The sequence below is a fragment of the Sphingomonas chlorellae genome (assembly GCF_056485145.1).
In genome coordinates, this window is sequence record NZ_JBQXXM010000005.1 from 272,080 (window position 1) to 326,626 (window position 54,547).

59 protein-coding genes (2 of these 59 running past the window's edge) are annotated in these 54,547 nt (G+C 69.0%); 19 read left to right on the plus strand and 40 right to left on the minus strand.

Annotation, left to right across the window (positions count from 1 at the left end; genetic code table 11):
* Positions 1–145, plus strand: partial view of an alkaline phosphatase family protein gene (locus tag ACT3CF_RS14725; protein WP_478424003.1) — the 3' end only. Its footprint begins 1,151 nt before the window's first position; 145 of the gene's 1,296 nt are visible here — the last part of the coding sequence; its start codon lies off the left edge, out of view; the stop codon is at positions 143–145.
* Positions 146–212: 67 nt separating this feature from the next.
* The gene (locus ACT3CF_RS14730; protein WP_478424004.1) at positions 213–665 is read left to right on the plus strand and encodes a MaoC family dehydratase; all 453 of its coding nucleotides are present in this window, start codon (positions 213–215) and stop codon (positions 663–665) included.
* A 30-nt stretch (positions 666–695) separates the two neighbouring features.
* Here ACT3CF_RS14730 and ACT3CF_RS14735 read toward each other — a convergent pair whose 3' ends face one another.
* Positions 696–1,757 carry a Glu/Leu/Phe/Val dehydrogenase dimerization domain-containing protein gene (locus ACT3CF_RS14735; protein ID WP_478424006.1) on the minus strand — a complete coding sequence of 354 codons (1,062 nt, stop codon included), beginning with the start codon at positions 1,755–1,757 and terminating at the stop codon, positions 696–698.
* A 155-nt stretch (positions 1,758–1,912) separates the two neighbouring features.
* Between ACT3CF_RS14735 and ACT3CF_RS14740 the strand changes: the two genes are divergently transcribed.
* Positions 1,913–2,398 carry an Lrp/AsnC family transcriptional regulator gene (locus ACT3CF_RS14740; RefSeq protein ID WP_478424008.1) on the plus strand — a complete coding sequence of 162 codons (486 nt, stop codon included), beginning with the start codon at positions 1,913–1,915 and terminating at the stop codon, positions 2,396–2,398.
* On the opposite strand, the gene ACT3CF_RS14745 is transcribed toward ACT3CF_RS14740, so the two are convergent.
* The 5 genes from ACT3CF_RS14745 to petA all read right to left on the minus strand — a co-directional run bounded on the left by ACT3CF_RS14745 (position 2,395) and on the right by petA (position 6,406).
* Positions 2,395–2,919, minus strand: coding sequence for an N-acetyltransferase family protein (locus ACT3CF_RS14745; RefSeq protein ID WP_478424010.1), 525 nt, complete (start codon positions 2,917–2,919; stop codon positions 2,395–2,397). The genes ACT3CF_RS14740 and ACT3CF_RS14745 overlap by 4 nt on opposite strands.
* 7 nt (positions 2,920–2,926) lie before the next feature.
* A complete protein-coding gene (locus tag ACT3CF_RS14750) occupies positions 2,927–3,466 on the minus strand; it encodes an adenine phosphoribosyltransferase (protein ID WP_478424012.1) in 540 nt (179 codons plus the stop codon).
* Between the two features lie 211 nt (positions 3,467–3,677).
* A complete protein-coding gene (locus ACT3CF_RS14755; protein ID WP_478424014.1) occupies positions 3,678–4,508 on the minus strand; it encodes a cytochrome c1 in 831 nt (276 codons plus the stop codon).
* 14 nt (positions 4,509–4,522) lie between these two features.
* The gene (locus ACT3CF_RS14760) at positions 4,523–5,809 is read right to left on the minus strand and encodes a cytochrome b (RefSeq protein WP_478424016.1); all 1,287 of its coding nucleotides are present in this window, start codon (positions 5,807–5,809) and stop codon (positions 4,523–4,525) included.
* 12 nt (positions 5,810–5,821) lie between these two features.
* A complete protein-coding gene (gene petA, locus ACT3CF_RS14765) occupies positions 5,822–6,406 on the minus strand; it encodes a ubiquinol-cytochrome c reductase iron-sulfur subunit (RefSeq protein ID WP_478424019.1) in 585 nt (194 codons plus the stop codon).
* A gap of 374 nt (positions 6,407–6,780) precedes the next feature.
* On the opposite strand from petA, the gene ACT3CF_RS14770 reads away from it, so the two are divergent.
* Genes ACT3CF_RS14770 through ACT3CF_RS14780 form a run of 3 tightly spaced genes read left to right on the plus strand, consistent with a single transcriptional unit; the run spans position 6,781 to position 8,688 of the window.
* On the plus strand, positions 6,781–7,230 hold the full coding sequence (locus tag ACT3CF_RS14770) for a tRNA (cytidine(34)-2'-O)-methyltransferase (RefSeq protein ID WP_478424021.1): 450 nt from the start codon (positions 6,781–6,783) through the stop codon (positions 7,228–7,230).
* Positions 7,227–8,069, plus strand: a complete 843-nt coding sequence (gene hemF, locus ACT3CF_RS14775) for an oxygen-dependent coproporphyrinogen oxidase (RefSeq protein WP_478424023.1) — start codon at positions 7,227–7,229, stop codon at positions 8,067–8,069. The genes ACT3CF_RS14770 and hemF overlap by 4 nt, the downstream gene beginning before the upstream one ends.
* A gap of 7 nt (positions 8,070–8,076) precedes the next feature.
* Positions 8,077–8,688, plus strand: a complete 612-nt coding sequence (locus ACT3CF_RS14780) for a GNAT family N-acetyltransferase (protein WP_478424024.1) — start codon at positions 8,077–8,079, stop codon at positions 8,686–8,688.
* On the opposite strand, the gene ACT3CF_RS14785 is transcribed toward ACT3CF_RS14780, so the two are convergent.
* A complete protein-coding gene (locus ACT3CF_RS14785; protein ID WP_478424025.1) occupies positions 8,652–9,368 on the minus strand; it encodes a hypothetical protein in 717 nt (238 codons plus the stop codon). The two genes, ACT3CF_RS14780 and ACT3CF_RS14785, sit on opposite strands and share 37 nt — an antisense overlap.
* Complete coding sequence (locus ACT3CF_RS14790) at positions 9,365–10,204, minus strand: hypothetical protein (RefSeq protein ID WP_478424026.1); 840 nt, start codon at positions 10,202–10,204, stop codon at positions 9,365–9,367. The genes ACT3CF_RS14785 and ACT3CF_RS14790 overlap by 4 nt, the downstream gene beginning before the upstream one ends.
* 222 nt (positions 10,205–10,426) lie before the next feature.
* Between ACT3CF_RS14790 and lipB the strand changes: the two genes are divergently transcribed.
* Positions 10,427–11,074: a lipoyl(octanoyl) transferase LipB gene (gene lipB / locus ACT3CF_RS14795; RefSeq protein ID WP_478424028.1), complete on the plus strand. Its 648-nt coding sequence runs from the start codon at positions 10,427–10,429 to the stop codon at positions 11,072–11,074.
* Positions 11,075–11,174: 100 nt separating this feature from the next.
* On the opposite strand, the gene ACT3CF_RS14800 is transcribed toward lipB, so the two are convergent.
* Positions 11,175–11,483: a hypothetical protein gene (locus tag ACT3CF_RS14800; protein WP_478424030.1), complete on the minus strand. Its 309-nt coding sequence runs from the start codon at positions 11,481–11,483 to the stop codon at positions 11,175–11,177.
* Between the two features lie 170 nt (positions 11,484–11,653).
* Here ACT3CF_RS14800 and ACT3CF_RS14805 point away from each other — a divergent pair, with 170 nt between their 5' ends.
* Positions 11,654–12,331 (plus strand): hypothetical protein, encoded by a 678-nt coding sequence (locus tag ACT3CF_RS14805; protein ID WP_478424031.1) that lies wholly within the window; start codon positions 11,654–11,656, stop codon positions 12,329–12,331.
* A 51-nt stretch (positions 12,332–12,382) separates the two neighbouring features.
* Here ACT3CF_RS14805 and queE read toward each other — a convergent pair whose 3' ends face one another.
* The 5 genes from queE to ACT3CF_RS14830 form a co-directional block, all read right to left on the minus strand.
* A complete protein-coding gene (gene queE / locus ACT3CF_RS14810; protein WP_478424033.1) occupies positions 12,383–13,018 on the minus strand; it encodes a 7-carboxy-7-deazaguanine synthase in 636 nt (211 codons plus the stop codon).
* Positions 13,015–13,698 (minus strand): 7-cyano-7-deazaguanine synthase QueC, encoded by a 684-nt coding sequence (queC, locus tag ACT3CF_RS14815; RefSeq protein ID WP_478424035.1) that lies wholly within the window; start codon positions 13,696–13,698, stop codon positions 13,015–13,017. Before queC ends, queE begins: the two co-directional genes overlap by 4 nt.
* Positions 13,699–13,770: 72 nt before the next feature.
* A complete protein-coding gene (locus ACT3CF_RS14820) occupies positions 13,771–14,205 on the minus strand; it encodes a DUF3617 domain-containing protein (protein ID WP_478424037.1) in 435 nt (144 codons plus the stop codon).
* 91 nt (positions 14,206–14,296) lie between these two features.
* Positions 14,297–15,220 (minus strand): Hsp33 family molecular chaperone HslO, encoded by a 924-nt coding sequence (gene hslO, locus ACT3CF_RS14825; protein WP_478424039.1) that lies wholly within the window; start codon positions 15,218–15,220, stop codon positions 14,297–14,299.
* 435 nt (positions 15,221–15,655) lie between these two features.
* Complete coding sequence (locus ACT3CF_RS14830) at positions 15,656–15,832, minus strand: hypothetical protein (RefSeq protein ID WP_478424041.1); 177 nt, start codon at positions 15,830–15,832, stop codon at positions 15,656–15,658.
* Positions 15,833–16,023: 191 nt separating this feature from the next.
* Between ACT3CF_RS14830 and ACT3CF_RS14835 the strand changes: the two genes are divergently transcribed.
* Positions 16,024–16,848, plus strand: coding sequence for a hypothetical protein (locus ACT3CF_RS14835; RefSeq protein WP_478424043.1), 825 nt, complete (start codon positions 16,024–16,026; stop codon positions 16,846–16,848).
* Between the two features lie 53 nt (positions 16,849–16,901).
* On the opposite strand, the gene argF is transcribed toward ACT3CF_RS14835, so the two are convergent.
* The 3 genes from argF to ACT3CF_RS14850 form a co-directional block, all read right to left on the minus strand.
* Positions 16,902–17,819 (minus strand): ornithine carbamoyltransferase, encoded by a 918-nt coding sequence (gene argF, locus ACT3CF_RS14840; RefSeq protein WP_478424045.1) that lies wholly within the window; start codon positions 17,817–17,819, stop codon positions 16,902–16,904.
* A 148-nt stretch (positions 17,820–17,967) separates the two neighbouring features.
* Complete coding sequence (locus tag ACT3CF_RS14845; protein ID WP_478424046.1) at positions 17,968–19,155, minus strand: acetylornithine transaminase; 1,188 nt, start codon at positions 19,153–19,155, stop codon at positions 17,968–17,970.
* A gap of 143 nt (positions 19,156–19,298) precedes the next feature.
* Complete coding sequence (locus tag ACT3CF_RS14850) at positions 19,299–20,156, minus strand: ABC transporter permease (RefSeq protein WP_478424048.1); 858 nt, start codon at positions 20,154–20,156, stop codon at positions 19,299–19,301.
* 65 nt (positions 20,157–20,221) lie between these two features.
* Between ACT3CF_RS14850 and ACT3CF_RS14855 the strand changes: the two genes are divergently transcribed.
* From ACT3CF_RS14855 to ACT3CF_RS14865, 3 genes are all read left to right on the plus strand, one after another.
* Positions 20,222–20,956, plus strand: a complete 735-nt coding sequence (locus ACT3CF_RS14855) for a GcrA family cell cycle regulator (RefSeq protein WP_478424049.1) — start codon at positions 20,222–20,224, stop codon at positions 20,954–20,956.
* Between the two features lie 346 nt (positions 20,957–21,302).
* Entirely contained in the window at positions 21,303–23,285 is a 1,983-nt protein-coding gene (gene parE, locus ACT3CF_RS14860) for a DNA topoisomerase IV subunit B (protein WP_478424051.1), read from the plus strand.
* 86 nt (positions 23,286–23,371) lie between these two features.
* The gene (locus tag ACT3CF_RS14865) at positions 23,372–24,733 is read left to right on the plus strand and encodes a serine hydrolase (RefSeq protein WP_478424053.1); all 1,362 of its coding nucleotides are present in this window, start codon (positions 23,372–23,374) and stop codon (positions 24,731–24,733) included.
* Positions 24,734–24,742: 9 nt separating this feature from the next.
* Here ACT3CF_RS14865 and ACT3CF_RS14870 read toward each other — a convergent pair whose 3' ends face one another.
* From ACT3CF_RS14870 to ACT3CF_RS14895, 6 genes are all read right to left on the minus strand, one after another.
* Positions 24,743–25,042 (minus strand): hypothetical protein, encoded by a 300-nt coding sequence (locus tag ACT3CF_RS14870; protein WP_478424055.1) that lies wholly within the window; start codon positions 25,040–25,042, stop codon positions 24,743–24,745.
* Between the two features lie 72 nt (positions 25,043–25,114).
* Positions 25,115–25,663: a hypothetical protein gene (locus ACT3CF_RS14875; RefSeq protein WP_478424057.1), complete on the minus strand. Its 549-nt coding sequence runs from the start codon at positions 25,661–25,663 to the stop codon at positions 25,115–25,117.
* A 111-nt stretch (positions 25,664–25,774) separates the two neighbouring features.
* Entirely contained in the window at positions 25,775–26,035 is a 261-nt protein-coding gene (locus tag ACT3CF_RS14880; RefSeq protein ID WP_478424058.1) for a hypothetical protein, read from the minus strand.
* 37 nt (positions 26,036–26,072) lie between these two features.
* A complete protein-coding gene (locus ACT3CF_RS14885) occupies positions 26,073–26,870 on the minus strand; it encodes a LysR family transcriptional regulator (RefSeq protein ID WP_478424060.1) in 798 nt (265 codons plus the stop codon).
* A 3-nt stretch (positions 26,871–26,873) separates the two neighbouring features.
* Complete coding sequence (gene apaG / locus ACT3CF_RS14890; RefSeq protein WP_478424138.1) at positions 26,874–27,272, minus strand: Co2+/Mg2+ efflux protein ApaG; 399 nt, start codon at positions 27,270–27,272, stop codon at positions 26,874–26,876.
* 2 nt (positions 27,273–27,274) lie between these two features.
* Positions 27,275–28,483 carry a trans-sulfuration enzyme family protein gene (locus tag ACT3CF_RS14895; RefSeq protein WP_478424062.1) on the minus strand — a complete coding sequence of 403 codons (1,209 nt, stop codon included), beginning with the start codon at positions 28,481–28,483 and terminating at the stop codon, positions 27,275–27,277.
* Between the two features lie 84 nt (positions 28,484–28,567).
* On the opposite strand from ACT3CF_RS14895, the gene ACT3CF_RS14900 reads away from it, so the two are divergent.
* Positions 28,568–29,866, plus strand: coding sequence for a glycosyltransferase family 39 protein (locus ACT3CF_RS14900; RefSeq protein ID WP_478424064.1), 1,299 nt, complete (start codon positions 28,568–28,570; stop codon positions 29,864–29,866).
* A gap of 38 nt (positions 29,867–29,904) precedes the next feature.
* Here ACT3CF_RS14900 and ACT3CF_RS14905 read toward each other — a convergent pair whose 3' ends face one another.
* The 14 genes from ACT3CF_RS14905 to ACT3CF_RS14970 all read right to left on the minus strand — a co-directional run bounded on the left by ACT3CF_RS14905 (position 29,905) and on the right by ACT3CF_RS14970 (position 45,787).
* Positions 29,905–31,008: a glycosyltransferase family 2 protein gene (locus ACT3CF_RS14905; protein ID WP_478424066.1), complete on the minus strand. Its 1,104-nt coding sequence runs from the start codon at positions 31,006–31,008 to the stop codon at positions 29,905–29,907.
* Positions 31,005–32,057, minus strand: a complete 1,053-nt coding sequence (leuB, locus tag ACT3CF_RS14910; RefSeq protein WP_478424068.1) for a 3-isopropylmalate dehydrogenase — start codon at positions 32,055–32,057, stop codon at positions 31,005–31,007. The genes ACT3CF_RS14905 and leuB overlap by 4 nt, the downstream gene beginning before the upstream one ends.
* A gap of 70 nt (positions 32,058–32,127) precedes the next feature.
* Entirely contained in the window at positions 32,128–32,859 is a 732-nt protein-coding gene (gene recO / locus ACT3CF_RS14915) for a DNA repair protein RecO (RefSeq protein ID WP_478424070.1), read from the minus strand.
* Positions 32,860–32,906: 47 nt separating this feature from the next.
* On the minus strand, positions 32,907–33,866 hold the full coding sequence (locus tag ACT3CF_RS14920; RefSeq protein ID WP_478424071.1) for a GNAT family N-acetyltransferase: 960 nt from the start codon (positions 33,864–33,866) through the stop codon (positions 32,907–32,909).
* On the minus strand, positions 33,863–34,813 hold the full coding sequence (locus tag ACT3CF_RS14925; protein WP_478424073.1) for a polysaccharide deacetylase family protein: 951 nt from the start codon (positions 34,811–34,813) through the stop codon (positions 33,863–33,865). The genes ACT3CF_RS14920 and ACT3CF_RS14925 overlap by 4 nt, the downstream gene beginning before the upstream one ends.
* 122 nt (positions 34,814–34,935) lie before the next feature.
* Entirely contained in the window at positions 34,936–37,767 is a 2,832-nt protein-coding gene (locus ACT3CF_RS14930) for a DUF3857 domain-containing protein (protein WP_478424074.1), read from the minus strand.
* 138 nt (positions 37,768–37,905) lie between these two features.
* Positions 37,906–40,725, minus strand: coding sequence for a DUF3857 domain-containing protein (locus tag ACT3CF_RS14935; protein WP_478424076.1), 2,820 nt, complete (start codon positions 40,723–40,725; stop codon positions 37,906–37,908).
* Positions 40,726–40,839: 114 nt separating this feature from the next.
* Positions 40,840–42,762 carry an excinuclease ABC subunit UvrC gene (gene uvrC / locus ACT3CF_RS14940; RefSeq protein WP_478424078.1) on the minus strand — a complete coding sequence of 641 codons (1,923 nt, stop codon included), beginning with the start codon at positions 42,760–42,762 and terminating at the stop codon, positions 40,840–40,842.
* Between the two features lie 59 nt (positions 42,763–42,821).
* Complete coding sequence (locus ACT3CF_RS14945; protein ID WP_478424080.1) at positions 42,822–43,025, minus strand: hypothetical protein; 204 nt, start codon at positions 43,023–43,025, stop codon at positions 42,822–42,824.
* Positions 43,026–43,176: 151 nt separating this feature from the next.
* On the minus strand, positions 43,177–43,818 hold the full coding sequence (locus ACT3CF_RS14950) for a F0F1 ATP synthase subunit B family protein (protein WP_478424082.1): 642 nt from the start codon (positions 43,816–43,818) through the stop codon (positions 43,177–43,179).
* Positions 43,811–44,302, minus strand: coding sequence for a F0F1 ATP synthase subunit B family protein (locus ACT3CF_RS14955; protein ID WP_478424084.1), 492 nt, complete (start codon positions 44,300–44,302; stop codon positions 43,811–43,813). The genes ACT3CF_RS14950 and ACT3CF_RS14955 overlap by 8 nt, the downstream gene beginning before the upstream one ends.
* Before the next feature lie 66 nt (positions 44,303–44,368).
* Positions 44,369–44,596, minus strand: coding sequence for a F0F1 ATP synthase subunit C (locus tag ACT3CF_RS14960; RefSeq protein WP_478424086.1), 228 nt, complete (start codon positions 44,594–44,596; stop codon positions 44,369–44,371).
* Between the two features lie 42 nt (positions 44,597–44,638).
* Positions 44,639–45,430 (minus strand): F0F1 ATP synthase subunit A, encoded by a 792-nt coding sequence (locus ACT3CF_RS14965; RefSeq protein WP_478424088.1) that lies wholly within the window; start codon positions 45,428–45,430, stop codon positions 44,639–44,641.
* Between the two features lie 39 nt (positions 45,431–45,469).
* Complete coding sequence (locus tag ACT3CF_RS14970; RefSeq protein WP_478424089.1) at positions 45,470–45,787, minus strand: AtpZ/AtpI family protein; 318 nt, start codon at positions 45,785–45,787, stop codon at positions 45,470–45,472.
* A 189-nt stretch (positions 45,788–45,976) separates the two neighbouring features.
* Between ACT3CF_RS14970 and radC the strand changes: the two genes are divergently transcribed.
* The 4 genes from radC (at position 45,977) to ACT3CF_RS14990 (ending at position 49,678) form a co-directional block, all read left to right on the plus strand.
* Positions 45,977–46,672, plus strand: a complete 696-nt coding sequence (gene radC, locus ACT3CF_RS14975; protein WP_478424091.1) for a RadC family protein — start codon at positions 45,977–45,979, stop codon at positions 46,670–46,672.
* Positions 46,673–46,756: 84 nt separating this feature from the next.
* Positions 46,757–47,713 (plus strand): phosphatase PAP2 family protein, encoded by a 957-nt coding sequence (locus ACT3CF_RS14980; protein ID WP_478424092.1) that lies wholly within the window; start codon positions 46,757–46,759, stop codon positions 47,711–47,713.
* 64 nt (positions 47,714–47,777) lie between these two features.
* A complete protein-coding gene (gene purB, locus ACT3CF_RS14985; RefSeq protein WP_478424094.1) occupies positions 47,778–49,088 on the plus strand; it encodes an adenylosuccinate lyase in 1,311 nt (436 codons plus the stop codon).
* Entirely contained in the window at positions 49,085–49,678 is a 594-nt protein-coding gene (locus ACT3CF_RS14990; RefSeq protein ID WP_478424095.1) for a biliverdin-producing heme oxygenase, read from the plus strand. Before purB ends, ACT3CF_RS14990 begins: the two co-directional genes overlap by 4 nt.
* Positions 49,679–49,800: 122 nt before the next feature.
* Here the strand turns inward: ACT3CF_RS14990 and dnaJ are convergent, their stop codons facing one another.
* Together dnaJ and dnaK are read right to left on the minus strand one after the other, a co-directional pair.
* Positions 49,801–50,916: a molecular chaperone DnaJ gene (dnaJ, locus tag ACT3CF_RS14995; RefSeq protein WP_478424096.1), complete on the minus strand. Its 1,116-nt coding sequence runs from the start codon at positions 50,914–50,916 to the stop codon at positions 49,801–49,803.
* Between the two features lie 233 nt (positions 50,917–51,149).
* The gene (gene dnaK / locus ACT3CF_RS15000) at positions 51,150–53,057 is read right to left on the minus strand and encodes a molecular chaperone DnaK (protein WP_478424098.1); all 1,908 of its coding nucleotides are present in this window, start codon (positions 53,055–53,057) and stop codon (positions 51,150–51,152) included.
* A gap of 165 nt (positions 53,058–53,222) precedes the next feature.
* Between dnaK and ACT3CF_RS15005 the strand changes: the two genes are divergently transcribed.
* Together ACT3CF_RS15005 and ACT3CF_RS15010 are read left to right on the plus strand one after the other, a co-directional pair.
* Entirely contained in the window at positions 53,223–53,675 is a 453-nt protein-coding gene (locus ACT3CF_RS15005; protein ID WP_478424100.1) for a copper chaperone PCu(A)C, read from the plus strand.
* A gap of 73 nt (positions 53,676–53,748) precedes the next feature.
* Positions 53,749–54,207, plus strand: a complete 459-nt coding sequence (locus ACT3CF_RS15010) for a vgr related protein (protein WP_478424102.1) — start codon at positions 53,749–53,751, stop codon at positions 54,205–54,207.
* 19 nt (positions 54,208–54,226) lie between these two features.
* On the opposite strand, the gene ACT3CF_RS15015 is transcribed toward ACT3CF_RS15010, so the two are convergent.
* Positions 54,227–54,547, minus strand: the final stretch of a protein-coding gene (locus ACT3CF_RS15015) for a hypothetical protein (protein ID WP_478424104.1). Its footprint extends 1,170 nt past the window's final position; 321 of the gene's 1,491 nt are visible here — the last part of the coding sequence; its start codon lies beyond the right edge, outside the window; its stop codon occupies positions 54,227–54,229.

Below are 54,547 nucleotides of genomic sequence, written 5' to 3' on the forward strand. Positions count from 1 at the left end.
CGGGCCGGCATTCCGCGCGGGGCAGCAGATCAAGAGCTTCGACAATGTCGATGTCTATCCGCTGTTGCGCGACCTGATCGGCCTGGCGCCGCGCGCGGGCGTCGACGGGACCGATGCTCCGTTCGCGACGGTGCTCGCCCACTGATTTCGCGCCGATTTCCCCTTCTCTGGCGGGGCTTGCGCGGGGCCGGCTTTCGGTGAAAGCTGGCCCCATGCGCTATTGGGAAGATTTCGCCGTCGGCGACCGGGAAAGTTTCGGCCGCTGCGAAGTGTCACGGGAAGAGGTGCTCGCCTTTGCGCAGCGCTATGACCCCCAGCCCTTTCACCTTTCGGACGAGGCCGCCGCCACGACCCATTTCGGCCGCGTCGCCGCGAGCGGGTGGCACACCTGCGCGATGACGATGGCGATGCTCGTCGAGCATATGAAGGACGTCGAGCAGGCGAGCCTGGGCGCGGCGGGGATCGACGAGCTGCGCTGGCTGCGCCCCGTCTATCCGGGCGACGTGCTGCGATGCGAGACCGAGATCCTGGAGACGCGCGCGTCGCAGAGCCGGCCCGACATGGGAACGGTGCTCCAGCGGATGACGGTGTTCAACCAGGACGACACGCCCGTGCTGCGCTTCACCGCGATCGCGCTGCTGCGCCGGCGGCCGGCGGCGGGCTGACCCCGGCGCCGGCCGCGCGCGGCGCGCCGATCAGGCGGCGGCGCGCGTCTCCGGGCGCGTCCGCGCGAGCAGCATGCGGGCGCGCGCCTCGGCTGCACGCTCCATGTCGATCCGGCGGGCCCGCGCGAGCGCGGCGACCGCGTCGATCGTTGCCGGGATCGCGGCGATCCGGTCGCGAACTTCCCCCTCGCCCCAGCCGAGACGATGTGCCGCGGCGGCAACCGCGCCGCCGGCATTGGCGATCACCCCCGGCACATGGAACACGTCGCGCACGGCGAGCATGGCGCCTGCGGCGGCGTCGGCGAGCGGCGCGCAGGTCGAACCGCACAGGATCGGCGCGCGCATCCGCCGCGCGACCTCGGCATCGATCGTCGCATCGGGGCCGCACGGCGCCAGCACATCGACGGGCATGTCGGCCAGCCGGTCGGAACGGCTGATTTCGGCGTCGAAACGCACCGCCGCCTGCGCGGCGCGGGCCGAGCGCGGTTCGGCGAGCACGAGTTGCGCACCGGCGGCGTGCAGTTGCGCGCACAGCGCGAGGCCGACCTGGCCGACGCCCTGCACTGCGACGCGCGCACCGGCGAGATCGCGGCCCAGCCGCGTCCGCACCGCATGCTCGATCGCGACGAAGAGCCCCCGCGCGGTCCACTGCGCCGTCGACGGGCCAGGCCCGGTCGCGGCATCGGCGACGACATGGCCCGTCTGCGCCGCGGTCGCCGCCATGTCGGCGGGGCCGAAGCCCATGCCGGGCCAGGCGACGACGGCGCCGTCGAGCATCTCGATCGCGCGCCCCAGCGCCGCGAGCACCGCCTGACGATCGGCCTGCGGCGCCGGCGTGCGCAACACGACCTGGCCGCCGCCAAAGGGCAGCCCGGCAAGCGCGTGGCGATAGGTGGCCCGTTCGGCGAGGCGGATGGCCGCCCCCGTCATCGTCGCGGCATCGGGATAACGCTGAACCCGGCAGGCGGCGAGCGCGGCGCCGCTGCGCGTCGAATGAAGCACGATCACGCCTTCGATCCCGATGCTCGCGTCGCGCAGGTTCAGCAGGCGTTCGGGGGGAAGCGCCCCCAGGTCGGGCGTCGAAGGGTACATCAAGGGCCTCGCTTGTTTCAGATCGGCGGAAGTCGGGCGGTTGCTCCCGACGGAACGATTCTGTCAGGTCGGCGGCGAAAACGCTTTGCTTAATGCAGGCGATTCGGCGAGAAATGCGGTTATTATGACCGATTTTCCCGATAAGAGAGGTTGAATTGACCGCCCCGCTGGACCGATACGAACGACGTATCCTCGAACTGCTGCAGGAGGATGCGAGCCTTTCCACCGCCGCGCTCGCCGAGTCGGTGGGGCTTTCGGCGTCCCCCTGCTGGCGGCGCGTCGACCGGCTGGAGCGCGAGGGTTATATCAAGCGGCGCGTCGCGCTGCTCGACCGCAAGAAGATCGGGCTCAATGCCCAGATCTTTGCCCAGGTAAAGCTCAACGCGCATGGCCGCGCCAATCTGGACGCGTTTGCGCGGACGATCCGCGGCTTTCCCGAAGTGCTCGAATGTTTCGTGCTGATGGGCTCGATCGACTTCCTGCTGCGGATCGTGGCGCAGGACATCGAGGCATATGAGCGCTTTTTCTTCGAGAAGCTCTCGAAGCTGGAAGGGGTTCAGGAAATCATCTCGACCGTCGCGCTGTCGGAGATCAAGGCGACGACCGCGCTGCCGATCCCGCCCGACGCGCGCGACGATTAATCGAGCAGCCGCGCCATCGCGATGTCGTCCTCGACCGTCCCGTCGGCGAGCCGCACGCGCGCGCGCAGCCGGCCCTCGATCACGAAGCCGAGCCGGGCATAGAGCCGGATCGCATCGGCATTGCCCGACCGCGCGAGCAGCTCGATTCGGCGGACGCGCGGCGAGAGCGTCGCCGCGGCATCGAACAGCGCGGCAAACAGCGTCCGGCCGACGCCGCGCCCCTGCCATCCCGGCGCGACCGCGACCGTCAGTTCGGAAAGCACATGCGCGAACTGGCGCGGCGCGGGACGAAAGGCGTGGATTTCCCCAACCAGCGCCCCCTCGGCGAACGCCCCGAGGCTGAGCCCACCCGCCGCGGCGCGCGCGAGGATCGATTCGGCATAGGCGGGTGCCATCTCGTCGGGGGTACGCGCGAGCCCGGCATTCGGGACCGCCGCGACGGCACGATAGAGCGCGAGCAACGCATCGGCGTCGCCTGCACCCAGCATGCGAATCGTCATCGCGGCGGCAGCATCGGTCATCGGGCGATCAATGCCCCGCAAAGGGAACGAGCGCCTGGACCTCGATCCCCTCGGCCCGCAGCGCGGCGGCGCCGCCGAGTTCGGGGAGATCGATCACGAACGCCGCCTGGGTGACCTCTGCCCCCGCCTTGCGGAGCAGGCGCACCGCCGCGAGCGCCGTGCCGCCGGTGGCGATCAGATCGTCGACGAGCAGCACGCGCGCGCCGGGCGTGAAGGCATCGGCATGGATCGCGATCCGGTCGGTGCCGTATTCGAGCGCATAGTCCTCGGCGATGGTGGCGCCGGGGAGCTTGCCGTCCTTGCGGACGAGCAGCACGCCCGCCCCGAGCGCGATCGCCAGCGGCGAGGCGAACAGGAAACCGCGCGCCTCGATCCCCGCCACGAGGTCGACCGGCCCGCCGATCCGCGCCTTGAGCGTTTCGACCGTCAACCGCAGCCCCTCGGAATCGAGGAGGAGCGTGGTGATGTCGCGGAACTGGATGCCGGGTTTGGGAAAATCGGGGATCGTGCGGATGCGGGCGCGCAGGGCGCCTTCGATATCGTCCACGTGGGTGCCTCCAGCGGCAGGGATCGGAAAATGGGCGTGCGAGCCCTAGAAGATTCGCGGGACGAGGCAAAGCCGGCGCCGCAAGCCCGGCGATCGCCCGGTCCCCGAAACGGGACCGGCCCGCCCGCCGCCCCCTGGCCCCCGATCATCGGGGCGGAAGCGGCGGCGCGGGCCGGCCGGTCGTTGGCGTGTTGCCCGGACCCGAAGCAGCTCAGTGCTTCACGCCGCGCCACACGGTCTGATACGCACCATAGGTGAGCACCGTCGCGAACATCAGGAACAGGATCACCGCAAGGCCGGCCTGATGGCGCGTCTGCAGCGTCGGTTCCGCAGTCCAGACGAGGAACGCCGCAACGTCCTTGGCCATCTGGTCCTTGGTCGAAGGCGTGCCGTCGTCATAGGTCACCTGCCCATCGGCGGTGAGCGGCGGCGGCATCGCGATGTTGAGGTTCGCGAAATACGGGTTGTAGTACATGCCGTCGGGCGTCTTGGCCCCCGGGAACTTGGCCAGCAGCGCCGGCGGCTGGTTCTCGTACCCGGTCAGCAGCGAATAGACATAGGCGGCGCCGTCATGCCGAGCCTTGGTAATCAGGCTCAGGTCCGGCGGATTGCCCGTGCCCGGATAATAGACCTTGGGGAAACGGTCCGACGGAACGTTGTCGCGTTCGCCCCAGGTGCCCGCCTTCTCGTCGAAGGCGCGCTGCTTGATCGCCCAGTCCTTGGCGATCTTCTTCACCTGCGCCTCGTTGTAGCCGAGGTCGCCCAGGTTGCGGAACGCCACCAGGCTGAGCGAGTGGCAGGTCGAGCAGACTTCCTTGTAGACCTTGAAGCCACGCTGGAGCTGCTGCTTGTCGAACTTGCCGAAGGGGCCGTTCGACGCGAGATCGAGGTCCTGCGGATGCTTGTGGAACTCGGTCTCCGCCGTGGGTTTCGGCGGCTCCTTGATGAGGCCGGTGATGCTGCCGGCGAGCGCCAGCAGCAGCACCGCGATGAACGCGCCGCCGATCACGAACTTGATGGCGCGCAGGAAGAGCGGAGTCATGATTCAGGTCCCCCTTACGCGGCCGCGGTTTCGGTGAGGCGCGAACCGCCCTTGCCGGCGAGCACCGCTTCGGTGATCGAGTTGGGCAGCGGCTTCGGCGTCTCGAGACGCGAGATGATCGGCACGATGATCAGGAAGTGCGCGAAGTAATAGGCCGCCGCGATCTGGCTGGTGATCACGTACACCGGTTCCGCGGGCGAGCCGCCGCACCAGCCGAGGATCAGCACGTCGACCAGCAGCACCCAGAAGGCAATGCGGTACATCGGGCGATAGTGCGCCGAACGCACCGGCGACCGGTCGAGCCACGGCAGGAAGAACAGGATCAGGATCGAGCCGAACATCGCCAGCACGCCCCACAGCTTCGCCGGCAGGATGAAGTCCGCGGTGAAGGCACGCAGGATCGCGTAGAACGGCCAGAAATACCATTCGGGCACGATGTGCGCAGGCGTCGAGAGCGGGTTCGCCGGGATGTAGTTGTCCGGGTGCCCCAGATAGTCGGGCGCGAAGAAGACCAGCGCCGAGAAGATCATCAGGAACACGAAGACGCCGAAGCCGTCCTTGGCCGTGTAATAGGGGTGGAACGGAACGGTGTCCTGTTCGCCCTTCACCTCGACGCCGGTCGGGTTGCCCGAGCCGGGGATGTGCAGCGCCCAGATGTGCAGGATGATGACGCCCGCGATCACGAACGGCAGCAGATAGTGCAGCGAGAAGAAGCGGTTGAGCGCCGCATCGTCCGGCGCATAGCCGCCGAGCAGCCAGATGCGGATCCAGTCGCCGACCACCGGGATCGCCGAGAAGAAGCCGGTGATGACCTGCGCGCCCCAGAAGCTCATCTGCCCCCAGGGGAGCACATAGCCCATGAAGGCGGTCGCCATCATCAGCAGGAAGATCACGACGCCGAGCAGCCAGATCATCTCACGCGGGGCCTTGTACGAACCGTAGTGCAGGCCGCGGAAGATGTGGATGTAGACGACGACGAAGAACATGCTGGCGCCGTTGGCGTGCGCAAAGCGCAGGAACCAGCCCGCGTTCACGTCGCGCATGATCGTGCCGTTGATCGATTCGAAGGCGCCGCTGGCGCTCGAATGGAAATGCATCGCAAGCACGATGCCGGTGACGATCTGGATCACCAGCGCAAGGCCGGCGAGGACACCGAAGTTCCAGAAATAGTTGAGATTGCGCGGCACCGGATAACCGGCACCGACGGCGTTGTAGACGAAGCGCGGGAGCGGCAGGCGGCTGTCCAGCCACTGCATCACCGGGTTCTTCGGCTCGTAATGCTTAGCCCAGGGAAAGCTCATTGGCTGCTATCCTCACCCCACCACGACGGTTGTGTCGGACGTGAACTCGTACTTCGGCACCTCAAGATTCTTGGGTGCCGGACCCTGGCGGATGCGACCCGCAGTGTCATAAGCCGAGCCATGGCACGGGCAGAAATAGCCGCCGAAGGGGCCGCGATTCTCGCCCTCGCCCGCACCGAGCGGGACGCAACCGAGATGGGTGCAGACGCCGAGGGTGATCAGCCACTGCTTCTTGCCCGACTTGGTGCGATCCTCGAGCGACTGCGGATCGCGCAGGCTGGCAACGGGAACCGCATCGGCCTGCTGGATTTCCTGCGGCGTCAGGTGACGCACGAACAGCGGCTGCTTGCGGAAGCTGTACTTGACCGCCTGTCCGGGTTCGATCGCCGAGACGTCGACCTCGGTCGTGGACAGTGCGAGCACGTCCGCCGACGGGTTCATCGAGTTGACGAGCGGAAGCACGGTCACGCCGGCCCCGACGCCAGCGACCGCCACGGCCGCATAGGAGAGATAATCGCGCCGTCGCGGATTTTCGAGAAGTTCACCGCCGGGCCCACCGGTCCGGTCGGGTGGAACACCATCGTGGGTAATTGCCATGCTTCAGCCCTTGCACTTCAGAACAAGCCGCGGCGCCTAGGCGGGTAACGGCTTCAGGGCACGATACTGCCCTTCGTCGCCGGTGCCCCCAGTGACTTAGCGGGGTGATAGACGGCCCTGCGCGGCTTTGCCAACAGGGATTTTCTTGCGGTTATTACGGAACCGCGCACCCCTCTATTGATCCGGATCAAAGCCAGCAGCCTTTTGTGCGCCGCACCAAATGGCACGCTGGCGAAAGCCGTGCCAAAACGGGTTGGACGATTTGGCCAATTGCCGGCGAATCGCGGCGCGGCTTGCCGCGATGCAGCGCGCAACCGGCTGTTTCGACGCGCTTCGGTTCCCCATCGGGGCCAAATGCGCTAGGCGCGCACCCCATGCGCATCGCCCTGTTCCAGCCCGACATCGCGGGCAATGTCGGCACGATCCTGCGCCTCGGCGCCTGCCTGAACACCCCGGTCGACCTGATCGAGCCTATGGGATTTCCCTGGGGCGACCGCGCGCGGCGCCGCGCGGCGATGGATTATGGCGCGCAGGCCGAGATCTGCCGCCACGCCGACTGGGACGCTTTCGTCGCCACGCGGAAGGGGCGGATCGTGCTGTTCACGACGCGCGCCGCCATCCCCCTGCCCAAGGCGCAGTTCCATGCCGACGACACGCTGCTGATGGGATCGGAGGGCGCCGGCGTGCCCGATGCGGTGCACGACCGCGCCGAGCTGGCGGTACGCATTCCGCTGGCGCCGGGCGCGCGCTCCTTGAACGTAGCGGTCGCAACGGGCATCGGACTTGCCGAAGCCTTGCGTCAGACCGGAGGATGGCCCGAATGATCGAACTCGACGAGCAGCAGCAGCGCGCCCGCGCCTGGTTCGAGGGGCTGCGCGACTCGATCTGCGCGGCGTTCGAGGCGATCGAGCGCGAGGCAGGTTCGGACGCCGGCTTCGATTACACGCCGTGGACGCGCAACGACGCGTCGGGCGCACCGGGCGGCGGCGGCGTGCGCGGGGTGATGCGCGGCCGGGTGTTCGAGAAGGTCGGCGTCAACGTCTCGACCGTCGGCGGCGCCTTCGACGGCGAGTTCGGCCGCACGATCCACGGCGCGGCCGACGACCCCCGCTTCTTTGCGACGGGCATCAGCCTCGTCGCGCACATGGCGAACCCGCATGTGCCCGCGGTGCACATGAACACGCGCTTCCTCACCACCACGCGGCGCTGGTTCGGCGGCGGTGCCGACCTGAACCCGCCGATTCCCTATGCCGAGGACACCGCCGATTTCCACGCACGGCTGAAGGCGGCATGCGACGCGCACGACCCGGCGCACTATCCGCGCTTCAAGCAATGGGCGGACGACTATTTCTACATCCCCCATCGCCAGGTGCATCGCGGCGTCGGCGGCATCTTCTATGACCATCTGGAAAATGACTGGGAGGCGGATTTCGCCTTTACCCAGGATGTCGGGCGCGCGTTCCTCGACATTTTCCCGCAGCTGGTGCGGCGCCGGATGCACATGCCCTTCACCGCCGAGGACAAGGCGCGCCAGCTCGAATGGCGCGGCCGTTATGCCGAGTTCAACCTGATCTATGATCGCGGCACGCTGTTCGGGCTGAAGACGGGCGGCAATATCGACGCCATCCTGATGAGCCTGCCGCCGATGGCGAGCTGGAACTGAGGCAGGCATGGCGATCGGCACGGGGTTGAACCCGGTTCCGCGCGACCATCTGGCCGCGGTGGTGACCTGGCTGGAAATGCGCGAGCGACCGAAGCCGCGGCCGGTACCCGCCGCGCCGTTGCGGCTGGTGCGCTGGCCGGCGCCCGAGAGCGACCGCTATCGCGCGCTGTTCCGGCGGGTGGGTGCGCGCTGGCTGTGGTTCTCGCGGTTGGCGATGCCCGAGGCGCAGCTTCGCCGCATCCTCGACGACCCGCAGGTGCAGGTGCATGCGGTGCTCGACCGGCAGGGGATCGAGGTGGGCATGCTCGAGCTCGATTTCCGTCAGCCGGACGCATGCGAGATCGGCTTTCTGGGACTGGTGCCCGAACTGACCGGCAAGGGGCTGGGCGACTGGCTGATGGCGCAGGCGCTCGCGCTGGGATGGCGGGCCGGCGTGACGCGGCTGTGGCTGCACACCTGTACGCTCGATCATCCCGGAGCGCTCGGCTATTACCGGCGGCACGGCTTCGTGCCGTTCCAGCGGACGATCGAGCTGTTCGCCGATCCGCGGCTGGCGGGCATCCTCCCCGCCGACGCCGCGCCTCAGATTCCCTGTCTTGCCGCAGCCAGGATGCGATAGGCCGCCGCGTTGACGAGGAGGAGCCCGACCGCCCCCGCCGTCAGCACCGCCGTGGCGAGCCCGGTAAGCACCGGCGCGGCAAGCGCGCTCGCGCCGTCGGCCGCGCTGTCGAAAACACTGCCCAGCAGCAGGCTGGGAAGCATCAGCACCAGATAGAGCTGGAGCAGGCGCCAGCCATTGCCGCGACTGCGCGCCAGCGCGGCGCGGATCCCGCCGTCCTGCTCGGCGACGACCACAGGCAGGACAAGCTGCGTTCGCCCGAGCGCATAGAGCCCGCCGATCACCACGACGAGCAGCCCGCCCGCCATCACCATCGCGACGCTGGCGACATGCGCCAGCGCCAGCCGCGGCAGCAGCCGGACCGCACGCTGGAGCGCGTCGGCCACCGCGGGGCGATCGGGCGCGAGCAGCAGGACGAGGATCGCCCCGCTGCCGATCAGCTGGAGCCCGATCTGGATCAGCAGCCAATGGGCATTGGCGGACCAGAACGCCATCAGCGCGTTGAAAAAGGCGAGATCGTCCATCCCGCGCGAATCGGGGATCGGCAGGAACAGGCGCACGGCAAAGGCGGGGAGCCACAGGAACATGCCCGCGACCGGCAGCAACAGCGCGCGATCGGCACGCCACAACGCGCCCGCCTGGGCAAAGACACGCCCGAAATCGATCTTCACTGGGTTCACAAATCTTCCATAGCACGGGTCAGGCCGGCCTGGCCGTTGATCGCCAGATAGAGTTTGCCGGCAAAGGCGGGAAGGACGACGGCCGACGCCGTCTGCACGGCGCCGCAGGCGATCGAGGTGAGCACCCCGGCGACGCTGAGCCCGCCGTCCCCTGCCCCCGCCACCAGCGCGAAGATCGACCCGAACACCAGCCGCGCCGCGCCGTAGGCGACCGAGGAAACGAGATAATAGAGGATCAGCACGCCGACGATGCGCAGCGCATAGCCGCGCGTCAGCTGCCACGAGCGCGCGATCGCGCCGAGCGGACGCCCCTCGCGCGCCACCGCCGGCTGAACGAGCGCGAACCGCGCGCCGAGCCAGAGCAGGACCGGCGTCAGTACCAGCATGTAGAGCGCGATCGCCGTGAGGATCGAGGGGTTGGCCGCCTCGATCCGCCCCTGTTGCAGCGCCGCGACATCGACGCCGCCCAGATAGGCGAGGACGGGCACCGGCAGGAACAGCACGAGCAGCGCCGCGAACAGGACGAGCGAGGCGCCGAGCACCGGCAACAGCCGCGCCGATGCGATTCGCGCCGGCCCCGCCCCCCCGGCGATGTCGAGCGCCATCACGGTGATGACGAGCTGGCCCCACAGCATCACGACGGCGAAGGCCAACTGAACCACGCCGAGCGCGACCTGCGTCATCTGGGGCAACTGCCCCTCGTCGCCCAGCGCGGCGAAATTGGACTGGATCGAGAAGGGCAGGAAAAAGGCGAGCAGAGCGACCGGCGTGATGGCGCCGAGATTGTCGCCCAGGAACTCGACCGTGCGGTCCCAAACGTCACCCATCTTCACCATGCCGCAAGATCCCCCAATGACTGTGCTGTTCTGTGCGCGTCGTGCGGGTTTTCCCGCATCACCGCCGGTCGATGTCGCCGCAGAACCGCCTTGCGACAAGACCTTAACCGATGCCGGCACGACCCCTCCGATCCGCCGGCACCCGACCGGCCGCGACCCTAGCGGCGGCATCCTGGCTTGCCAATGCTTGCGCATCGCCCGCCGAAGACGCAATTCGGGACCATGGACCAGCAAATCGAATGGCGGGTGGCCCCGGCGCCCGTCGAATATGGCGCGGCACTTGCCGAAATGGAGGCACGCGTCGCCGCCGTGACCGCGGGCGAGGCGCGCGAACTCGTCTGGCTGCTCGAACACCCGCCCGTCTACACCGCTGGCACCAGCGCGAAGCCCGAGGACCTGCTCGACGCGCGCTTTCCGGTGTTCGAGATCGGCCGCGGCGGCCGCTATACCTATCACGGGCCGGGGCAGCGCATCGGCTATCTGGTGCTCGACCTGCGCCAGCGGCGGCGCGACGTGCGCAATTTCGTCCACGCCCTCGAAGGCTGGGTGATCGACGCGCTCGGGCGGCTGGGGATCGAGGCGTTTCGCGCGCCGGGACGGATCGGGATCTGGACGATCGACCGCGCCGGCGACGAAGCCAAGATCGGCGCGATCGGCGTGCGAATCCGGCATTGGGTGACGATGCACGGCTTTGCCATCAACCTGGCGCCCGACCTGGGCCACTTCACCGGAATCGTGCCCTGCGGCATTGCCGACCACCCGGTCACGAGTGCGCAGGCACTGGGATTCGACATCACCCCGGCGCAGTTCGACGCAGCGCTGGCGGACGCATTCCCGCCATTTTTGGCCGCGATCGCGCCCGAAAGCTGAAATCGTGGCTTGAGGCGGTCGGCCGAAGCGTCTAATGTCCACCCCGGTTTGGGTATTAGCGGCGTCCGAATGCCGTCCAAATCCATTATCTAGGGAGCTTTCAAATGCGTGCAGTCCTTTCGAAGATCGTTGCCGGCTCGATGATCGCCGGTGCGGCTCTCGCCGTCGCGGCTTGCTCGAGCAACGAATCGTCGACCAACGTCACGAACACCACCGAAGTCGTTCCGACCGAGAACGTTGGCGCGGCCGACGCGATGGTTTCGAACGTCGACACGGCGGCCCCGACGAACGCTGTCGAAACGAACGCCGTCGAGACCAACGCTGCCAACGCGCAGTAATCTCCACGCGCAAGCGTGTTGACGAGTTCAGGGCCGTCCGGGCGACCGGGCGGCCCTTTTCGTTGCAGCATCCCCCACCGCCCCGGCCCGGATTTCGCCACAGAAGCGACGCAGTTTCCCGCCCGGCTTCGCACGGCACATGCGACGAAACGACTCCGTCGCCGCACATCCGGGTAAAAAATGGCTTGGGCGCGGAGTCGAAATTCCGTAACCAATCCGGAAACCAGGAAAGATGAGGCAGATGCTCGTTCGGCGTATCCTATCCACCATGGCCTGTGCTGCCGGCCTGTTCGCGGCCGCACCGGCTTCGGCCCAGTTCTTCCTGAAGGCGCCCGACCTGCGCGGCGAGCCCATCACGGGCACCGAGCCCGGGGTGCTTGGCCCGGCGCTCCCCGGCGCGACCGCCGCCGAGCTGCGCGCGGCGATGGTCTGGAACCTGCGCGCCGCGCTCAACGTCGCCGCGTTGCAGTGCGACTTCGAGCCGACGCTGATGACGCGCGACAACTACAACGCGATCCTGAAGGACCATCACGGCGAGCTGGACGAGTCGTACAGCACGCTGGGCCGCTATTTCGCCCGGATCCACAAGACCAAGAAGGCGAGCAGCGACGAGCTCGACCGGTTCGGGACGCGGGTCTATTCGAGCTATTCGACCGTGTCGGGGCAGCTTTCGTTCTGCCGGACGGCGGGCGACATCAGCCATGACGCGCGCTTTGCCCGGCCGGGGAGCCTGGGCGAACTGGCCAAGGCACGGCTGCGCGAACTGCGGTCGAGCCTGGCCGGCTGGGGCGAGCAGTTCCGCGCCTCGCGCGTCGTCGCCCTGCCCGCGCACAGCCAGATCCCGGCGTTCGGCGACAGCAAGTGCTGGAAGCGCGACGTCTACCAGACGCGCAAGTGCGGCCCGGTGGACCGCGGCTGACACCCGCCCAGCCCCCTGCCCGGCGCCGCAGTGCGCGCCGGGCGGCGGGGATCAGCGCAGCCCCAGCAGCTTGTGCGTCTGAAGCGACAGACGCCAGCGCGGACGCGCCATCGCCAGGGCGATCGCCGCCTGGACATTGGCCTGCGCCGCGGTCGCATCGTCCATCGGCTGGACGAGGAACGCGCCGAAATCCCACCCTTCGAGCACTTCGGGATCGATCCCCGCCTGCGGCCAGACGAGCTTGAGCTCGTCGCCCGAGCGCTGGACGATGCTGCTCCCCGCCTTGGGGCTGATGCACACCCAGTCGAGGCCGGGATGCGCGGGAAGCGTGCCGTTGCTTTCGATCGCGATGCGGAAGCCGCGCGCATGGAGCGCGTCGACAAGCGCATCGTCGACCTGGAGCATCGGTTCGCCGCCGGTCAGCACGACGAAGCGCGCCTCGCGGTCCTTACCCCACGCCGCCTCGGCCGCCGCGGCAAGTTCCTCGGCATCGGCGAAACGCGCGCCGCCGGCGCCATCGGTGCCGACGAAATCGGTGTCGCAGAAGCGACAGATCGCGCTCGCCCGGTCGACCTCACGCCCCGACCAGAGGTTGCAGCCGGCAAAACGCACGAACACCGCACGCGCACCGGCATTGACCCCCTCGCCCTGGAGCGTGAGGAACAGTTCCTTGACGGCGTAGCTCATGGCCGCGTGGCGTAGACCGTCGGGTCGGGCAGCCCCGCCTCTTCGAAACCCTTGGCGCGCAGGCGACAACTGTCGCACAGCCCGCAATGCTTGCCGTCGGGCGTCGGGTCGTAGCACGACCAGCTGAGCCCCGCGTCGAGCCCCAGCCGCGCCGCCTCACGGACGATATCGGCCTTGCTCATGTCCTGAAGCGGCGCACGGATGCGGAAGGGCTTGCCCTCCACCCCGGCCTTGGTCGCCACCTCGGCGAGCTTTTCGAACTCGGCGATGAACTCGGGCCGGCAATCGGGATAGCCCGAATAATCGAGCGCGTTGACGCCGATATAGAGGTCGCGCGCGCCCGACGCCTCGGCCCAGCCCAGCGCAAGGCTGAGGAAGATCGTGTTGCGGGCGGGGACATAGGTGACGGGAATGTCGTCGCCCACCCCGTCCTTGGGCACGTCGATATCGGCGGTGAGCGCCGAACCGCCGAACGCGCGCAGATCGAGCGGCAGGACGACGTGGCGCTCAGCCCCGAGCATCGCCGCGATCCGGCGCGCGGCCGACAATTCGACCTGGTGCCGCTGGTTGTAGTCGATCGAAAGCGCGAGCAGGCGGTGGCCGTCCTCACGCGCGCGCGCGGCCGAGACCATCGAATCGAGGCCGCCCGAAATCAGCGCAACTGCGAAGCTATCACTCATCCGCACCCCGCTAGACCCGTTTGCCGCCGGAATCAAAGCCGCGCGCCGTAACGGCGGACGATGGCCCGCCGGTCAGTTGCAGGCGCCGATCCGGCGCGCGTCGAACTGTTCGGAAAAAGGCATGCCGTCGGCCACGCCCTGCGTGTCGAGCGAGAGCGAGCGCGGCGTATCGAGCTGGATCGTCGTGCGCCCCTGGCCGTGGCCGGCGCAGGTATAGCGCATCGTCACCGAACGGCTGTTGCTGTCCATCGGCTGATGGTCGCAGCGCTGGCGCGGATGATAGAGCTGGATGAGCGCCGCAGCGTCGGCGACGCACAGACGGCGCGTGCCGCCGTCGCGCGACTTGAGCTCCCACAGCCCCTTTTCGATCTGTCCGAGCAACTGGGCGGGCGCAGGACCGGCGACCGGGCGAACGCCCGCGCCGCCGCCGCGCTGTGCCGCCGCACCGCCCGCCGCAAGACCGATCATGCCCACGACCAGCGGGGCCACCAGAACGCTTCGCTTCATTCGTCCGAAAACTCCCCCCGCGGCCCGATCCGCCGCCAGAACGACGGATCGCGGGCGAACGCGGCAAATATATGGAAATCGCGCGGCGGGATTACAACGCGGGCGGAACGAACTCGTCGAGCGCGATCGGGAACTTTTTAGAACAGAAGGCGCAATCGACACTGATCGTGCCGTCGGCATCGGCCATGGCAGCACGCTCCTCGGCCGGGAACTTGGCGAGAACCTGGGTGATATAGTCGGCGCTGCACCGGCAACCGCGCGAGAGCGCAGCACCGGCGAGCACGCGCACCTCGGGCTCTTCGTTGAACAGCCGCCAGACGAGATTTTCGAGCGGGATCGCCGCGTCGCACAATTCGTCGGCCGCCATCGTGCCGCCGAGCGCGGCCACATGCTCCCATTCGGGGTGGTCGTGACGGACGTGCAGCCGCTCGCGCCCAACCTCGCCCTCCGGCAGATGCTGGAGGAACAGCCCGCCGGCGATCAGCCGCCCTTCCGAATCGCGGCGGACGCCGAGCCGCACGATGCTGGGGATCTGTTCGGACTGGAGGAAATATTTCTCCGCCGCCTCGGCGAGCGTCGCGCCGTCGAGCGGGACGATCCCCTGATAGCGTTCCTTGGTGAGCGCCTGGTCGAAGGTGACGGCAAGATAGCCCTGGTTGAACAGCTTGCCGATCGTCGGGTTCTTGCCGAGCTGCGCCAGCCGCGTCGCGTCGAACTGGACATAGCCGCGCAGGCTGCCGCCCTGATAGTCACAGACCATCAGGCTGATGATGCCGCGCTGCGTCTGGGCCTGAAGCGTCATCTGCCCCTCGGCATCCTTGAGCGTGGCGCCGAGCAGCGCGGTGAGCGTCAGCGCCTCGGCCAGCAGCCGTTCGATCACCGGCGGATAGGCATGGGCCGAGAGGATCTCATCGAGCACCGGCCCCAGCCGCGCGACACGGCCGCGCGCATTGCGTCCGGGAATGGTGAAACCGATCACGCGATCGAGATCGGCGGCGGGAACGGGATGGGTCACTGAATGCTCTCCGGCATTCGTCCGGCGCAGCGGGAAGTCGGGCGACTCCACACGTCCGGGCGAACGCAGCTTTTGGGTTCGGACGGGTAGATAGGGTTTCGACGGCAGGAAACAATGCGGGGCGTGCGGGGGCGAAGTTTAGGAAGTTTAGGGTGTCTATCGCGTGACGGCGGGGATCGGGGGCGCGGCGGGCGGAGCGCAGGCTGGGCCCCGGCTCAAGGCCGGGGCGACGATGAGGGGGCCGGGGCGACGATGGCGGACATGGGCGACGAGGGCGAACATGGGCGACGAGGGGGGCGGAGCGGCGATGGCGGACGTGGGCGACGATGGGAGGCCGGCGCTAAGAAGGAGGTCGGGGCGGCGATGGCGGACCTGCGCGGTGACGGGGAGCGGGGTGACGGCAAGGGGCCGGGCCGCGGTCGAGGCGCGCGGGGATCAGCGGGTGCGGGTGTGGGCGCGCCAGCCGCGATAGGCGGCATAGGCCGCGACGGGTAGCCAGATCGCGGCGAGGATGGCGTCGATCGGCTCGCCCGTTTCGACGAAGCGGGCAATGTCGAACAGCCCCAGGGTCGCGGCGACGAAGACGAAAATCTCGACGACACTGGCACGCATGGCGGCAAGCCTCCGGATCATCCAAAGAACAGATAGCGAACTTTGGCCAGGTAGGCAAGAAGAACGGCAGCGCCATGTCGTGCTGCGTCGGGCGGCGGAAGCGCGCGCCGGACGCGGCGCCCGCCGGGGACGCCCGAGATGCGCAGGCGGTTCGCGACGGAACCGAAACGGCGACGATAAGCCATTCTATAATGGAGATTATGAAGATCCCCGGCTTTTCACTGGCATCGCTTTCGTCGCTGACCCCGCGCCAGGGCGGCGCGGCGGCGTCACCGGCAACCGCGGCGGCGACCGGCACGACCGGCGGCGCCGACGCGCCCGCCAAGTCCGACCGCGAGGCGCGCAAGCTGCAGGCGGCGAAGGATGCGGTCGCCGCGCTGAAGGCGATGCCGCGCGACAATCGCGAGGCGGAGAAGGCGCGCGCGGCCGAGAAGGTCAAGGAACTGAAGGCGCGGCTGCAGGCGCTGAAGATGATCTATGCCAGCGACCCCAAGAAGCTGGCCCGGATCGCGGCGCAGATGGCGCGCGAGCTGGCGGCGGCGGTGAAAAGCTATGTCGATGCGGGCGGCGGCGCGGACGCGCTGGGGGCCGCCGGCGGCAGCGATATCGGCGCGAATACCGCCCCGCAGGCGAACGCCCAGCCGGGCGCCGCCCAGCCCGGAAACGAGGCGGCGCAGGCCGGGGGCGAGGCGGCGCAGGCCGAGGCGAGCGCGCCGGGTGCCGCCGCGCCCGAGGCAGGCAAGACCGGCGACGCCGACGCGGATCGGGCGGAGACCAAGGGCGCGCAGACGCCGACGCTGAAGCTTCGCGAAGATCCCGATGCCGAATTCAAGCGCGAGGCGAGCACGCTCGCCCGCGAGCTCAAGGCCGCGCTGCGCCGCCGCGACCCGCGCGGGCGCGACGAGCACGACATGCGTTCGGCCGAATCGGCGCTGGGCAGCGTCGATCAGGCGGTGGGCGCGCTGCCGCTTGCCGCGATGACGGTCGCGGCACCGGGCGGCGGCACGGGCGCCTGAGCGCCGGCCGCCGGGCCGTTCCACACGACGGTGCAGGACGCGTGACCGATCGGTCAGAGCTGGCCGAAGCACCAGCGCAGGACCGACTTCTGCGCGTGGAGGCGGTTTTCCGCCTCGGGCCAGATCAGCGACTGCGGGCCGTCGATCACCGCATCGGTCACTTCCTCGCCGCGATGCGCGGGCAGGCAGTGGAGGAAGCGGGCGTCGGGCTTGGCGGCGGCCATCAGCGCCTCGTCGACCTGGAAGGGCATCATCGCCTTGAGCTTGGTCTCGGCATGCGCCTGGCCCATCGAGATCCAGGTATCGGTGACGACGATGTCGGCGCCCTCGACCGCCTCGCGCGCGGTGCCGACGACGCGGGCACGGCCACGCCCACGGGCCAGATCGGCGTCGCTCGGCTGATAGCCCTGCGGGCAGGCGGCGACGACGTCGAAGCCCATCAACCCGCCGGCCTCCATGATCGAGGCGAGCACGTTGTTGCCGTCGCCGAGCCACGCGACCTTGAGCCCCGGCAGCGCCTTGCCGTTTTCGAGGATGGTGAGCAGGTCGGCCATGATCTGGCACGGGTGCGAGGCGTCGGTGAGGCCGTTGATGACCGGCACGGAGGCGTATTTCGCCATGTCGAGCACCTTCTGGTGATCGTCGGTGCGGATCATGATCGCGTCGACATAGCCCGAGAGCACGCGCGCGGTATCGGCGATGCTCTCGCCGCGGCCGAGCTGCATCGAGCCCGCGTCCATCACGATGCTGGTGCCGCCGAGCTGGCGGATCGCCATGTCGAACGAGACGCGGGTACGCGTGCTGTTCTTTTCGAAGATCATCGCCAGCACGTGCCCGGCGAGCGGGGCGTCGGCGTCGGGCTTGCCCTTGGGCCAGCCGGCGCGGGCGGCCTTGCGCGCCATCGCGTCGTTGAGCATCGCCGCGATCGCGTGCGAGCCGGCATCGGAAAGGTCGATAAAGTGGCGGGTCATAACATCCTCCCCGGCACGGGGAGGGGGACTGCGGCGCGGAGCGTCGGGGTGGGCGGAAATCTCCACCAGCGACGCCCTTTGCGGAGAGCCCCCCTCCACCATGCTGCGCATGGTCCCCCTCCCCGACCCGGGGAGGATCAGGTCAGTCTCAGGCGGCAGCCAGGCTGCGCGCGCCGGCGCCCAGCTTGTCGAGCGCCTCGGCGATGTGGCTTTCGTCGATCACCAGCGGCGGCAGCACGCGGATGACATTGTCGCCCGCCGCCACGGTGAGCAGGCCATGGTGATCGCGCAGGTGCGCGACGAAGCCGCGCGCCTCGACCGCGGGCTTGAGCTTGATGCCGAGCATCAGCCCGAGGCCGCGAATCTCCTCGAACACATGGTCGTAATTGGGGATGAGCTGTTCGAGCCCGGCGCGGAGCCGCTCGCCCATCGCCTTCACATGAGCGAAGAAGCCCGGTTCGAGCATCACGTCGAGCACCGCCTGGCCCGCCGCCATCGCGAGCGGGTTGCCGCCATAGGTGGAGCCGTGCGTGCCGAACACCATGCCCTTGGCCGCTTCCTCGGTGGCGAGGCACGCGCCGAGCGGGAAGCCGCCGCCGATGCCCTTGGCCGAGGTGAGGATGTCGGGCGTGACGCCATATTGCTCATAGGCGAAGAAGGTGCCCGTCCGGCCGTAGCCGCACTGGACCTCGTCGAGGATGAGCAGCAGACCGTGTTCGTCCGCGGCCTTGCGGAGCCCCTGGATGAACTCGGGACGCGCCGCCTGGAGGCCGCCTTCGCCCTGGACCGTTTCGACCATGAAGCCCGCGGTCTCGTCGTCGATCAGCGCGAGCGCGGCGTCGAGATCGTTGAACGGGGCATAGGCGAAACCGGGCACCAACGGCTCGAAACCTTCGCGCATCTTGGGCTGGTTGGTCGCCGAGATCGCGCCCATCGTGCGCCCGTGGAACGCGTTGTGGAAGGTGATGAGCTTGTGCCGCCGGGGGTTGCCGTTGGCATAGTGATAGCGGCGCGCGGTCTTGATCGCGCACTCGATCGCCTCGGTGCCCGAATTGGTGAAGAACAGCGTGTCGGCAAAGCAATTGTCGATGATGCGCTGCGCCAGCGCCTCACCCTGCGGCGAGCCGTAGAGGTTGGAGACGTGCATCAGCGTCGCGGCCTGGTCGGCGATCGCCTTGACCAGGTGCGGGTGGCCGTGGCCGAGCGCGTTGACGGCGATGCCCGCAGCGAAATCGAGATATTTTTCCCCTCGTTCGCCAAAGAGATAGCAGCCCTCGCCTCGCACCGGCCGCACGCCGCACCGCGGATAGACGGGCATGAGCGGGGTGATGGCCATCGAAACTACCTCCTGATTGTGAAGCGAAAGGGTGGATCAACTCCAGAAACGCAAAAGGGCGACCGATGCCGGCCGCCCGTGGCGATGTTTAGGGGCGCGGCGGCCCCTGCGTCAATATCGCTTTGCGGGAAGCGCGGGCGGCATCAGCTCCGCGTCTTCCAGCCGCGCGCGAGCAGCGTGTAGCAGGCGATGCCGAGGACGAGGTTGAGCGCCAGGATCACCCCCGTGCCGAGCGCGATCGACGAATCGGCAACGCCGATGAAGCCGTAGCGGAAGCCCGAGATGATGTAGAAGAACGGGTTGAGATGGCTGATCGCGCGGAACAGCGGCGACAGATGATCGACCGAATAGAAGGTGCCCGACAGCAGCGACAACGGCGCGACGACGAAGTTGGTGACCGCGGCGGCATGATCGAACTTTTCCGCCCAGATCGACGTCATCACGCCGAGCAGCGACAACAACAGCGCGCCGAGGAAGCCGAACCACAGCACCGCCCAGAAATGCTGGGGCGTGACATGCACGCCCGGCCAGAGCAGCATCGCCCCCCATACCGTCGCGCCGACGCAGAAGGCGCGGGTGACGGCGCCGCCGCACAGCCCCGCGAGCAGCTCACCCGTCGACAGCGGCGGCATCAGATAGTCGACGATCGTCCCCTGGATCTTGCCCACCAGCAGCGAGAAGCTGGAATTGGCGAATGCGTTCTGGAGCATCCCCATCACGATCAGGCCCGGCGCGATGAAGTCGGCGAAGGGCACGGCGCGCCCGTCGAGCTGGACGGTGCGCCCCGCACCGCCCATCGCGACGGTAAAAATGACCAGATAGAGCAGCGTCGTGACCGCCGGCGCCCAGATCGTCTGGAGCTGCACCTTGAAGAAACGGCGCACCTCCTTCACATAGAGGCTTCGCAGGCCTCCCCAGTTGACGCTTCGGATCACCGGAACGCCCGGTTCCGCAAAGGGCATCGGGGGCTGGCTGTGGCCGGTTTGGGGCTGGCTGGTCATGGCGCGTTCGCGTAATCGCTGCCGCCGCCGCCCGCAAGCGCCGACTCGATTGAACAAGGAAGACCATGAGCTGGACCGAAGAGCGCATCGAGACGCTGAAGAAGATGTGGGATAGCGGGATGACCGCGACCCAGATCGCCGAGGAGCTGGGCGGGGTCTCGCGCAATGCCGTGATCGGCAAGGCGCATCGCCTGGGCCTCGCGTCGCGTCCGTCGCCGGTGAAGGCCAGCGAGGCCAAGGCCGCAGCCGCCGCCCCGGCGGCACCCGCGCCGGCCAAGCCCGCCGCCCCCGCCCCGCGCGCCGCCGAACCGGCACCGCCCGCCCCGGCCGCCCCCGCGCCGCGTGCGGCCGAGCCGGCGCCGCGCCCGTCGGCGCCGCCCCCCGCCCCGCCGGTCCATGCCGCGGACGAGCCCGAGGACGATGATTCGGACGACACGGCGGCGCCCGCCCCGGTGCGCGACGCGCCGGTGCTGCGTTCGATCGGTCCCGGCGGCTTCCTGCGTCAGAACCCGGGCGAGCAGAGCGCGCCGATTCCCCCCGCCCCGCCGCGCCGGCTGGTGCCGGCCAAGCCGAGCGAGGCGATCGCGGGCAAGACGACGCTGCTCGACCTCAACGACAAGATCTGCAAGTGGCCGCTGGGCCATCCGGGCGAGCCGGATTTCCACTTCTGCGGCGAAAAGGTGAACCCCGGCTTCCCCTATTGCGTCGAGCATTGCGGCCACGCCTATCAGGCGCAGTTGCCGCGGCGCGACCGGCGCCCGGCACCGCCGATCCCGTTCGGCGGCAACCGCGGCCGCTGAGCCGCGGCCGCCGACCAGGCGACCCGGGCCACCCAGGCCACCGGATCGAAAAGGGGGATGCCCCGCCCATTGCCGGGCCGGGCGTTCCCCTTTTTTCATGCCCGGCGACAGGCCGCGATACGACCGCTGGAGTTCCTTATCTGTTCTTTCCCTGACGCCGCCGATCTGCTAGGCCGATCGGCACGGGCAATGGGGGAACGGACGATGGGGGCCAACGACGCCGCAGGCAGGCGCCATGCTGCACGGCACCGCGCGCGCCCCGCATGCCCGCAACCGCCGACCCGTCGCACCGCAGGGACATCCCCCGCCTTGCGCGGCCGAAACCCCCGCTCCTATAGCTGATCCCATGTCCGACGACCTGTTCGACGCCCAAGGCGCCACCCCCGGCAACACCTATGACGCCTCCTCGATCGAAGTGCTCGAGGGGCTGGAGCCGGTGCGCCGCCGCCCCGGCATGTATATCGGCGGCACCGACGAGCGCGCGCTCCACCACCTTGCGGCCGAGGTGCTCGACAATGCGATGGACGAGGCGGTGGCGGGCCATGCCACGCGGATCGAGGTGTCGCTGGAGGCCGGCAACCGGCTGACGATCGTCGACAACGGCCGCGGCATCCCGGTCGACCCGCACCCGCGCTTTCCCGACAAGTCGGCGCTGGAAGTGATCCTGTCGACGCTCCATTCGGGCGGCAAGTTCAGCGGCAAGGCCTATGCGACCAGCGGCGGCCTGCACGGCGTCGGTGTGAGCGTCGTCAACGCGCTGTCGATCGATACCGTCGTCGAGGTCGCGCGCAACCGCGAGCTTTATCGCCAGCGGTTCAGCCAGGGGCGGACGCTGGGGCCGCTGGAGCATGTCGGCGGCGCGCCCAACCGGCGCGGCACGTCGGTGTGCTTTACCCCCGATCCCGAGATTTTCGGGCCGGACATGCTGTTCAAGCCCAAGCGGCTCTACACGCTCGCCCGGTCGAAGGCGTTCCTGTTCGCGGGCGTCGAGATCCGCTGGCGCTGCGACCCGGCGCTGATCGCCGACGACACGCCTGCCGAGGCGGTGTTCACCTTTCCCGGCGGGCTGGCCGATTATCTGAAGGACCAGATCGGCAAGCGCGAATGCGCGACCGCCGAGTTCTTTTCGGGCGCGCAGGATTTCCCCGACGGTCAGGGCCGCGCCGAATGGGCGGTGGCGTGGCCGCTGTGGAGCGACGGGTCGTACAGCTGGTTCTGCAACACGATCCCGACCCCCGACGGCGGCACGCACGAGCAGGGGCTGCGCACCGCGCTGACGCGCGCGCTGCGTGCCTTTGGCGAGCTGGTGGGCCAGAAAAAGGCCAAGGACCTGACCGCGGACGACGTCATCACCGGATGCGAGCTGATGCTTTCGGTGTTCATTCGCGACCCGCAGTTCCAGAGCCAGACCAAGGACCGGCTGACCTCGCCCGAGGCGTCGGGGCTGGTCGAAAAGGCCGTGCGCGACCATTTTGACCATTTCCTGACCGACAATATGGAGCGCGGCAAGGCGCTGCTCGGCTATGTCCTCGAGCGGATGGACGAGCGGCTGCGGCGCAAGCAGGAACGCGAGGTCAAGCGCAAGTCGGCGACGAGCGGCCGCAAGCTGCGCCTGCCGGGCAAGCTGACCGATTGCGCGGCCGACAGCCCCGAGGGAACCGAGCTGTTCATCGTCGAGGGCGATTCCGCAGGCGGGTCGGCCAAGCAGGCGCGCGACCGCAAGACTCAGGCGATCCTGCCGATCCGCGGCAAGATCCTGAACGTCGCCAGCGCGACCTCGGCCAAGATCCTGGCGAACCAGGAAATCGCCGACCTGGTCCAGGCGCTGGGTTGCGGGACGCGCAAGGACTGTCTTCCCGACAATCTGCGATACGAACGCATCATCATCATGACCGACGCCGACGTCGACGGCGCGCATATCGCGACGCTGTTGATGACCTTCTTCTTCCAGGAGATGCCCGAACTGGTGCGGCGCGGGCACCTGCACCTTGCCCAGCCGCCGCTCTATCGGCTGACGGTGGGTTCGAAGAGCCTCTATGCGCGCGACGACGCGCACCGCGCCGAGATCGAGGCGACGGCGTTCAAGGGCAAGAAGGTCGAGGTCAGCCGGTTCAAGGGCCTGGGCGAGATGAACCCCCAGCAGCTCAAGGAAACGACGATGGACCCGCGCACGCGCAGCCTGCTGCGCGTCACGCTGCCGCAGGAATATGAGGAGCGCGCGGGCGTGAAGGACCTGGTCGACCGGCTGATGGGCAACAACCCGGCGCATCGGTTCGCCTTCATCCAGGAAAATGCCGCGCGGCTGGACGATGAGGTGATCGACGCCTGACCGCGCGCCGGCGCCGCGGGAGCGCGCCGTTGGCGGGGGTGCCTTAATGCATTAAAACGGCGCATCCGACTGAAAGGATGCCGGAAATGCGCATCGTGCTGCCGTTGCTTGCCCTGGTTGCCGCCCTTCCCGCCGCCGCGCAGACCGAACCCGGCACCGCACCGCCGCACGCCGCGGCCAAGCCCGCCGCCACCCCGGGGCCGGTCGTCGCTTCGCCTGCCCTGACGGCGAAGGCGGCGGCACTGCCCGGGCTGATCAACGGCAGCGTCGCCTTTGAGGACTTCTTTACCCCGGCGGTCCGCGCACAACTGACCAAGGCGCAGTTCGACGCGGTGACCCGGCAGATCCTGGCCGATGCCGGTCCCGCAGCCACGGTGCGCGCGCTGACGGCGGTGACGGCGAACAGCGGGACGGTGACGCTGGCGTTTCGCGACGCCGTGGGCACGTTCGACATCGCCGTCGATCCGGCCCCGCCGCACGCCGCGACGGGACTGTTGTTCCGCGGCCTCAACGCGAGCGAGGCCTCGCTCGACGCCGTCGCCCACGCGTTCAGGGCGCTGCCCGGCACGACGAGCCTGGGACTGGCGCGGCTGGGGGCGAACGGCCCCGAATGGACGATCCGCCACAATGTCGACCAGCCAATGGCGATCGGATCGGCGTTCAAGCTGGTGATCCTCGCCGAACTGGTACGCGCGACCAAGGCGGGCGAGCGCAAATGGGACGATGCGGTGACGCTCGACGGCACGCCGCTTCCGGGCGGCGCCTATGCGCAGAAACCGGCGGGAACGCAGGTGACGCTGCGCGAGCTTGCCGGGCAGATGATCGCGGTGAGCGACAACAGCGCAACCGATATCCTGCTGAGAACGCTGGGCCGCGAGAAGGTGGAGGCGATGATGCCCGTGCTGGGGATCGCCGACCCGGCACGCAACCGGCCGTTCCTGTCGACGCTGGAGGCGTTCAAGCTGAAGGGTGTCGAGGGCGGCGCGCTCGGCCGGCGCTATCTGGCCGCCGACACGGCAGGGCGGCGCGCGCTGCTGGCGGGGGCGGTCGCCGCGACGCCGATCGGCGCGATCGACCCGATGCTGTTCCGCGACGGCAAGCCGGTGATGATCGACCGGATCGAATGGTATCTGAGCGCGAGCGATCTCGCGCGCACGCTCGACTGGCTGCGCCGCGCGACCGAAGGCGCCGACGGCGCCGACGCGCGAACGATCCTGTCGCGAAATCCGGGAATCGTCCGGCCGGTGGCCACGCAATGGGCCTATGTCGGGTACAAGGGCGGTTCGGAACCGGGGGTGATGAACATGTCGCTGCTGCTCAAGGCGGCGAACGGCGATTGGTATGTGCTCGTCGGCAGCTGGAACGACCCCGCGCGCGACGTGCAGCAGGGGCGGATGGCGGCGCTGATGTCGCGCGCGGCCGAGCTTGCGGTGCCCGCGCCGCGCTGACGCCGCAGGTCAGGCGGCGGCGAGCAGCCAGAGGTTGAAGGCGAGCGCCGGGGCGCCGAGCAGCGCGGCGACGATCACCAGCCGCCAGCGCGGGCGGAAGCACAGCGCGAGCAGGAGCAGGCCCCAGCAGGGGAGCAGCAGCAGCGCCAGCAGCAGCCCCGCCGAGAAGACGGCGACCGCGCCGGGCGAGACGCCGGTGTCGAACGCCATCACGCTCATCATGCTGCCCACCAGCGCCATCGGCGCGGCGGCGACGGTGAGCACGAGCAGCAGCCCGGCGACGATACGGACCCTGGTCGGTGGCGCCATGCGCGACTGCTATTCGATCGCGGCGTCGGCAGGCAACCCGTCACGGCACGGCGGGCACCGCGCGCCCCGCGATCAGTGCCAGAACGCCGAGGCCGGATAGAGCAGGATCAGCCAGATCAGGCAGCCGATCACGACCGGCCGCCCGCGCACGACGATGGCGAGCAGCGTCACCGGGAAGAAGGACCAGGTGAGCAGCGCGGTGCGCAGGTCGAGCGGCGGGAGGCGGATCAGCGCGGCGGTCATCGCCATCAGCGCGACGTTGCACAGCAGCGCACCCGCCAGCACCTTGCGACCGTTGCGATCGAAATGGCGGTCGAGGTCGCCCCAGGCTTCGGGATCGTCGGGAAAGACCAGCGAGGCCGAGACATAGTAGATGCCGGTGACGACGAAGCCGCCGAACAGCAGCGGCCAGCTGAGCACGACGCGATCCTTCACCGCCCAGCCGTACATCCAGAAGGTGACGACGTCGCATGACACGAAGATGCCGAGCAGCGCGGTCGCCCAGCCGATACGGACCTTGTGGCTTGCCTTGAGCGCCTTTGACAGCCCGCCGAGCCCCTCGGCCAGCGCGAGCCCGAGCAACAGCCCGAACAGCGAGAAGCTGAATTCGAAACCGCCCATTTCCCCATCCCCCCTTGGCGCGCCCCGTTCTCGGCAGGGGTCGTCGCCGCACGATCGTGCCAGACAATCGGCTGAAATGGCAGCAAGAATGTCGCGGGGGCGCCGCGGCGCTCAGTCGATCTCGGCCATGCGGAGCAGGTGATAGCGGCGGCGGGCCGCGAAGGCGGTGATGAGCAGCATCAGCCCGGCGCCGAGCACGATCACCGCCGCCCAGAGCGGCACGCCGAGCAGCCCGCGCTTCGCCGCGAGCACGAGCAGCGCGCCGGCCAGCGCGACGGCGAGCCCGACGCGCCGGATCGTCGCGGCGACGCCCCACAGCTCGGCCTGATAGGCGGCGGCGGCGACCGGATCGTTCAGATCGGGCGCGGCCATGCGCGTCCCCCCGTTACCCGTCGATGCATCGGGCCGATCAGGCGGCGAGCGCGTCGACGAGCGCGCGCACCTTTTTCTGACGCCACTGCGGCAGCGGCGCGACGAGCCAATAACCGAGCCGCGAGGCCTGGGGATCGCCGACGACGACCACGCGCCCCGCCGCGATGTCGGCACGCGCGATCAGTTCGGGAACGGTCGCACGGCCCAGCCCCTGCGCCACCGCGTCGAGCGCAAGGCCGGCATCGCCGACGCGCAGCCGCGCCGCGCCGGCCGCGTCGCCGTCGGGCGCGCCGGGCCAGTCGATGCGCGTGTCGGCGCCGCCGCCCGGCCGCTCGACCGTGACCATGCCGTCGCTTTCGATCGCCTCGCCCTCATGCTCGCCGGGCCCCTCGCCCCAGCGGATCGCGAGATCGAGATTGGCCTCGGTGAAGTCGATGACGTCGTCGGCGGCGACGAGCACGAAGCGCAGGTCGCCGTCGGCCGCCGCGATTTCGGACAGGCGCGGCATCAGCCACTTGGTCGTGAGGTCGCGCGGGGCGGCGATCGTCAGCGACTTGGACGATTGCCCCGCCTGGATCGCGCGGACCGATTCCTCGAACTGAAGAAAGCCGGCACGCAGCGCGGCGAGGCCCGATTCGGCCTCGGGCGTGAGTTCGAGCCCCTTGGTCGTGCGGCGGAACAGCACGACGCCGAGCGTATCCTCGAGCGCGCGGATCTGTTGCCCGACCGCGGCAGGGGTGACCGCCAGTTCGTCGGCGGCGCGCGTGAACGACAGGTGGCGCGCGGCGGCGTCGAGCACGCGCAGCCCGTTGAGGGGAAGGTGCGTGCGCTTCACCGGCTATTCCGCGACGGCCGGAGCGACGAGCGCGAAGCGGGGGATGGTGACGTCGAACGCGACGCCGTCGTCGGCGATCATGTGGTAGCTGCCCTCCATCGCCCCGGTCGGCGTCGAGAGCGGGCAGCCCGAGACATAGTCGAAGCTGGTGCCGGGCGCGATCATCGGCTGTTCGCCGACGACGCCCTCCCCCTCGACCGTGTGGCGCACGCCGCGCCCGTCGGTGATCTGCCAATGACGGGTGAGGAGCTGGACGGCGCGATCGCCCGCATTCTCGATGCGGATGTGATAGGCCCAGAACCAGCGGCCGCGCTGCGGCTCGGACTGTTCGGGCAGGTACGAGGCAGAGACGCGCACGACGACGCCCTGCGTCACGGCCTCGTCGGAAAACAGCGCCTTGATCGTCATAGGCTCACCCTGCGCAATGCCTGGTCGAGATCGGCGATGACGTCGTCGGGATCCTCGAGCCCGACATTGAGCCGCAGCATCCCCTCGGTCACGCCCATCTCGATCCGCTTATCCTCGGCCACCCCGGCATGGGTGGTCGAGGCCGGATGCGTCATCAGCGACCGCGAATCGCCGATGTTGTTCGAAATGTCGACCAGTTCGAGGCCGTTGAGCAAGCCATGCGCCTGCGCCCGGCCGCCATCGAGGACGAACGAGAAGATCGGCCCCGCCATCACCATCTGGCGCGCGGCGATCGCGTGCTGCGGATGGCTCTCGAGTCCCGGATAGAGCACCTGCGGCACGCGGCCTTCGAGGAAGCGGGCGACGCGCAGCGCATTCTCGCTCTGGCGACGCGCGCGCAGGTCGAGCGTTTCGAGCCCCTTGAGCACCAGCCAGGCGTTGAACGGGCTGAGCGTCGGGCCGGTGTTGCGCGTAAAGGGAAGGAGTTCGTTGTTGATGAAGTCGGCGCTGCCGGCGACGGCGCCGGCGAGCACGCGCCCCTGCCCGTCCATCAGCTTGGTGGCCGAATAGGCGACGATGTCGGCACCGAAATCGAGCGGGCGCTGGAGCGCCGGAGTCGCAAAGGCATTGTCGACGACGGTGCGGATGCCGTGTTCGCGCGCGATGTCGCACACCGCGGCCAGATCGACGACGTCCATCGTCGGATTGGCGGGCGTTTCGAAGAAGAACAGCCGCGTGTTCGGCCGGATCGCATCGCGGAACTGCTGCGGATCGCGCGCATCGACGATCGTCGCCTGGATGCCGAAGCGGGGCAGCAGCGTGTCGGTCAGCCAGCGGCACGAACCGAACGCCGCGCGGCCGGCGACGAGATGATCGCCCTGCGAGAGCTGGCACATGAGCGCCGCAGTCATCGCCGCCATGCCCGAGGCCATGGTGCGCGTCTCTTCCGCGCCCTCGAGCAGCGAGATGCGCTTTTCGAGCATTTCGACGGTGGGGTTCTGGAGGCGCGAATAGGTCATCCCCTCCGCCTCGCCCGCGAAACGCGCCGCGACTTCCTCGGCGCTGTCGTAGCAATAGCCCGAGGTGAGGAAGAGCGCTTCGCTGGTCTCACCGAATTCGGTCCGTGCGGTGCCGCCCCGCACGGCCTGGGTCGCGGGTTTCCACTGGCGCGTGATGCGCTCGTCCTGTCCAGTACGCCGTTTCATGCGGGCTGCTTTGCAGGCCGCGCGGCCCCCGCGTCAACCAAGTCCGGCATGACGGCCGAGAAATGATCGTCTAGGGCTGGGACCATGATCGCGCGCCTGAAAGCCCTGAACGACCGCCCGCGACTGGTGGCGTTGCTGATGGCGTTCGCCGCGCTGGTGCTGTTCGCGGTGCATCTCGACCGGCCGGGCAAGCTGATGTTCGACGAGGTGCATTACGTCCCGGCGGCGCGCGCGCTGCTGACGCTGGAGGGGCCGCGCAACATCGAGCACCCGCTGGTCGGCAAGGCGATGATCGCGGCGGGAATGGCGCTTTTCGGCGACAATCCCGTGGGTTGGCGGGCCGCGGCGGTGCTGGCCGGCGCGGCGAGCGTCGCCGGCGTGTTCGCGCTCGCCTGGCTGCTGACCGGACGGATGCGCGAGAGCGTGATCGCCGGGTTGCTCGCGATGCTCAACCAGACGCTGTTCGTCCAGGCACGGACGGGGATGCTCGACGTGTTCCTGGGCGCGTTGCTCGTCTGGGCGATCGTGCTGCTGCTCGCGGCGATGCGAGCCCCGCCGGGCAAGGTCGCCGCGCGCTGGATCGGCGGCGCGGCGCTGATGGGACTGGCGGTCGGCGTCAAATGGGCGGCGCTGCCCTATCTGGCGGCCGCCGGGCTGGTCTTCGTGCTCGTCCGCATGGTCGACGCGCGGGCGGCGCGGCGCGGCATCGCCGGGGTGCTGGCGGGAACGGGCCAGCCGCACTGGCCCGGACTGGCGACGATCCCGGCGCTGGTCCTGCTCGGCGGGGTAGCGGCCGCCGCCTATTTCGCCAGCTTTGCCCCCGCCTTTTTCTATGCGCGCGACCCGCTGACGCTCGGCGGGCTGATCCCGCTCCAGGGCGAGATGTACGCGTTGCAGACGCAGCGGCTGCCGCCGCACAATTACCAGTCGAGCTGGTGGAGCTGGCCGCTGATGCTGCGGCCGATCTGGTTCTTCTATGAACCCGATGCCGGGGTGCAGCGCGGCGTGCTGCTGCTCGGCAACCCGGCGGTGATGTGGGGCGGGCTGGTCGCCGTGGCCGAATGCCTGATGCTGGGCCTGCGCGGGCGCGACCGGCCGGCGCTGGCGATCGGGCTGCTATGGGTGTTTTCGGTCGCGATCTTTGCGATCATCCCCAAGTCGCTGGGATTCTATTACTATTACCACGCATCGGGACTGTTCCTGTGCGTCGCGCTGGCGGTCGCCTTTGCGCGCCGGCCACAGGCGCGGGCCAGGGGATGGGACGAATGGTTCGTCTTTGCCGCGCTGATGCTGTTCGTCTATTTCTACCCGATCCTCGCGGCGTCGCCGCTGCCCGATGCGGGCGCCTTTGCCCGCTGGACCTGGTTTCCGGGCTGGCGCTGAACGCACCTGCCCGGAATGGGCGGCCGGGCACGCGCGGCCTAGTAGCGGCCCCAGGTGAAGCGCGACGACAGGGCATAGTTCCACACCGCCGCGACCGCGATCCCCGCCAGCGCCGACAGCCGCCAGTCGCCGTGCTGGACATTGTGGAGGAACGCCGCGACGCCGACATTCGCGATCGCCCCGACCGAACAGACGAGGCAGAAGCTCAGCCAGCCGGCGAGGAGCGGCCCCACCCCGCGCAACCGACGCTCGCGATAGGTGAGCGCGTTGTTGAGGAAGAAGTTGAACGTCATCGCCACCGCCGTCGCGGCGACCGTGGCGGTGAAGAAATCGACCCCGCCGGGCACGAACAGCAGCAGCAGCACGAGGAAATGCACCGCAGCGCCGAGCGCACCGATGATCGAGAACATCGCGAAACGCACCGGCACGATGTTGCCGAACATCCGGTCGTAGAGCGCGATCAGATATTCCATCGCGACGACGTAATCGAGCTTGCTCTCGCCCTCGGTCCGCACGCGGAAGACATAGGGCAGCTCGACGAAGCGCAGCGGACGCGGCGAGGCGGTCATGATGTCGAGCAGGATCTTGAAGCCGATCCCCGACAGCGTGGGCACCAGCGCGCGCACGATGTCGGTACGGACCATGAAGAAGCCGCTCATCGGATCGGACAGATCGGCCTTGAGCACGCGGCGCGACAGCCGGGTGGCGAGCGCCGACTTGGCGACGCGTTCATGGTCCCAGTCGCCGGTGCCGCCGCCCTCGACGAAGCGCGAGCCGACGACGAGATCGAGCCCGGCATCGGCCTGGAGCGCGTCGAGCATTCGCGGGAGCAGGCGTTCGTCATGCTGAAGATCGCCGTCGATCACCGCCACGAGCGGCGCAGCGGTGGCGCACATCCCCTCGATGCACGCGGTCGACAGGCCGCGGCGCCCGATCCGCTGGATCACCCGCACGCGGGGATCGCCCCGCCCGATCGCGCGCGCCACGTCGGCGGTGCCGTCCGGGCTGTTGTCGTCGACGACGATCACTTCCCAGTTGCGGCCCGCCAGCGCAGCCTCGATCCGATCGATGAGGACGGGGAGATTGGCCTTTTCGTTGAAGGTCGGGATGATGACCGCGACCTCGAGCAGTTCAGGTGTCACGCAAGCGCCTGTAGTACGGCATCCCCCATCGCGGAAGTGGAAAGGCCGCCGCCCAGGTCGGGCGTGCGCGCACCGCCGGCGATCGCGCGCGACACCGCCGCCTCGACGCGCGCGGCCGCGGCCTCGTTTCCGAGCGAATGGCGCAGCAGCATCGCCGCCGACAGGATCGCGGCGCACGGATTGGCCTTGCCCTGCCCGGCAATGTCGGGCGCGCTGCCGTGGATCGGCTCGTACATGCCGTTCGCGCCGCTGCCCGCGCTGAGCGAGGCAGAGGGCAGCATCCCGATCGACCCCGCGCACATGCTGGCCTGATCCGACAGGATGTCGCCGAACAGGTTGCCGGTGACGATCACGTCGAAGTCGGTCGGGCGGCGGACGAGCTGCATCGCGGCATTGTCGACATACATGTGCGTCAGCGCGACATCGGGATAGTCGGTCGCGACCTCGTTGACGACGTCGCGCCAGAGCTGCGAGGTTTCGAGGACATTGGCCTTGTCGACCGAACACAGCTTGCGGCGGCGCTGGCGCGCCATGTCGAACGCGACGCGGGCGATGCGTTCGACCTCGGCCTCGTCATACGACATGACGTCATAGCCCTGGCGCAGCCCCTCGACCGTCTGGCGGCGGCCCTTTTCGCCGAAATAGACGTCGCCGGTGAGTTCGCGGACGATGACGATGTCGAGCCCCGCGACGATATCGGCACGGAGCGGCGAGGCGGCTTCGAGCGTCGGGAACAGCCGCGCAGGGCGGATATTGGCGAACAGGCCGAGTTCGCGGCGCAGCCCGAGCAGCGCGGCCTCAGGCCGCAGCCGGCGTTCGAGCGCATCGAACTGCGGACCGCCGATCGCGCCGAACAGCACGGCATCGGCACGCCGCGCGAGCGCGAGCGTGGCGTCGGGCAGCGGACGACCGGTGAGCAGATAGGCCGCGCCCCCGACAGGAGCCTCCTCGAACGTCAGATCGAGCGCCAGCGCCTCGAGCACGCGGCGGGCCTGGGCCGTCACTTCGGGACCGATTCCGTCCCCGGGAAGAACTGCAATCAGCGGCATCAATCGTCCTCGTTCGCAACCCCGCGCCCCAGCAGCGGACGCGGCGCACGCTTTGCGCCGGACGGCCGGATTACGCAACCGCCCGACACAATCTTTCGATCAACCGCCCCCGTTCGGCAAGAATCGCATCGTGGCGACCCGCGAGCAGGTCGCGTTCGAGGAAGTGGCCGGTGAGCCGGAGGCCGGCAAGGATCGCGTCCCAGTCGGCGGCGCCGCCTTCGACGACGAAGCGCGGCAGCGGCAGCAGCCGGGGGGCAAGGTCGCCCGCCCCCGCCGCGCTGACCGCCCGGCCGCTGCGCGGGCTGACATAGACGAGCCCGTCGCGCGCGCCGGTGACGGCGCAGGCATCGAGATCGAGGCCGAAGCCGAGTTCGGAGAGCAACAGCAGTTCGTAGCGCACGATCGCCGCCGCCCAGCCGCGCGCCGCGGGCGCCGCCTCGATCGCGGCGAGCAGACCGTCGAGCGCCGCGTGAAGGCGCGGATGCGGCGCCCCTTCGGGCAAGAGCGCGGCGGTGAGCGTCGTCGCCCAGGCGAGCCCGGCGGCAGGCAGCGGCTGGCCGAACAGCGGCGCGCGGCTGTGGACGAGTTCGACCGTCAGCGCGGGCAGTTGCGCCTCGGTGCGCGCGCGCCAGGTGCCGAGGACGAGATTCGCCGGCTGGAGCACGGGACGCAGCGCGCGCGAGCGGCCGCCGCGGACATAGCCGGCGAGCAGCCCGTGCGCGGCGGTGAAGGCGCGGACGATCGCCCCATGTTCGCCGTGAAACCGCACGCCGAGCAGGATCGCGTCCGCGCGGATCTCCACCGGCTAGCCCCGCCCCGGACGCGCGGCCATGGCGGGGCGGCGCATCGTCATCGCCCGCGCCGCAGCCAGCGCAGATGCCGCGCGAGCCCCGCGCGCTGGGCCAGTCGCTTCGCCGCCGCCACCGCACGGTTGAACAGGCCCAGCGACAGCATCGTCGCGCGGTTGGCCAGGCTGGGGCGCAGCAGCAGCAGGTCGACACAGGCAATGCCGCCGCTGGCCAGCTGGCGCTTGTGCTGCCCCTCGCCCTCGGTGAAATCGAAACGGGCGAAGCGCCCCTCGTCGAACAGGTCGCGCAACGCCTCGAGCTGGAGCACGGTGCCGGGCGAGAAATCGTTGAACGCCGGGTCGTGGCCGACATAGGCGTAGAGCATCGTCTCGCCCTCTGCCGGGCAATAGAGATAGGCCGCCGGTTCGCCCGCGATGTAGAGCAGCCAGGCACGCACGCGATCGGCGGCGGCATCGGCACGCATCCGCGCGAGAAACTCGGGCGAATCGGGCAGCCCCGCGCCGAGCAGCCGTTCCTGATAGGTCCGCAGCGCGATCCGGCGCGCGACGTCGTGGAAGTGCTCGATCCCCTCCGGTGTCGCGAAGCGGCGCACATCGACTTCGCCGCCCGATTCGGCGGCGACACGGCGGACCTTGCGCCGCAGCCCCTGCCGGGTGTTGCCCGACAGCGAGGCGAACCAGCGGTCGAAGCCGAGGCCGAGGTCGATGAAGTAGCGCGTGTAGCGCTGGCGCACGAAGGGCAGCATCGCGCCCGACGCGGCGACGATGGGGTCCACCCAGGCGGCAGGGAGCGAGGTGATCGCATAGCCCTGGCCCTCGCGATCGAGCGGCGGCAGCAGCGGGAGCGTGGTGCCGAGCGCGGCGTCGAGCGACAGCCCGATCCGCACCAGATCGCGCTGGACCGCGACCAGCGTGCGCGCGCCGATTTCGAACCGCAACGCCACCGGCCGCGCCGCGCCGGCCCGGCCGGCATCGGCGGGGTGCAGCGGATCGGGCGTCATGGCGCGCGCTCTTCCACCATGTTCGACCAGAGCTGTTCGGCGTGGCGCATCCCCGCGCGCAGCCAGTTGGCACGCAGCGGCGCATCGTCCTGGCCCAGCGCCAGCACGGGACGATCGCGGAAATGACGGGTCACGAGCACCGCCTGCCGTTGGGCCAGCATCCGGCACAGCGATTCAAATCTTCGCACATGAACCGCGTTTGGTCGCGTTCCGGCCCGATTGGCAAGCTCGAAACTGTGCGAGACGACCGTAACCGCGGCATGGTTCGCCGCAACGGCGTGATCGAGCGCCGCCTGCATCTCCGAAACCGACAGCGCGCAGATCTGGAAATGGCGCAGCGCCCCGCCCGCCCCCTCGATCAGCGTGACCGGCACCTCGACGAGTCCGCAATGCGCGACCGGCGCGATCTGGCGCTGGGGGAGTCCGATGGCGCTCGGCCAGGGGTGGTGCGAGCCGTCATGGCTCGAATCATAGGCGAAATCGAGCGCGGCGAGCGCGGCAAGCGTCGCGTCGCTCGCCGAATAGGAGCCCGCACGAAAGGCGATCGGCGACGGCGCGCCCGCGGCTTCGAGCAGCGCGGCGGCACCCTCGATCAACGCGCGCTGATCGTCGGGGCTATAGTCGATCAGTTCGAACGAGGTGCCCGCGCCGCCGCACGGCCGCACGCGCGCCCAGTTGGGATGAAGGTGAAGCTGAACCTCTTGCCCCGCAGCGAGGATCAGTTCGACAACGCGGCGGATCGGATCGAGGCCATAGACGAGCGCGGGCATCGGATCGACGAAGAAGCAGGCGCGCAGGCCGTGCGCCGCGAGCCGTTCGAGCTGCCAGCCGATTCCAACCCCGGCGGGATCGAGCGACCGCTGCGCCACCGTCGCCGCGTCGAGCCCGGCGACGTGGTGGCGCCACATCAGCTCGGTATCGATCGTCAGGAACACGCTGGTCGGCATTCGGCGTTCGGCTCCGCTCCCCCGGCCCCGTCGGGCGACGGGAATCGGAAACAGCCGGGAGCGCCGTCCGGCCTAGCCGCCCGCCATGAACAAATGGCAAAGCCGCCGCGCCGCGCGCGCGTTCACGGACGGATGCCGTAGCGGGCGAACTGTTCGTCGATCCGCGGCGAGATCAGCCGAGCCGCCGCCAGGTCGGCATCGGCCCCCGGCGTCTTTTGCAGGCGCCCGATCACGCCGCGCATGAAAAGGCTGTCGGCCTGTTCGGTATTGGCGAGCAGCGCGGCGTCGAGATCGGCGCGCGCCTCGTCGAACCGGCGCATCCGGAAATGGACCATGGCCCGGCTGTCGAGCGACGCGCCCGAATTCTCGCTGAGTTCGATCGCCCTGTTGCAGTCGCGCAGCGCCTGGTCGAGTTCGCGATCATGCGTGCCGCGTAACCAGCAGCGCGAGTTGTACAGCCCGGGATTGCGCGGGGCCGCCGCAATCGCCTCGTCGAGGATGGCGAGCGCCCCGGCGACGTCGCCCGCATCGCCGAGCACGTCGGCAAGTCCGCGTTGCCACTCCGCCTTGGTATCGCCGCCGCGGTCGATGCGTTCGAGCAGCAGGTCGCGGGCGGCATCGACCTCGCCCTTTTCGGCCTTGATCCGGGCGAGCAGCAGGATCGGTGATTGGGCTTCGGGATCGAGATCGAGCGCAGCCTTGATGTCGGCGAGCGCCGCCGCCTCGTCGCGGAGCGTGTAATGGAGTTCGGCACGCTGCGCATAGAGATCGACGGTCGGCGCCAGTTCGATCGCCTTGCCGATGTCGCGCAGCGCGGCCTGCCGATCGTAGATGGTCTGATAGAACCAGGCACGGCTGACATAGCCGTCCGCCTGTTCGGGCTGTTCGGCAATCGCCTTGTCATAGCCGGCGATGATCGGAGCGAGCGCGCCGCCGGCGCGCGCGGCCTTCACCGTCATCCAGCGCCGGGCGGGCTCCGCCGCACCGACGAGCGTGAGCGGATTGGCCTTGATGCGCGCGACCTCCGCGCGCACGGCGGCGATCTGGCTGGCCGGCACCTCGCGGGCGCCGGTGAACACGCGATCGTCGACCGTCACGCTGTCGCCGGCGACGGTGACGCTGCGCGACATCAGCCGTCCGGCGATTTCGGCCGGGAGGCGTTGCTGCCCTTCGAGGGTATAGCCCTTGCCCCCGGCGGGGAGGCGAATTCGACGCGCGATGCGGACATCGCTGAGCGCACCGGCGGCGACCGGAATGTCGCGCCATGCCGAACGCGCGCGGTTGGGCGTGAATTGAAGATTGCCTGCGGTCTGGTCGAGGTTGATCCGTTCGCGGCCGCGCTGGAAATCCCAGTCGGGATACGCGATGCCGGATGCGCTCAGCGTCACGCCGCCGCTCGCGTCGTCATAGCTGATGCGATAGCCATAGGCGCTGTGCACGCCGAGCACTTCGGTGATCTGGCCGTTCACCAGTTCGGCGAGCTTGTCCTTGTCGATCTCGCTGCGGATGCTGCGGAGCATCTGCGCCATCTGGCCGTAGAAATCGGCGCGGAAATCGAACGGTGCGGGATATTCGGGGCCGGCGCGCGAATCGAGCGTCACCTGCACCGACTGGGTCGGCCGCACCGGGAGAGCGGCGACGGGAATCGGGATCAGCGTCGCCCCCTCGGCCCGGATCGGCAACGCGGTGCGGAATGCAGGAACATCGTCGAGATCCTCGAGACGCGTTCCGCTCTGCGTCCCGTCGAGCCACAGCGTCTTGCCGCCGATCACCGCACGGACGATCACATGATCGAATGCGAGCGGCGACGGCAGCCGCGATGCGACCAGATCGCCGCCCTCCATGCTGACCAGCGCCGGCTCTGCCTCGATCTGAAGCGCGCGGAGGATCGCGACGAGCAGCATCGACTTGGCCTTGCAATCGCCATAGCGCAGCGACCAGGTCTGCGTAGGCGACTGGGGAACGTAATTGCCGCTGTCCATCCCACGGAAAAGATAGCGCACCTGATCCTGGACCAGCCGCAGCGCCATCGCCGCGCGCGTGCGCGGATCGGACGAGGCCGCAGCGATCCGTGCCACTTCAGCCCCGAGCGGACTGTCGGGCGGGATCGTACCTTCGGTACGGTAATAAGGGGCCATCACGCCGGCGACGAGCGACCAGTCGCCGAAGCTGCTGGCCTCGACCAGCGCCATCGGCTTGTATCGCTGCGGCGCGTCCGCGGGGAGTTCGGGCGGCTTGGCGACGGGGAAACTGATGACGAGTTCGCGGTCGCCGTTGGGAAGCGTGCGCGGCTCCGCCGGCGCCGTCGCCCCCGGCTGCGCCGCGGCGACCGCCCCGGCGGCATAGCTGCGCCACTGGACGGGAAGCGAGGACGGCCACAGCAAGCGCGCGCGACCGAAGGCGACCTTGGCGGGGGCCAACAGCAACGGCGACGCGGTTGCGGACTGCCGGCCGAGCACCGCGTCCTTGCGCGTGACCGAATAGCTGAACTGGACGACATCGCCGACCCGAAGCCCCTCGAGCGCGAGCGTGGCGGTAAGCACGCCGTCGAGCGCCGCCTGCTCGAGCTTGCGTTCGCGCTGGAGGACGGTGAAGCGCGCGCCCTTGGCGAGCAGGTCGATCCGCTCTGCCCCGCGCAGGATCATGACCTTGTGGACGATGAGGTCGCCATGTGACGGATCCCATTGCAACGGCAGCGTCCCGGCCTCGGTGAGCATCTGCGGCGTGGTGATCCGCATCGCCGTTTCGGTGTAGATCGACGTGCCGCCGGGTTCGAGCCGCTGCTGGAAATCGAAGATCTGGAGCATCGGGTCGCCGTCGCCGAGCCGCGCCACGTCGAGCGGCGGTGCCGGAACGACCCAGGCGGGCAAGGGCTGATAAAGCGGCTTGTCGCCGGCATATGCGACCCCCGTGCTCGACAACAGCGCCGCGACCAGCAACTTGCGTACAAACATGATGATTCCCCCCAACGAAGGGAAATCTTCTAACGCCGCGCCGCGCAACTACAATCGAAAGCGCGATGTCGAGCACAGGCCGACGATCATCGTTGCGCTTCTTTTGCCGTTATCTTCGGCACCTTGCAGCCATGGGAATCATCCGGCGCGCAGGCCGAAGCGCGCATAGTCTTCGTCGATCGCGGGAGCGAGCAGCCGCGCGGCGGCGAGGTCGGCGGCCGCGGCCTGGCGATTGCCGCGCCGCGCCTCGACCAGGCTGCGCAGAAAGAGCGTTCCCGCGGCGCCCGGGCGCATGTCGAGCGCGGCCTTGAGATCGGCCATCGCCTCGTCGAGCCGGCCGAGCCGCAGATAGACGAGCGCGCGGCTGTCGAGCGCCTGGGCGGCACCCGATTCGCCCAGTTCGATCGCGCGCGTGCAATCCTTGAGCGCGAGGTCGAGTTCGGTCGCGTTGAGGCCGCGGATCCAGCAGCGTTCGTTGAGCAGCCCCGACGTGCCCGGCCGCTGTTCGACCGCGGCATTGGCTGCAGCGATGGCGCCGGCGGCGTCGCCGCTCTGCGACAGCACGTTCGCCTTGATCATCAGATAGCGGGGCGCGTCCCGCCCGCCCTGGTCGATGCGGTCCTGCACCAGCGCCAGCGCATCGGCCGTGGCGCCGGTCGTCGCCTGAAGCACCGCCAGCCGCGCGATCACGTCGGCGTCGCCCGGATCGAGTTCAAGCGCCGCCTTGAGGTCGGCGACCGCCTGTGCCCGCTGTCCGAGCGCGCGGTAGAGCCCGGCGCGCTCGACATAGACCTCCTTCGAAGGGGCGAGCGAGACGGCCTTGCCGAAATCGGCGAGCGCCTTGTCGCGATCGAACAGCAGCATCAGGAACCGCGCACGATCGACATAGCGCTGGGCATCATCGGGTTTGTCGGCGATGCGCTGGCCGAGCAATTCGAGCGCACGGTCGAAACGATGCGCGCGGCGCGCGGCGACCACGCCGGTCCAGGGCGGCGGATAGCCGACCGGCGAACTGATCCGCGGCGCGCGGTTGGCGAGGCCCGCGAGCGCCGCACGCAGCGGCGCGAAATCGGCGGGCGCGATCTCACGCCCGTTGCGCAGATCCTGGAGGCGGAACAGCACCGCATCGCCTTCGATTCGCGCCGAACGGATCGCGCGGCTGCCGCCGGGGAGCGTGACATCGACCGTGTCGGCGCCTTCGAGCGTGAAGCCCTTGCCTGCATCGGGGAGCAGGATGCGATAGTCGCTGATCGTGTTCATCGGCGTGCCGCCGGCGATCGGCACGTCCTTCCAGCTGGTCCGGCTGCGATCGGGGAGCGGCGCGGGCCGGTTGGGAATCAGGTCGAAGCGATAGCGATCGTCGCCGTGCCGCCAGCGTTGCAGCACCACCCCGGTAAGCGTGATCGTCGCCGACGCATTCGCGGCGTCGTAGCTGACGTTCGAATCGGCGAGCTTCCATTCGACGCCCAGATTGGGGAGCGCCGCCTGGAGCAGCGCGTTGCGGCCGTCGCGGTCGAGCCGCGTCACCGCCGTCTGCAACGCGCCCGCCGCCGCACCGCGCACGACCTGCTTCATCTCGAACACGGCAGGAAGGTTGATGCCGCCGCGCGCGTCGATCGTCAGCGTGGTTCCCGTCCGCGGCACCGCGGGCGCGCGATTGGGCGCCGCCAGCAGTTCCGCCCCGGCCGCGCGCACGGGCAGCACCCAGCCATAGGGACCGACATCGTCGAGGTCGGCGAGCTGGGTCGCCTGTCCGGTGCCGTCGAGCCACAGCGTCGTTTCGCCAAGATGCGCGAGCACGAAGACATGGTTGAAGGCGAATGCCGACGGAATCCGTTCGCGCACCAGGTCGCCATTGTCGAGATTGGCGAGCGCCGGTTCGGCCTCGACCCCCAGCGCATGGAGCAGCGCGAGCAGCAGCAGCGTCTTGGCCTTGCAGTCGCCATAACGCGTTTCCCAGGTCTGCGCGGGCGTCTGGGGAACGAGATTTCCGTTCTCCATCCCCTTGTAGAGATAGCGGACCTTTTCCTGCACCAGCGCGAGCGCGGCGGCGACGCGCTGGCGCGGATCGGATGACGCCGCCGCGATCCGCGCGACCTCGGCCGCGAGCGGGCTCCCGGGGGCGATCAGCCCGTCGGTGCGGTAGAGCGGCGCCATCACGCGCGACAGGCTGCGCCAGTCGGCGAAGCTGGAGAGTTCGACCGCGGCCGGGGGGGTGAAGCGTCCGGGTGCGGCGGGCGCACGATCGGGCTGGCGTGCGACGGGGAAACTGAAGCTCAGTTCGTGCCAGCCGCCGACGCGCGTCTCCACCGGCTTCGCGCCCTGCGGATAGACCTTCCAGTACATCGTCTGCCCTTCGGGCCAGAGCAGCCGCGACCGGCCGAACCCGAGCGGCAGCGGCTGGGCGAGCACCGGCGCCAGCGCGTCGACATTGCCCTGGAGCGCGGGGTCGCGCACCGTCACCGAATAGCGCACGTCGAGCACGTCGCCGACACGCAGCCCCTCGACCGCAAGCGTCGCGGTGAGGCGGCCGTCGAGCGCGCGCCGTTCGAGCGCGGTTTCACGGCGAAGGACGGTGAACGGCGCCGCGCCGCCACGCAACGCGTCGATCCGCTGGCCGTCGCGGAGAATGTCGACGCCGTGGACGATCAGGTCGCCCTGATCGGGTTGCCACTCGATCGAGACGGTGCCGAGAATGCCCAGTTCCTGGGCCGAGGCAATCCGGCTGGCGCGCTCGGTATAGCGCCAGACCTGGCCGTCGTTGAGTCGTTGCTGGCTATCGAGCACCAGGAAGGCGGGCGGATTGGGGCCTTGCGGTGCAAATGCCGATGGCGGGGCGGGTTTCACCCAGTCGGGCGCGGGCTGATAGAGCGGCTTGTCGCCGGCAAGGGCACCCGGCGCGAATGCCAGCCAACAGCACGACGCCAGCAGCGCCAGCGACCCATTACGCAACTTCATCGACGCCTCCCCACCCGGAAACGCCGGCGAGGAGGCGCGATTCCCGACACCGCGTCAAGCACTTCCGTTGCGTTCCGGCCAAAATTGCGGCCCGCTGCGGCCGCGGCCCGCGCATCAATGCGCGTGGAAGTGATCGTAGACGAGCTGGGCGACCGCGCGGCTGACCCCGGGCGCGCGCTGAAGGTCGTCGAGGCTGGCGTTGCGCACCGCGCGCGCGGTGCCGAAATGCAGCAGCAGGGCCTTTTTGCGCGCGGGGCCGATCCCGGGCACTTCGTCGAGCGGGCTGGCGCCGATCGCCTTGCTGCGCTTTTGCCGGTGGCCGCCGATGACGAAGCGATGCGCCTCGTCACGCAACCGCTGCAGATAGAAGAGCACGGGCGAATTGACCGGCAGCATCAGTTCGCGGCCGTCCATCAGGTGGAAGACCTCGCGCCCTTCGCGCCCGTGGTGCGGCCCCTTCGCCACGCCGACGAGGCAGACATCCTCGATCCCCAGATCCTCGAGCACCGCCATCGCGACGTGGAGCTGGCCGCGTCCGCCGTCGATCAGCACCAGGTCGGGCCAGTCGCCCTGCGCGCGATCGGGATCCTCGTTCTGCGCACGGGCGAAGCGGCGGCTGAGCATTTCGCGCATCATGCCGTAATCGTCGCCGGCGATCGTTTCAGGGCGCCGGATGTTGAACTTGCGATACTGGTTCTTGCGGAACCCCTCCGGCCCGGCGACGACCATCGCCCCCAGCGCGTGCGTGCCCTGGATATGGCTGTTGTCATAGATCTCGATCCGCTCGGGCGGTTCGGCGAGACCGAACAGTTCGGCAACCTCCGCAAGCAGGCGAGCCTGGGTGGTGCCTTCGGCGAGGCGACGGTCGAGCGCCTCCTCGGCGTTGCGGCGCGCCTGATCGAGCAGGCGGCGGCGCGGGCCGCGCTGCGGCACGCCGATCGCCACCTTGCGCCCCGCCCGCTCGGCCAGCGCCTGGGCGAGCAGCTTCAGATCCTCGAGATTGCGGTCGACGAACACGGTGCGCGGCGGCGGCACCTCCTCGTAGAACTGCATCAGGAACGCGCTCAGCACCTCGTCCTCGGGCACGTCCTGGGTATGCGCGGGGAAGAAGCTGCGGTGCCCCCAATTCTGGCCGCCGCGGATGAAGAAGGCCTGGATGCCCATCACCCCGCCCTTGCACGCAAGCGCGAAGATGTCGGCATCGCCCACGCCCTCCGCGTTGATCGCCTGGCTGCCCTGGATGAAGGTAAGCGCCTTGAGCCGGTCGCGCAGGATCGCGGCAAGCTCGAAATCGAGCGCCTCGGCCGCCGCCTGCATCTGTTGCCCCAGCTTTTCCTGCACCTTGGTCGATTTGCCGAGCAGGAAATCGCGCGCATCGTCGACCAGCTCGGCATAGGCGGGCTGGTCGATGCGGCCGACGCAGGGCGCGGAGCAACGACGGATCTGATAGAGCAGGCACGGCCGATCGCGCGTCGCGAAGAAGCTGTCGGTGCAGCTGCGCAGGAGGAACAGCTTCTGCAGCGCGTTGAGCGTCTTGCGGACCTGGCCCGCGCCGGCGAAGGGGCCGAAATAGTCGCCCTTGAAACGCCGGGCGCCGCGGTGGAGCTGGACGCGCGCATAGTCATGGTCGCGCCGCAGCAGGATGAAGGGGAAGCTTTTGTCGTCGCGCAGCAGCACATTGTAGGGCGGGCGGTAACGCTTGATGAGCTGCGCCTCGAGCAGCAGCGCCTCCGCCTCGTTGTTGGTCGTCACGATCGTCATCGACCGCGTCTGCGCGACCATGCGCAGCAGCCGCTTCGACAGACGGCTGAGCTGGGTATAGTTGGTGACGCGATGCTTGAGCGCGCGCGCCTTGCCGACATAGAGTACGTCGCCCCGGGCATCGTGCATGCGATAGACACCCGGCCGCGCCGGCAGCGTCTTGAGCACGTTGCGGATCGCGGCGACGCCGGTTTCCAGGTCGGGCGCATCGGCGCCGCGCACGGCGAAGGTGGCGGTTTCCTCGTTGAAGCGGTCGGGAGCGTGGGGATCGGTCATCGTCCCCCGCGATTTAGGGCGCCCGCGCCGCGCTGGCTACTGTTCGCGCGGCCAGCCGATCAGTGCGCGGCCTCGTTCGCGATGCGGTCGGCCTCGGCCTCGATCCGGTTCATTTCTGCGTCGGCGCGGGCGCGGATCTCGTCGGCGCTGCGGGCGCCGCCCCAGCCCTCGTGCAGCGCGTGGGCGACGAGCAGCGCGGCGAGCACCAGCGCCAGTCCGGCGCCGAAGCGCAGCCAGCCGATCGGGGAAAGCGGTCGTGCCATGGCGGCGGTCTAGCCGAGGCAACCGCCATCGGGAAGCCGCGACGCACGCCGAACGCCGCCGATGCCGGAAATGCAGAACGCGCGCCGGTCACAACGGACCGGCGCGCGTTCGGCGTGGCGGCGGACCGGCGCGAGGCCGGTCACGCAGACCTTAGTTGAGCCGACCGATGCCGGCGATCGTGCGGTCGACGATCGCCTTGTCGGCGTCGGGGCCGACGCGGTCGGCAAGCAGCGTTCCCGCCGCGGCAGTCGCCGCTTCGGCCGCCTTGGCGCGGACCGCCTGGATCGCCGCGCGTTCGGCAGCCGCGATCTTGTCCTCGGCCATCTTGGCGCGACGCACGGTGAGTTCGCGCGCATCGGCCTCGGCCTTGGCGAGCACGGCGCGCGCCTCTTCGTCGGCATGGACGAGCATCTTCTGCGCGTCCTGCTCGAGCGCAGCGAGACGGCGCGCATATTCGTCGCGCAGCGCCTCGGCCTCGCTGCGCAGATCGCGGGCCTCGTCGAGCCGGGCGCGGATCGCCGCGATCTGCTTGTCCAGCCCGCGACCGATGATCGCCGGAACCTTCTTGACCAGCAGCACGATGAGGAAGCCCAGCATCGCGAGCGCGACAAACGCCGGTGCGTCGAGCCCGAGCACGGTCGGCTCGGCATGATGCTCGGCGGCGTCGGTGGTCACGGCATGGATGCCTTCCTTGGGAAGCCCCATGCCCTTGCCCTTGCCGGCCGCGTGCAGGTTCGACGCCACCTCGGCATCATCCTGCACGACCGTCGACTGGATATTGTCCTCAGCCATTCAGCGCCGCCTTCACTGCATGCTCGGCCTCGGCGGCCGTGACTTCGACGCCCGAAAGGCGCGCGACGATGTCGCGGGCCGCATCGGCCGCCACTGCTTCGATTTCCGCGGTCGCGGCCTGGCGTGCCTCGGCAATGCGCGCCTCGGCAGCCGCGATACGGGCCTCGGCCTCGGCATTGGCCGCGGCCAGCGCCTTTTCGGCCGCGACATTGCCCGCGGCACGCGCCTCGGCAATACGCTTCTGCACGCCTTCGCGCGCGGCCTGGTCCTGGGCGCGCCACCGCGCTTCGGCCTCATCGGCCGCCTTGCGCGCGGCTTCGGCCGCCGCGAGGTCGCCCGCGACACTGGCGTCGCGCGCGTCGATGGTGGCCGCAACCTTGGGCGTGATCCACAGACCCACCGTCAGGAACACGATCCCGAAGGTCAGCAACAGCCAGAAGATCTGCGACGCGTAGGTAGCGGCGACTTGCTCGATTTGCGGCATGGAAAACTCGTCAGCTCGCCGCCCCGCCCCCGGCGATCACGCGCGGGGGCGGCAGCGGCAGGAAGGTCAGGCGACGAAGATCAGCAGGACCGCCACGACGAACGCGAGCAGGCCGAGAAGTTCGGCAGCCGCGAAGCCGATGAACATGTTGCCCTGCTGGCTGGCAGCGGCACCCGGGTTGCGCAGCGCGCCCTGGAGGAAGGCGGCGAAGACGTTGCCCACGCCGAGCGCGGCGAGACCCGCACCGATGGCGGCAAGACCGGCGCCGAGCAGCTTGAGAGCCTGTGCGTCCATTGAATTCACTCCTTCAAAGAAATCTCGTGGTTGGAAACGGGATCAATGATGGTCGTGCAGGTGCACGGCATCGTTGATGTACAGCGAAGTGAGCAGCGCGAAGACATAGGCCTGCACGCCGGCAACCAGCATTTCGAGCGCCGACACGCCAAGCATCAGCAGGAAGCTCGGCACGCCGATCAGCACGCCCCAGCCCGCGCCGGCATTGCCCGCGCTGACGATGAAGCTCGCCAGCACTTCGAGCAGGATGTGGCCGGCGGTCATCGCGACGAAGAGTCGCAGCGCCAGGCTGAACGGGCGCACCATGAACGAGATGAACTCGATGGGCGCCACCAGGATCAGCACCGGGATCGGCGTACCCTTGGGGACGAAGAGCGAGAAGAAGCGAAGCCCGTGCCGCGCAAAGCCGACGACCAGCACGATCGAGAAGCTGAGGATCGCAAGCACGCCGGTGACGGTGAAGTGGCTCGTCACCGCGAAGGGATGCACGCCGACAACGCCGAGCGGGATCAGCCCGAGCACGTTGGCGAACAGGATGAACATGAAGAGCGAGAAGACATAGGGAAGGAACTTGCGCCCTTCCTTGCCGATATTGGCGCGCAGCAGCCCGTCGATGAAGCCGGTGAAGGTTTCCACCATCATCTGCCACCGCCCGGGGACCAGCTCGCGCTTCATCCCGCCGAGCATGAACACCCACAGCGCCAGCACGGTCGCGCACATCCACAGCGCGGAGTTGGTAAAGGCAATCTGGTGCCCTGCAACATTGAAGCCGTTCCAGATCGATTCGATCTGGAACTGGTGCATCGGGTCGATCTTGCCAGATTCAGCCGCCACGTTCGCTCGCCCGCCTTCATTAGCCAAAGCGCCCGAAGGTTACTTCGAGCGCTGGTTCGAAATCCGAATGATATTCCTGAACGCGCTCACGATCCCGAGGGAAAGCAGCACGAGCAGGAGCCAAGGAGAGGTGCCCAGAAGCCGATCGAGCGTGAAGCCGATCAACGAACCCCCAACCATGCCCCCGATCAGTTCGGCCAGCACCCGGTTGCCGAGGCGATAATTGGCATCGCCCCCTGCCTGTGTACCGACCCTGATCGCCGCATCCTCCGCCTTTGCCCGTTCGAGCCGCGCATCGAGTGCGGCGAGGCGGGCATCTTCGGCGGATGCGTCCGGTCCGGGCTCTTTCTCAGCCATTTCGCTTCTCCATCGGGCCGATCGGATCGGCAGGATACAGCGCGAACGCCTCGAGGCGAGCCCGCCAAGGCAGGGGCGCTTTAGGAAGCGTTAGCGAGTGAGTCAACACCATGGCCCCAAACCGCGTGCCGCCCGGCGACGTTCCGCAGCCGGCATGACGGCGCGCGATTCGCTGTTATAGTCGCCGGCATGGCGGGGGAAAGAATCGCCCAGGCGGGCGACCATTCGGGGCATCGCGGGCGGCTGCGCCGGCGCCTGTTCGAGGGCGGGCCGGACGCGCTACTCGACCATGAGCTGATCGAATATCTGCTGGCGCTCGCCATCCCGCGTCAGGACACCAAGCCGCTCGCCAAGGCGCTGCTCGACGAATTCGGCGGGATCGCCGGGCTGCTCACCGCCGATGCCGAGGCGATGGCGCGCGTGAAAGGCATGGGGGAGACGAGCGTCGCCGCGATCAAGTCGGTCCACGCCGCGGCATTGCGGCTGCTCCGCGCCAAGGTGGCCGCGCGGCCGGTGCTCGCCAACTGGCAGGCGCTGCTCGACTATCTGCGCGCCGACATGGCGCATCACGTGATCGAGCGCTTTCGGGTGCTCCACCTCAACGCACGCAACCTGTTGATCCGCGACGAGCTCATGAGCGAGGGCACGATCGACGAGGCGCCGGTGCACGTTCGCGAGGTGATCCGCCGCGCGATCGACCTGGGATCGGCGGCGCTGATCCTGGTCCACAACCATCCCTCGGGCGACCCCTCCCCCAGCCGCGCCGACATCGAGGTGACGCGCCGGATCATCGAGGCGGGGCGACCGCTGGGCATCACGGTGCACGATCATCTGATCCTGGGCACGCAGGGCCATGCCAGCCTGCGCGCGCAGGGGTTGATCTGATCGGCGGCGGTCCGCCCGAGCAATCATTCGCGAAATCAAAGATTAACCCGCCTCTCCTAAGGATGAATACGGAGGGAGCGCCGGATGATCGACGGGATCCGTCGCGGGCAATGGGCCGCGATTCTGATCGGGACCGCATTGCTGGCGCTCGCACTGCCGGCCTTCGGGCTGGTGCCGACACGCAATTCCTGTGCAATGGCGATCGCGATCATGACGGTTGCCGTGGTGCTGCTGGCATGGCGCCGCCCGCCCGCCGAACTCCGCGCACCGCTGGCACTTGCCGAACCCTATCTGCTGTTCGCAGTGATCAGCCTTGTCACCGCCGCTGCCAGCTATATCGCCATGCGGAGCGGGCAGCCCTTTGTCGATCCGCTGCTCGACCGCGCCGACGCCGCGATCGGCCTGTCGTGGCCCGCGATCCGGCGGGCGGTGGTCGAACGGCCGGCGCTGCACGCGCTGCTCCAGTGCTGCTACCTCGCTTGCTTCATCACGCCACCGCTGGTGCTGGCGCTGCTGTGGCTGACCGGCCGTCACGAGCGCATGTACCAGCTGACCGCTGCGCACGCGGTCGGCGGCACATTGACCGTGCTGATCTTCAGCCTAGCGCCCGCCGAGGCCGCCTTCGCCTATTATGCCGGCGCGCTGGGCACCGGGGCCATCCCCGACAATGCGCGCGATTATGGCGAAGCGATCGCGCAGCTCCACCGCGCCGGGCCGGTCGCGATCGACCTTGCCCGGCTGTCGGGTATCGTCACCTTCCCCAGCTATCATGCGACGCTGGCGATCCTGATGGCATGGGCAGCCTGGCCGCTGCGCTGGCTGCGGTTGCCGAACCTGGCGGTACACGTGCCGATGTTCCTCGCCGCCGTGCCGATCGGCGGTCATTACGGCGTCGATCTGATCGGCGGCACCGCGGTGGCCGTGGTCGCGATCGCGCTGGCGACGCGCGGCACCCCGCGCCTGCGGACGACGTCCCGGGCGGGGCTTTTCCAGCCGACCCGCGGGCGCCGCGACGTTGCGGGGACCGGCATCGCCTGCTAGGGGCCGCGCAATTCCGTTCTTTTCCGTCGCGGCCGCGCCGCGGCGCCAGCCCAAAGAGGTTGCCATGGTCCCCCGTTATGCGCGCGCCGAAATGACCGCGATCTGGTCGCCCGAGACGCGCTATCGCATCTGGTTCGAGATCGAGGCACATGCGACCGACGCACTCGCCGAACTGGGCGTGGTGCCGAAGTCGGCGGCGAAGGCGCTGTGGGACTGGTGGGCGACCAACCCCGCGATCGACGTGCCCGCGATCGACGCGATCGAGGCGGTGACCAAGCACGACGTCATCGCGTTCCTCACCTGGGTCGCCGAGCAGGTGGGCGACGAGGCGCGCTTCATGCATCAGGGCATGACGAGCTCGGACGTGCTCGATACCTGCCTGGCGGTTCAGCTCGCGCGCGCCGCCGACCTGCTGATCGCCGATCTCGAAGGCCTGCTGACGGTGATCCGCCGGCGCGCGTTCGAGCACAAATATACGCCGACGATCGGCCGCAGCCACGGCATCCATGCCGAGCCGACCACGTTCGGCCTCAAGCTGGCCGAGGCCTATGCCGAGTTTGCCCGCAACCTCGCACGGCTGAAGGCAGCGCGCGCCGATGTGGCGACCTGCGCGATTTCGGGTGCGGTCGGCACCTTTGCCAATATCGATCCGCGCGTCGAGGCGCATGTCGCCGCCAAGCTGGGCCTTTCGGTCGAGCCGGTGTCGACGCAGGTGATCCCGCGCGACCGCCACGCGATGTTCTTTGCGACGCTGGGCGTGATCGCCAGCTCGATCGAGCGCGTCGCGACCGAGGTGCGCCACCTGCAGCGCACCGAAGTGCTCGAGGCCGAGGAATATTTCTCGCCGGGGCAGAAGGGCTCGTCGGCGATGCCGCACAAGCGCAACCCGGTGCTGACCGAGAATCTGGCCGGGCTCGCCCGCATGATCCGCGGCTATGTCACCCCCGCGCTCGAGAATGTCGCGCTGTGGCACGAGCGCGACATCAGCCATTCGTCGGTCGAGCGCTATATCGGCCCCGACGCGACGATCACGCTCGATTTCGCGCTCGGCCGGCTGACGGGAGTGATCGACAAGCTGCTCGTCTATCCCGCGCGGATGCAGAAGAATCTCGACCGGATGGGCGGGCTCGTCCATTCGCAGCGCGTGCTGCTGGCGCTGACGCAGGCTGGGGTAAGCCGCGAGGACGCCTATCGCCTGGTCCAGCGCAATGCGATGAAGGTGTGGGAATCGGACGGCGCGCTGTCGCTGCTCGACCTGCTGAAGGCGGATGCCGAGGTGACGGCGGCGCTGAGCCCCGAAACGCTCGAGGAGAAGTTCGACCTCGACTATCACTTCAAGCATGTCGACACGATCTTCGACCGCGTTTTCGAGTGAACCCGACCCGGGAAGCCCTGCGCGCCGCCACCGGGCGGGCGCATGAGCGCGTGGATGCCGCCTTCGGCCTGTTCGACCTGACCGACCGCGACGACTATGCGGGTTTTCTGCGCGCGCATGCCGAAGTCGTCTATCCGCTCGAAACCGCGCTCGAACGCGCGGGCGTGACGCGAATCTTCGCCGACTGGGATGCGCGCCGGCGCGGCGATGCGCTGCGCGCCGACCTGAGCCACCTCAACGACGTGCCGCCGCTGGCCGGCAATGTCGAGGAACTCGTCCGATTTCCCACGCTGACGGGCGATCACCGGTTCGACGATGCCACGACCGCCGACATCGATGCCGCGATCGCCGGGCATGTCTATGTGCTCGAGGGCTCGCGGCTGGGCGGCAAGTTCCTCGCACGCCAGTTGCCGCCGGGATTCCCGCGCGCCTATCTGACCGAGGCGCAACCGGCCGAACGGTGGCACGCGCTGGTGCGCCAGCTCGACGAGATGCTCCAGGCGCCGCGGGCACTGCGATCGGCGCTGGCCGCCGCGCACGAAGCCTTTGACCGCTTCGAACACGCCGCGAAGCGCTGGGCACGCGGCTGACCGCGGTAGGCGCGCCCACCGCCGATCACCCGCAGCATCCCGGACGAAAAGGCCCGCCGCCGCAATATGCGGGGCGGGCCTTTTCGCGATGTCGGCCGGGCGGATGCCGCCGGGAAGCGTACTCAGCCGAGCAGCGAAGCGAGCTTGGCGAAGAAACCGCTCGCCTGCGGGCACTCCTCACCCGTCTCGGTCTCGCGGAACGCCTCGAGCAGTTCGCGCTGGCGCGGCGTGAGTCGCGTCGGCATTTCGACGTCGATCCGGATGACCAGGTCGCCGCGCCCACGCCCCTGAAGCACGGGCATGCCCGCGCCGCGATGGCGCATCTCGCGCCCCGACTGGGTTCCCGCCGGAATCTTGACCGTGATCTTTTCCCCGTCGAGCGCCGGCAGCGTGATCTCGCCGCCCAGCGCCGCGGTGGTGAAGCTGATCGGCGCCTGGGCGTAGAGCGTCGTGCCCTGGCGCTTGAAGAGCGCGTGATCCGAAACGTGGAGGAAGATGTAAAGATCGCCCGCGGGCGCGCCCCGCGCACCGGCCTCGCCCTCGCCCGACAGGCGGATGCGCGTGCCCTCGTCGACGCCGGGGGGAATGTTGACCTGAAGCGTCTTGGTCTTGTCGATGCGCCCCTCGCCGCGGCAACGCTTGCACGGATCGGCGATCACCTGGCCGACACCGTGGCAGCTGGGGCAGGTACGCTCGACCATGAAAAAGCCCTGCTGCGCGCGCACCTTGCCATGGCCCTGGCACGTGCCGCAGGTCTTGGCCTTGGTGCCCGGCGTCGCGCCCGAGCCGTTGCAATCATCGCAGGCGCCGGAGACGTCGACGGTGATCTCGGTCTGCTTGCCGTGGAACGCCTCTTCGAGGCTGATTTCCATGTCATAGCGCAGATCGGCGCCACGCAGGTTGGGACGGCCGCGGCCGCCGCCCATGAACTCGCCGAACACGCTTTCGAAAATGTCGCTGAACGCGCCGAAATCGGCGCCCGCGCCCGCATGGCCACCGCCCATCCCGCCGTTGAATGCGGCATGGCCGAAGCGATCATAGGCGGCGCGCTTCTGCGGATCCTTGAGCACGTCATAGGCTTCGCTGACCGCCTTGAACTTGGCCTCGGCTTCCTTGCATCCCCCGTTCTTGTCGGGGTGATACTTCATCGCGAGCTTGCGATAGGCCGACTTGATCGTCGCCTCGTCCGCCGTGCGCTCGCAACCGAGCAGTTCATAATAATCGACTTCGGTGGTCATCTGAAAAGCCTTCTCCCCTTCGGGGGAGTGCGAACCAAAACCCGATCGATGCGTTGACGCTGACGCATCCCCCGTTTGCGGGCGCTGCGATCAGGCCGCGCCGACGCGCCGAAAGGCGGCGCCGGCCGCACCGTATGGACCGGCCGGTGCCCGGCAGCATCGCCGCCGGGCCCGGTCGCCCGCCCCCTCCCCGCCCAGACCAAGGCCCGTGCGGCGGAAGGGGTGAACACGCCTTACGCCTTGTTGTCGTCGACTTCCGAGAATTCGGCGTCGACCACTTCCTCGCCGCCCTTGTCGGCGCCAGCGGCACCGGCGTTGGGCGAGGCATTTTCGGCGGCCTGCTTTTCATAGATCGCCTGGCCGAGCTTCATCGCGACCTGGGCGAGGTTCTGCGCCTTGGCGGTCATCGCCTCGGCATCGCCGCCTTCGACCGCCGCCTTGGCCTCGGCGATCGCAGCTTCGATCTCGGCCTTGAGCGCCACGTCGACCTTGTCGCCGTTTTCGGCGAGCTGGCGCTCGGTGGTGTGGATCAGGCTTTCGGCGTTGTTCTTGGCTTCGGCCGCGGCACGACGCTTCTTGTCCTCCTCGGCGAAGCGTTCGGCATCCTTGACCATCTGGTCGATGTCGTTGTCCGAAAGACCGCCCGAGGCCTGGATGCGAATCTGCTGCTCCTTGCCGGTGCCCTTGTCCTTGGCGGACACGTTGACGATGCCGTTGGCGTCGATGTCGAAGGTGACTTCGATCTGCGGCACGCCGCGCGGCGCCGGCGGGATGCCGACCAGATCGAACTGGCCGAGCAGCTTGTTGTCCGCCGCCATCTCGCGCTCGCCCTGGAAGACGCGGATCGTCACCGCCTGCTGATTGTCGTCAGCGGTGGAGTAGACCTGCGACTTCTTGGTCGGGATCGTGGTGTTGCGGTCGATCATGCGGGTGAACACGCCGCCCAGCGTCTCGATGCCGAGGCTCAGCGGAGTCACGTCGAGCAGCAGCACGTCCTTGACGTCGCCCTGAAGCACGCCGGCCTGGATCGCAGCACCAATGGCGACGACTTCGTCCGGGTTGACGCCGGTGTGCGGCTCCTTGCCGAAGAAGTCCTTCACGACCTGACGGACCTTGGGCATGCGGGTCATGCCGCCGACGAGCACGACTTCGTCGATGCCGCTCGCCTTGACGCCGGCATCCGCCATCGCCTTGCGGCACGGCTCGAGCGTGCGCTGGATCAGGTCGTCCACCAGCCGCTCCAGATCGGCGCGGGTGATGCTCTTCACCAGGTGCTTCGGACCGTTCTGGTCGGCGGTGATGAAGGGCAGGTTGACCTCGGTCGTCTGCGCCGACGACAGCTCGATCTTCGCCTTTTCGGCAGCTTCCTTCAGGCGCTGCAGCGCGAGCTTGTCCTTGGTGAGGTCGATGCCCTCGGCCTTGCGGAACTCGTCGGCAAGGAACTGGACCAGCTTGGAGTCGAAATCCTCACCGCCCAGGAAGGTGTCGCCGTTGGTCGCCTTCACCTCGAACACGCCGTCGCCGATCTCGAGGATCGAGATATCGAACGTGCCGCCGCCAAGGTCATAGACTGCGATCGTCTTGCCGTCCTGCTTTTCCAGGCCATAGGCGAGCGCCGCCGCGGTCGGCTCGTTGATGATGCGCAGCACCTCGAGGCCCGCGATCTTGCCGGCGTCCTTGGTCGCCTGACGCTGGGCGTCGTTGAAATAGGCCGGCACGGTGATGACCGCCTGGCTGACGCTTTCGCCCAGATACGCCTCGGCGGTTTCCTTCATCTTCTGAAGGATGAAGGCCGAAATCTGCGAGGGGCTGTAGTCCTGGCCGCCCGCATTGACCCAGGCGTCCCCGTTGGGCCCGCGGGTGATGCTGTAAGGCACCAGTTCCGTGTCGCGCTTGGTCACCGGATCGTCGAAACGGCGGCCGATCAGGCGCTTCACCGCGAACACGGTGTTGTCCGGATTGGTCACCGCCTGGCGCTTCGCCGGCTGGCCGATCAGACGTTCGCCGTCCTTGGCGAAGCCGACGATCGACGGCGTGGTGCGCGCGCCTTCCACATTCTCGATGACCTTGGGCGTACCGCCTTCCATCACGGCGACGCAGCTGTTGGTCGTACCCAGGTCGATGCCGATAACTTTAGCCATGGTCCCTCATTGGCCCCTAGTTCGAAATCAAAGATATGCCCCCCGCACCCCTGCAACTTAGGCAATGCGGAGCAGCGAACTGGAACGCGATATAGGTGCGTGTCGGCTTGCCGCAAGAAGGGGGGACCCCTAGCATCCGCACGGCGCGTCGATGGGAGGGAAACAATGATGCGAACGGCATGGACTGCGATGGTTGCGGCGGTGGCGCTGGCGGGGTGCCAGCAGGCGCCCGAACTGAAGGCGGAAAAGGCCTGGGTCCGGCTGCCGGCGGTGGCCGGACACCCGGGGGCGGCCTATTTCACGATCCGGGGCGGCCCGCGTCCCGATACGCTGGTGGCGGTCTCCACGCCCGCCGCGCTGCGGGCCGAACTGCACGAAAGCATGAAGCGCAGCGAAGCCAATGGCGCGCCGATGATGACGATGCAGCCAATCCGCGACATCGGCGTCCCGACGGGCGGAACGCTGGTGTTCGCGCCGGGCGGCAAGCATGTGATGCTGTACGACCTCGGTCCGGCCGTAAAGGCAGGCGGCACGATGCCGCTGACGCTCTCGTTCGCGAGCGGGCGCAAGCTCGACGTGACGGCAAAGGTCGTGGGTGCGGCCGATCCGGCGCCCTGACGCACTGCGGCGGTGATGTGAGGCGGGATGCGGGACCGATGACAGCGACCGGCCCGCACCCCATCTGTCCGCCATGAACGACCGACCGCTGACCCCGGGTGAGATCGCGCTCGCGCAGACGATGTTCGGCGCGTCGATCGACTATGCGCGCGTGCGGATCGCCGCGCGAAAATGGGCGTTTTTCCAGCCGCGCGCCACGGTGATGGCACCGCGCGGCACGATCCATTTTCATCCCCAAGGCGGCCTGTACCGTGACGATTTCGCCCCGGCGGACCTGCCGCTCCAGGGGCTGTTCATCCACGAGATGGTGCATGTGTGGCAGCATCAGCAGGGGATTTTCCTGCCGCTGCGGCGCCATCCCTTTTGTCGCTATCGCTATCGCTACGCGCCGGGGCGGCCGTTCGCACGCTATGGCATCGAGCAACAGGCCGAACTGGTGCGCCACGCCTTCCTGATCGATCGCGGCCATGCCGTCCCGGGCGCGCCGCCGCGCGATGCGCTGGCGGCGCTGCTGCCCTTCCCGCGCGGCTGAACGCCGCGACGCGCGCCGATCAGTCCTGTTGCCGGATCTGACGTTCGAGCACGGCGTGCCCGTGCTCGACTCGCGGCGGCGGTGCCGGACGCGGTGCCGGATGCGGTGCCGATGCCGGGCGCGGCGGTGCCGGCGCGGCGACCGGCGGCGCCGATTGCGGCCGCGGCTCGAGGCTGGGTGCAGGACGAGGCGGCGGCAGGAACGGCGGTGTCGGCCGTGCCTGCGGCTCGGGCCGGGGCCGTCCGGCCGTCCAGTCGGGACGCGGATGATCGCCGTCCCAGCGCGGGCGCGGCCGATCGGGCAGCGGACGCCCGTCGTCATGGATCGGCGCGCCGGCCGT

Bases quoted from the DNA above. Each gene is read 5' to 3' on its own strand.
- ACT3CF_RS14730 (WP_478424004.1), top strand. From the start codon at position 213: ATGCGCTATTGGGAAGATTTCGCCGTCGGCGACCGGGAAAGTTTCGGC.
- ACT3CF_RS14735 (WP_478424006.1), bottom strand. From the start codon at position 1,757: ATGTACCCTTCGACGCCCGACCTGGGGGCGCTTCCCCCCGAACGCCTG.
- ACT3CF_RS14745 (WP_478424010.1), bottom strand. From the start codon at position 2,919: ATGACCGATGCTGCCGCCGCGATGACGATTCGCATGCTGGGTGCAGGC.
- ACT3CF_RS14755 (WP_478424014.1), bottom strand. From the start codon at position 4,508: ATGACTCCGCTCTTCCTGCGCGCCATCAAGTTCGTGATCGGCGGCGCG.
- ACT3CF_RS14760 (WP_478424016.1), bottom strand. From the start codon at position 5,809: ATGAGCTTTCCCTGGGCTAAGCATTACGAGCCGAAGAACCCGGTGATG.
- petA (WP_478424019.1), bottom strand. From the start codon at position 6,406: ATGGCAATTACCCACGATGGTGTTCCACCCGACCGGACCGGTGGGCCC.
- ACT3CF_RS14770 (WP_478424021.1), top strand. From the start codon at position 6,781: ATGCGCATCGCCCTGTTCCAGCCCGACATCGCGGGCAATGTCGGCACG.
- hemF (WP_478424023.1), top strand. From the start codon at position 7,227: ATGATCGAACTCGACGAGCAGCAGCAGCGCGCCCGCGCCTGGTTCGAG.
- ACT3CF_RS14780 (WP_478424024.1), top strand. From the start codon at position 8,077: ATGGCGATCGGCACGGGGTTGAACCCGGTTCCGCGCGACCATCTGGCC.
- ACT3CF_RS14790 (WP_478424026.1), bottom strand. From the start codon at position 10,204: ATGGTGAAGATGGGTGACGTTTGGGACCGCACGGTCGAGTTCCTGGGC.
- lipB (WP_478424028.1), top strand. From the start codon at position 10,427: ATGGACCAGCAAATCGAATGGCGGGTGGCCCCGGCGCCCGTCGAATAT.
- ACT3CF_RS14800 (WP_478424030.1), bottom strand. From the start codon at position 11,483: ATGCTGCAACGAAAAGGGCCGCCCGGTCGCCCGGACGGCCCTGAACTC.
- ACT3CF_RS14805 (WP_478424031.1), top strand. From the start codon at position 11,654: ATGCTCGTTCGGCGTATCCTATCCACCATGGCCTGTGCTGCCGGCCTG.
- queE (WP_478424033.1), bottom strand. From the start codon at position 13,018: ATGAGCTACGCCGTCAAGGAACTGTTCCTCACGCTCCAGGGCGAGGGG.
- queC (WP_478424035.1), bottom strand. From the start codon at position 13,698: ATGAGTGATAGCTTCGCAGTTGCGCTGATTTCGGGCGGCCTCGATTCG.
- ACT3CF_RS14820 (WP_478424037.1), bottom strand. From the start codon at position 14,205: ATGAAGCGAAGCGTTCTGGTGGCCCCGCTGGTCGTGGGCATGATCGGT.
- ACT3CF_RS14830 (WP_478424041.1), bottom strand. From the start codon at position 15,832: ATGCGTGCCAGTGTCGTCGAGATTTTCGTCTTCGTCGCCGCGACCCTG.
- ACT3CF_RS14835 (WP_478424043.1), top strand. From the start codon at position 16,024: ATGGAGATTATGAAGATCCCCGGCTTTTCACTGGCATCGCTTTCGTCG.
- argF (WP_478424045.1), bottom strand. From the start codon at position 17,819: ATGACCCGCCACTTTATCGACCTTTCCGATGCCGGCTCGCACGCGATC.
- ACT3CF_RS14845 (WP_478424046.1), bottom strand. From the start codon at position 19,155: ATGGCCATCACCCCGCTCATGCCCGTCTATCCGCGGTGCGGCGTGCGG.
- ACT3CF_RS14850 (WP_478424048.1), bottom strand. From the start codon at position 20,156: ATGACCAGCCAGCCCCAAACCGGCCACAGCCAGCCCCCGATGCCCTTT.
- ACT3CF_RS14855 (WP_478424049.1), top strand. From the start codon at position 20,222: ATGAGCTGGACCGAAGAGCGCATCGAGACGCTGAAGAAGATGTGGGAT.
- parE (WP_478424051.1), top strand. From the start codon at position 21,303: ATGTCCGACGACCTGTTCGACGCCCAAGGCGCCACCCCCGGCAACACC.
- ACT3CF_RS14865 (WP_478424053.1), top strand. From the start codon at position 23,372: ATGCGCATCGTGCTGCCGTTGCTTGCCCTGGTTGCCGCCCTTCCCGCC.
- ACT3CF_RS14870 (WP_478424055.1), bottom strand. From the start codon at position 25,042: ATGGCGCCACCGACCAGGGTCCGTATCGTCGCCGGGCTGCTGCTCGTG.
- ACT3CF_RS14875 (WP_478424057.1), bottom strand. From the start codon at position 25,663: ATGGGCGGTTTCGAATTCAGCTTCTCGCTGTTCGGGCTGTTGCTCGGG.
- ACT3CF_RS14880 (WP_478424058.1), bottom strand. From the start codon at position 26,035: ATGGCCGCGCCCGATCTGAACGATCCGGTCGCCGCCGCCGCCTATCAG.
- ACT3CF_RS14895 (WP_478424062.1), bottom strand. From the start codon at position 28,483: ATGAAACGGCGTACTGGACAGGACGAGCGCATCACGCGCCAGTGGAAA.
- ACT3CF_RS14900 (WP_478424064.1), top strand. From the start codon at position 28,568: ATGATCGCGCGCCTGAAAGCCCTGAACGACCGCCCGCGACTGGTGGCG.
- leuB (WP_478424068.1), bottom strand. From the start codon at position 32,057: ATGCCGCTGATTGCAGTTCTTCCCGGGGACGGAATCGGTCCCGAAGTG.
- ACT3CF_RS14920 (WP_478424071.1), bottom strand. From the start codon at position 33,866: ATGACGCCCGATCCGCTGCACCCCGCCGATGCCGGCCGGGCCGGCGCG.
- ACT3CF_RS14925 (WP_478424073.1), bottom strand. From the start codon at position 34,813: ATGCCGACCAGCGTGTTCCTGACGATCGATACCGAGCTGATGTGGCGC.
- ACT3CF_RS14930 (WP_478424074.1), bottom strand. From the start codon at position 37,767: ATGTTTGTACGCAAGTTGCTGGTCGCGGCGCTGTTGTCGAGCACGGGG.
- ACT3CF_RS14935 (WP_478424076.1), bottom strand. From the start codon at position 40,725: ATGAAGTTGCGTAATGGGTCGCTGGCGCTGCTGGCGTCGTGCTGTTGG.
- uvrC (WP_478424078.1), bottom strand. From the start codon at position 42,762: ATGACCGATCCCCACGCTCCCGACCGCTTCAACGAGGAAACCGCCACC.
- ACT3CF_RS14945 (WP_478424080.1), bottom strand. From the start codon at position 43,025: ATGGCACGACCGCTTTCCCCGATCGGCTGGCTGCGCTTCGGCGCCGGA.
- ACT3CF_RS14950 (WP_478424082.1), bottom strand. From the start codon at position 43,818: ATGGCTGAGGACAATATCCAGTCGACGGTCGTGCAGGATGATGCCGAG.
- ACT3CF_RS14955 (WP_478424084.1), bottom strand. From the start codon at position 44,302: ATGCCGCAAATCGAGCAAGTCGCCGCTACCTACGCGTCGCAGATCTTC.
- ACT3CF_RS14960 (WP_478424086.1), bottom strand. From the start codon at position 44,596: ATGGACGCACAGGCTCTCAAGCTGCTCGGCGCCGGTCTTGCCGCCATC.
- ACT3CF_RS14970 (WP_478424089.1), bottom strand. From the start codon at position 45,787: ATGGCTGAGAAAGAGCCCGGACCGGACGCATCCGCCGAAGATGCCCGC.
- radC (WP_478424091.1), top strand. From the start codon at position 45,977: ATGGCGGGGGAAAGAATCGCCCAGGCGGGCGACCATTCGGGGCATCGC.
- ACT3CF_RS14980 (WP_478424092.1), top strand. From the start codon at position 46,757: ATGATCGACGGGATCCGTCGCGGGCAATGGGCCGCGATTCTGATCGGG.
- purB (WP_478424094.1), top strand. From the start codon at position 47,778: ATGGTCCCCCGTTATGCGCGCGCCGAAATGACCGCGATCTGGTCGCCC.
- dnaJ (WP_478424096.1), bottom strand. From the start codon at position 50,916: ATGACCACCGAAGTCGATTATTATGAACTGCTCGGTTGCGAGCGCACG.
- dnaK (WP_478424098.1), bottom strand. From the start codon at position 53,057: ATGGCTAAAGTTATCGGCATCGACCTGGGTACGACCAACAGCTGCGTC.
- ACT3CF_RS15005 (WP_478424100.1), top strand. From the start codon at position 53,223: ATGATGCGAACGGCATGGACTGCGATGGTTGCGGCGGTGGCGCTGGCG.
- ACT3CF_RS15010 (WP_478424102.1), top strand. From the start codon at position 53,749: ATGAACGACCGACCGCTGACCCCGGGTGAGATCGCGCTCGCGCAGACG.